This is a genomic window from Gordonia amarae NBRC 15530 (assembly GCF_000241345.1).
GTDB lineage: Bacteria > Actinomycetota > Actinomycetes > Mycobacteriales > Mycobacteriaceae > Gordonia > Gordonia amarae.
The window spans coordinates 1-41,852 of record NZ_BAED01000007.1 but is presented as its reverse complement, the minus strand read 5'-3'; the positions used below and the strand labels follow the sequence as shown (position 1 = coordinate 41,852).

Sequence of the window (41,852 nt, the reverse complement as noted above, 5' to 3'; positions counted from 1 at the left end):
GGCGCCAACGCGGCGTCCGGCGGCAACGGCGGCGGGCCGTCGTCCGGCGACAGCCCCTCGGACGGTTCCGGCCCGGCGACCGACAACACCGCGGCCCCGGCACCTGCGTCGGCGTCGGATTCGAGCTTGAAGAAGATCCTCATCGGTCTCGGCCCCGGCATGCTGCTGATGCTCGGTTCGGTGGCGCTGGCAGGCAGCGGCTCGTTCCTCAGCTCGCTACGAGCACTCGCCGGGGGCTGACAACCGCGATGATCTGAGGCCTCAGCCCCCCTCGGGCCTCAGATCATCGGCGTAGGGGATGCCGGCGACGGCCGGACCGGTCATCCATTCCCGCAGCACCTTGGTGGCGACGACGTCGTCCTCGTTGTATTCGAGCAGCCGGGTGCGCTGGTCCTGGTCGGGCGTGCGGCCGGTCAGGCCCACCGCCTCGGCGTACCAGTCCATCGACGCCTCGCCACCGGCCTCGGGGTCGCGCCAGCGGTGACCGGCGATCGGTGCGACCCGTTTGAGTCCCTTTCCGCCGGGGCTGATGAAGTTGTCCCCGACGGCCTCGAACACGTCGACCCACTCCTCGGAGGCGATGAACGCCTCGACCTCGGCGCGGGCGGGGATGCCGGGCATCCCGGCGAACCGGTCGGCCGAGCCGAGTAGCCAGCGGTTCTCGGCGTGCTGTGAGTAGCAGTAGGCGGCGAACGTCTTACCGTCGGCGGCCGCAGCCGCCCGCTGCTCGTTCAGCCATGTCCAGAATTCGGCGAACGACCGCGCCTCGTCGGTGGTCGGCAGCGGCGTCCACGTGACGAACGGCCGATACACCACGGGCACCCCGGGGTCGGCGGTGTCGGTGAGCAGGGTGCCCCACAGGTAGGCGCCGCTTTCGCCGAAGCTCTCCATATCGACGTCCACCTCGATGTCGGCGCGGTGGATCACGGGCGTGCGGACCCGTCTGATCAGCGGCACGTCAGCGAGCCAGGCGGCAGCGGTGATCACCGCGTCGTCGAAGCCGTCGCCGGGCCACGTCGCGGGCGCGTCACCGGTGTATCGGGCCAGCTCGTCGACGGTGGTGATGCCGGCGTCGATGAGGGCGTCGGCCTGCGCGCCCCGCACGACGAGGCTCACGTCGCGGCGGCGCAGCAGTTCGGCCTCGCAACGCGGCCACCAGATGCAGCCCTTGCATTCGCCGATGCGATGCGGCTCGGTACGCACCTGTCCGTCGGCGACGGCCTGCCTGCGGGCGAAGATCTCGGCGTAATCGGGCAGCAGCGGCGCCATGTCGAGGACGACGATGCAGTCCGCGTCGAGCCCGATGACGCCCGCGGGCAGCGACCCACCGGCCGGCAGGACGACCCCGGCGACCGGGTCTTCCCCCTCGACAGTCTCGGCTGGGAGCGGCTCGGCGGGAGCCGGTGCCAGTCCGAGGTCGATCAGCATCGCGGTGAGCTGCGCGAGACGCAGTTGGTCGCGGCGGTTGCCGCGCGCGGCGCGCGTCCGGTCGGGTGCGGGCCGCCAGCGTTCGAGAGGACTCGTGGTGAGCTTCGGCGCATCGTCGGCGGCGGTGTTGTCCGCCCCCGCGCGGTTGCCCGCCTGATTCCGCGCCGGGTAGGTGACGCGATGGTTGACGACGATGACCGGCACATAGCCCGCCCCGGCATCATCCCCGCCCGCTACAGATGCCCCGTCCTGCACCCACTCCCCGTCCTGCACCCACTCCCTGTCGACGAGGCGCATGCGGACGAGGAGTTCGCTGTCACCCCGGCGACCCCGCTCGCGGTCGGTGGGCAGCGTCGCGTTCCAGATCCACGGCACCCCGTCGGCGCAGGCCCGCCGGGTCGCGGCGAGGCGTTCGGCGCGGCTCGCCTCCGGGTCGATGATGCGGAACGTGTCCGGGGTGTCCGTGTCCAGGGTGTCGGGGTGCAGACCGGCCAGCAGGTCGCGGACGCGCAGCCGGTGCTCGGTCGCGGCGGCCTTGCGTCGGGCCACCGACGGTGTGTCGGCGACCGGTTCGACGTCGGGCCCCTGGCCGGCCGCGGCGAGGGCGGCCGACTCACGGTTCGCGGCGCTGTCGAGCGCCAGCCGATGCTCGCAGCCCGCGAGGTCCCTCGGATGCAGCACGGTGTGCATCGCACTCCACCTCTCGTTCCGGCGTGCCTTCGTTCACATCGACCCTATGTAATGCTTGTATCTAGTCGGGGCCGGGGCGTGTCACCCGGCCTCACGGTTCGCCCACCCGGGACGCCGGGACAACAACCAGCTGAAAGGCCCGTGATGGGATTGTTCTCGTCAGATGGAAAGACCCGTGCGCAGCGGCGGGCGGACGCCAAGGCCCTCAAACGCAAGGCCAAGCTTGAGGCGAAGGCACAGCATTCCGAGCACCGGAAGGCGCAGAAGAAGAGCCTCAAGGACGAGCACAAGTTCCACAAAAAGGGCCTGAAGGCCGAACGCAAGAACGTCAAGCACGCCACGAAGGCGCAGGCCAAGGCCGCCAACGCCGAGGCCAAGGCGATCGAGGCCAAGCAGAAGGCCGACGAGAAGGCACGCAAGGTCACCCCCGCCAACATCAAGCGCTACCTGACCGTGGCGCGGCTGGTGTCGCCCGTAGTCGCACCCCTGGCCTATCGCGGCGCGATCGCCGCCCGTGAGCAGCTCAATCAGTACAAGGCCACCCGCGCCGGGGTCGCACCCGAACTGCTCGCCCAGTACTCCGGGCACGGCGCTCCCCTGGCCGCTCGCATCGAGTCGGCACGCGCCGCTCTCAAGCAGGTTCCGGCCAAGGATCCGTCGGCCGACACCGGGGCGTTCGTCGAGGCCATCGGCACCCGCCTCGACAATCTGGCGGTCGCGGTCGACGCCGCCGAGACGATGCCGCCGGCGCAGCGCCGTTCCGCGCACGCCTCCATCGACGCCGAACTGGGCGCGATCGACGCCGACGTCCTCGCGCGACTGGGTGTCAAGGCATAACGGCCGCGGACTTTCGCCGACACTGATCGGCGGGGCGCCCGAGGCGGGTTTCGGCACTAGGATCGAGGTCATCGGCGGCCGCTGCTGTGCGCGCCGCCCACCCGGCCCGAGGAGCGTGCACCGATGACCGACCCCCACTCCGACACGGGAGATACCGCCTCCCGCACCCCGGACATCGACGTCCCGGACATCGCCCCGGCAGACACCCCAGAAGCAGTGACCCCAGAACCAGAGACGGCAGAACCCACAACCGGGACCACGGCGGTCGAGATCCCGGACGCCAAGATCCAGGACGCCAAGATCCAGGACGCCGAGATTCGGGAGCCCGAACCCGAGGCACCGGCCACCCCCGCACCCGCCGACGACGAGGTCGCCCACGACGACGCCCGGCAGGCCACGTTCGCCCGGCTCCTCCCGGGTGCGGGTGAGATCCCGGCCCCCAATCGCCTGACGCCGCTGGTCGCGGCCGCGGTCACGGCGCTCGCCTCGATCACCGTTGCGGTGATCCTGCGCTACCGCAGCAAAGCCCGCCGGCAGCAGGACTGACCAAAGCACCGCGGCCGGACCCGGGCGCGATGCCCGGATCCGGCCGCAGCCAGGAGGTTTCTACCGCCCGGGCAGGTACTTGAGCGCCCGCACGGCCGTGGGAGTGATAGCCCGGTACAGGCTCTGCGGCACGAACGGCGCCCGGTCGATACCCAGGAAGCGCTGCTCGGCGACGGTCTGCGACTCGCAGTACTTGAGCAGCCCCTCGGTGCCATGCCGACGGCCGACGCCCGAGATGCCCATGCCGCCCATCGGGGCCGCGGTCGACGCCCAGGCGGCGGCGTAGCCCTCGTTGATGTTGACGGTGCCGGCCCGCAGCTGGTCGGCGATGGCGTTGGCCTCGGAGCTGCTGCCCGCGAAGACGCTCGCGTTGAGGCCGTACTCGGTGTCGTTGGCCCGCTTGATCGCCTCGTCGGTGGAGTCGACGGGGTAGATCGACACGACCGGCCCGAAGGTCTCGGCCGCGTAGCAGGTGGCTTCCTCGGTGACGCCGGTCAGGACGGTCGGCTCGAAGAAGAACGGTCCGAGGTCGGCGCGCCGCTTGCCGCCGGCCACGATCGTCGCGCCCTTGGCGACGGCGTCCTGCACGTGCGCCTCGGCGGTCTCGACCTGCGCGGCCGAGGCGAGCGAGCCCATGTCGGCGTTGAAGTCGTAGGTGCCGGCGAGGGTCATGTTCTTGACGTACTCGGCGAAGCGAGTGGTGAACTCGTCGGCAATCTTCTTGTCGACGTAGATCCGCTCGATGGAGATGCACAGCTGCCCCGAGTTGGAGTAGCAGGCGCGGGCCACGCCGGGCACGGCCTCGTCGAGGTTGGCCGAGGCGGTCAGGATCAGCGGGTTCTTGCCGCCGAGTTCGGCGGAGAAGCTGATCAGGCGGCGGCCGGCCTGTTCGGCCAGCGAGGCGCCGGTCTCCGACGATCCGGTGAACATCACGTAGTCGGTGGTGGCCATGATGGCCTGGCCGACGACGCCGCCCGGTCCTGGCACCACCGCGTACAGTTCGCGCGGCAGCCCGGCCTGGTACAGCAGTTCGGCGAGCGCGAGTGCGCAGTAGGGGGTCTGGCTGTCGGGTTTGATCACCACGGCGTTGCCGGCCATGAGGGCGGCGACGGCGTCGGACACGGCGAGGGTGAGCGGGTAGTTCCACGGGCTGATGACGCCGACGACGCCCTTGGGCTGGTACCGCACGCGGACGCTGGTGGCGCCGGGCAGCATGCCCTTGACCTTGTGCTCGGCGAGCATCTTGGGGCCGTTGAGGGCGTAGAAGCGGGCGGTCAGCGCGACGTCGAGGACTTCTTCCTGCGCGTACGAGCGGGCCTTGCCGGTCTCGGCCTGGGCCATGTCCATCAGTTCACCGGCGTGCTTGTGCACGAGTTCGGCGAACGCGTCGAGCACCTTGGCGCGCTTGGCCGGGGAGAGCTGCGCCCAGCCCTCCTGGACGACGCGGGCGCGGTCGACGGCGGTCTGCAGGTCCTCGGCGGTGCCGACGGGGATGGTGGCCATCTCGGCGCCGCTGAACGCCTCCAGCACGGGCCGGGTGGCGCGGTCCTCGGGCTTGTCGATGGCGGCCAGCTCACGGAGCCGGTCGAAGGTTTCGGGGGTTGGCTTGGCCATGATGGTTGCCTCCTGTGGCAATTCACCCGCGACGTGACTGCGCGGGGCCTTCTGTGGACGGGTGTTATGCGCTTTCGGGGGTGACCACGACGATGCCGTCGTCGTCGGAGTAGGCGATGTCGCCGGGGTTGAAGGTGATGCCGCCGATGGTCAGCGGCACGTCGCGTTCGCCGGCGCCGGTCTTGGTGGACTTGCGCGGGTTGGTGCCGAGCGCCTTGACGCCGATCTCCATACCGCCGATGGTCTTGGCGTCGCGGATGGCGCCGTGCGCGATGATGCCGACCCAGCCGTTGGACCGGCCGAGTTCGGCGATGATGTCGCCGACGAGCGCGGTGTGCACCGACGCGTCGCCGTCGATGACGAGGACGCCGCCCGGGTTGGGTTCGCTGAGGACCGACTTGAGCAGCGCGTTGTCCTGGAAGCAGCGCACCGTGCTCACGCGCCCGACGAACTCGCGGACGCCCCCGTACTGCGTGAACTGGGTGTCGCAACTGCGCACGTCAGCGCCGATCTCGTCGACGAGGTCGGCCGTGGCGGTGAATGTGAGATCGCTCATGCCGAACAAGCATAGGCGCGGAGAACGGCTGTGCCTACCCGCGGGTAAGTTCTGGTGGCCGGACCTGTCGGCGATACTGGTCACCATGTTCGATGTGCCGATCTCCGACGATTCGATCCGGTTGGGGCAATTCCTCAAACTCGCCAATCTGGTCGAGTCCGGCGCCGACGCCAAGGGCGTACTCGCCGACGGACTGGTGAGTGTGAACGGTGAGCCGGAGGTCCGCCGCGGCCGGCAGCTCGCGGTCGGTGACGTCGTGGCGATCGACGGCGAGTCGGCCCGTGTCACCCGGGCCTGACACACGCACCCGCACTCCCGGAGATCCCGGACTCCCCCGATTCCGAAGCCGCTGCACTTCCCCAAACCTCAGCAGGGTCCGGCGGCACCTCACCGAAGCGGAGCTTTGTGAGAAGGCTCTCATCCCCAGCCCTATGACCTTGGCCACATCTGTGACAGGTGGGACCAATGTGACTGGAGAGGTGTTTTGCTGACCATTCGGTAACGTCTGCCGTGCAAAAATCGATTCACACTACGCGTGTCGGGGGACCGACCTGTCGAGTACAGAAAAGTCAAGATCCTGTCAGTAGTTCACGATAGTGAATTTGTTGGCTACAGTACTCAGCGTTGGCTTGTTGTCGGAGTAAATCGAGGATGTGACCGGTCATGAAGTTGACCTCCACGTTGCAAGGAACGTTCCCGCAGGGTCGTGGCACCGCACGGATCCGCCCGTTCGGGGTGAGCCGGCGATCCCGCACCGCGCGCATGTTCCCCGAGGAGGCCGAGCGCCTCGTCACCCAGGCCGAACTCCAGCGCCTGCTCAGCGCCTGAGTTCCCGACCGCCCGAGTTCCCAACCGCCCGGGTCCCCTCATCGGACAAGGCACCCGTCGTCCGAAAGGCCGACCACTCCCGGAACATCCCGTTTACCACCTAAGATTCACCCGGTGAGCAGGCTCAGCCCCGGCGACGTGTTCGCCGGCTACACCATCGAGCGGGAACTGGGCGCCGGTGGCATGGGCGAGGTGTACCTGGCCCGTCACCCGCGGCTGCCCCGCTACGACGCCCTCAAAGTCCTCGCCTCCCATCTGTCCGGGGATCCCAAGTACCGCGCCCGCTTCGAACGCGAGGCCGATGTCGTCGCCGGACTGCGGCACCCGTCCATCGTCAGCGTCCACGACCGCGGCGACAGCGACGGCCGCCTCTGGATCGCCCTGGAGTACGTCGAGGGCCACGACCTCACCCGGCACGTCGCCGCGGACACGACCCGGGGCGAGCCGCTGCCGCCCGCCGAGGTCGCCCGCATCATCACCCAGATCGCCGACGCCCTCGACGCCGCCGCCCGGCGCGGCCTCACCCACCGCGACGTCAAACCCGCCAACATCCTCCTCGAAGAGGACGGCCGCGCGCAGCTCACCGACTTCGGCATTGCCTACCCCGGCGACGGGGTCACCAAACTGACCGGCACCGGCATCGCCCTCGGCACCGTCGCCTTCGCCGCCCCCGAACAGCTCCAGGGCCACGCCGTCGACGCCCGCGCCGACCAGTACTCACTCGCGTGTACAGCGTTCGCCCTGCTCACCGGCACCAACCTGTACTCCGGTGCCAGCGTCGCCGCGATCGCCGTCTCCCACGTCCGCGATCCCATCCCGGTGGCCACCGAACGCGCGCCCGGACGGGTCCCCCCGCCGTCGACGCGGTGTTCAGCCGGGCGCTCGCCAAGAATCGCGACGACCGCTTTCCCGACAGCCGCAGCTTCGCGGCCGCCCTGACCGCCGCCCTGGACACCCGGGCGCCGGCTCCCGGTCGGGCGGGGGCGACGATCCTGCCGCCGGCGCCCGATTCCCCCGCCGCACCCGATTCCGCCGCCGCACCTGGTTCCGCCGCACCCGGTCCCGGCGCAGCGACACCCCCGGCCGGCGGAACCCCGCCGACCCGACCTCCCCTGGGGCAGACTCCCTTGGGCGGCACCGCCACCGTGCGCAAGCCCCCCGGTGCGACCACCCGTAAGGACCCGGGAGCCGTCCAGCGCCTCCCCAATCCCCCGGCAGACCCGACGACCGCCCGGTTCGACCGGACGGGACCCACCGATAATTCGGCCCCACCCACCACCCGGGATCCGGCCCCACCTACCACCCGATTCGCCTCGCCACAGCAGAGCCGGCGCCCAGATCCCCAGCGACCCGATCCCCGGTGGCAGGCCCACCAGGGTCCGACGCCGCCACCCTCGGGACCACAGGGTCCGGGGCATCGACCGCCTCCGCACCAGGCACACCAGGCACTACGGCCACCAGCCCAGCCCCCGGCCACCCCGCGCCCGGACCAGACGCCCGCTGCCACCACCCGTCCCACCACCCAGGACGGTTTCTCCGGCACTGACGGTTTCTCACTGTCCGGCGATCTCGCCACGCCGTGGTCCGGACCGGCCGCCACCCAACCTGCGACCGACGGTCGGCGCCGCAGCCGCAAGGGACTGCTGATCGGCGCCGTGGTGCTGGCGGTGGTCCTGGTGGCGGGCATCGTCACATGGGCGCTGTCATCCGGCGACGACTCGTCGGGAACCTCGGCTACACCCAACCTGAAATCTGCACGCAGCGAACCACTCTGGACCTGGAAGCCGAAGGTCCTCTCCGACAACTACCAGGAGGACATCGGGATCGTCGGCGGCACCAGCGAATACGCCATCGCGGCAAGCAAGATCGATTCCGGTGCAACGGTTCTCAGCGTCCTCAATGCCGCAGACGGCACCACCGAACGCACCGTGACCCTCAGCGACAAGAGCCTGACGATCACCGGCTGCCAACCGCTCGGCGACGATGATTCGGCAACCGTCGTCTGCTGGGCGTCGGAGTCGGGCGACCCGCAGCCCTATGTCGTCGACCTCGGACGGGGCACAGTGGCCAAGGCCGACGCCCAGGGTTCCGACTACGCGGTGACCGGCAACGACTACGTGCTCGTCGACTCCGACGCGGTGTACTCGGGTTCGGCCAAGGGCAAGAACTTCTCGCTCACCGGGGTCACGGTGCGCTCGTCGTACCCGCCGGTCAACGGGTCCCCCGTCATCAACCTCACGGAGGGAACCGCCACCACCCTGCGCGGGATCGCCACCGGCGAAACCATCGTCGGTTTCACCGAGAACTCCACCGACCAGACATGGCAGCCGTTCCGGAACGGTTTCGTGGTCCGCAAGCCCGCCGACAATTCGTCCGACCCGGCACAGTTCACCTTCTACGACAGCACCGGCAACATCACCGCCGACCTGTCGGGCGAGTGGACCCTGCCGACGATACCCACCGGCGGCGTGATCCCGCCGTCGGTCCCCGCGGTACCGATCCTGGTCAACGACGACGACCGACGCATCGCCGCTTTCGATCCTTCCTCGGGAAAGAAGCTGTGGGAGGAGAACTATCAGTCGGCGTCCGCCGATTCCGTTCAGGGCATCGGGGAGACGATCGTGCTCAGATCCTCGGCCAACGAGTTCGAGTGGTTCAACGTCTCCGACGGATCCGGCGGCCCGATCTACGTGCCCCCCAAGAGCGGTCAGGCCGGAGTACCTCTCGGCGGTGACGGCACCTCCTTCGCGATGCTGTCGGTGCCCGCCAACGGCGGCGCCGGTTCGCAGGAACTGCTGGTCTACGGGCAGGGCGGTTCGAGCCCGAAGTGGCAGCTGCGTGTCCCGTCGACGGACAAGACCCCCGGCGCCCCGGTCATCGCCGGCGGCAAGGTGTACGCGGGCGGCGCCCTGGATTTCGGCGACCGCCGCATCCTGTGATCCCGTAACCCATTGGGAGCCCGGCGTCACCTGACACAACCACCACCAAGGCCACCCCCCAAACGACAGTGCCCGCAACAACTCTCGTCGAGAGTTGTTGCGGGCACCGGCAATTCGGCTGGTGAGCAACCTCAGCGCTGGGCGACCTGCGTGGGGTAGATCGGCACCGGCAGCACCGTGTGGCCCTCGAGGAACTTGTCGACGCCGGCGGCCGCGGCGCGGCCCTCGGCGATGGCCCACACGATCAGCGACTGGCCGCGTCCGGCGTCACCGGCGACGAACACACCGGGAACGGTCGACGCGAAGTCGCCGTCACGGGCGATCACGCCGCGGTCGCCGTATCCGACACCGAGCTTGTCGAGCAGATCCTCACGCTCGGGACCGACGAAGCCCATCGCCAGCAGGACCAGATCGGCCTCGAGGGTGAAGTCGGAGCCTTCGACCTTCTCGAACCGGCCACCGACCATCGTCACCTCGTGCGCCTTGAGCGCGGTGACCTTGCCGTTCTCGCCCACGAATTCCTCGGTGTTCACCGAGAACACGCGGTCGCCGCCCTCCTCGTGCGCCGAGGACACCCGGTACATGAGCGGGTAGGTCGGCCACGGGGTGGACCCGGCACGCTCCATCGGCGGGCGCGGCATGATCTCGAACTGGTGCACGCTCTCGGCGCCCTGCCGCAGCGAGGTGCCGAGACAGTCGGCGCCGGTGTCACCGCCACCGATGATGATGACCTTCTTGCCGGTGGCGACGATCTGCCCGGGGACGGTGTCGCCGTGCTGCACGCGGTTGGCCTGCGGCAGGAACTCCATCGCCTGGTGGATGCCGTCGAGTTCGCGGCCCGGGATCGGCAGGTCGCGGCCGATGGTGGAGCCGACGGCCAGGACGACGGCGTCGAAGTCCTCACGCAGCTCGTCCACGGTCACGTCGACACCGACGTTGACGTTCGTCCGGAACTCGGTGCCCTCGATCCGCATCTGTTCCAGACGCCGGTCGATGAAGCGTTTCTCCATCTTGAACTCAGGGATGCCGTAGCGCAGCAGGCCGCCGATGCGGTCGGCCCGCTCGAACACGGTCACCCCGTGCCCGGCGCGGGTCAGCTGCTGGGCGGCGGCCAGACCGGCCGGCCCCGAGCCGATCACGGCGACGTTCTTGCCGGTTTTGACCGTCGGCATCACCGGCGCGACCCAGCCCTCGTCGAAGGCGTTCTCGATGAGTTCGACCTCGACCTGCTTGATGGTCACGGCGGGCTGGTTGATGCCGAGCACGCACGAGGCCTCGCACGGCGCCGGGCACAGCCGGCCGGTGAATTCGGGAAAGTTGTTGGTGGCGTGCAGGCGTTCGATGCCGTCGCGCCAACGATCCTTGTACACCAGGTCATTCCACTCGGGGATCAGGTTCCCCAGCGGGCAGCCGTTGTGGCAGAACGGGATACCGCAGTCCATGCAGCGGCTGGCCTGCGTCTTGAGGTGCCCCTTGTCGAACTCGGTGTACACCTCTTTCCAGTCCATCAGCCGCAGGTCGACCGGACGACGGTCCGGCAGTTCCCGCTCGGTGTGGTTGAGAAAACCTCTGGGATCAGCCACGAGCCGCCTCCATGATCGCTTCGTTCACGTCCCGGCCGCTCGTCTCGGCGGCCTCGATTGCCAGGAGCACCCGCTTGAAGTCGCGGGGCATCACCTTGACGAAGTCCTTCTGGGTGTTGTCCCAGTCATCCAGGATCGCCTTCGCGACAGGTGAATCGGTTTCCGCCAGGTGCTCACGCACGATGTCGGAGACGAACCGCACATCCTCCACGTCGAGCGCCTCGACGTCGACGAGCTCGGGGTTCAGGTTGCCGGGGCGACCTTCCGTGCCTTCGAGTTTGCGCTCGGGGTCGTACAGGTACGCGATGCCGCCGGACATACCGGCCGCGAAGTTGCGGCCCGTGTCGCCGAGCACGATCACCCGGCCACCGGTCATGTATTCACAGCCGTGGTCGCCGATGCCTTCGACGACGGTGGTCGCGCCGGAGTTGCGGACGCAGAAACGTTCGCCGACGACGCCGCGCAGGAAGATCTTGCCGCCGGTGGCGCCGAACCCGATCACGTTGCCGGCGATGATGTTCTGCTCGGCAACGAAGCCGTCGGGGGCGTTGTGGGCGGGGCGGACCACGATGTGTCCACCCGAGAGGCCCTTGCCGACGAAGTCGTTGGCGTCACCTTCGAGGCGCAGCGTCACACCCTTGGGCACGAACGCGCCGAAGCTGTTGCCGGCCGAACCGGTCAGCCCGATCTTGATGGTGTCGTCGGGAAGTCCGTGCGCCCCATACACCTTGGTGACCTCGTGGCCGAGCATGGTGCCGACGGTGCGGTTCACGTTGGTGATGGTGGTGGTGTACTCCACCGGCTTGCCCGAGTCGATGGCGTCGCGGCAGGCGGCGATCAGCTGCTGATCGAGCGCCTTCTCCAGGCCGTGGTCCTGCTTGCCGGAGCAGTAGAAGTCCTGGTTCATGAACGGCGACTCCGGCTGCGCCAGGATCGCCGACAGGTCCAGCTTGCCGGCCTTGGCCGAACTCCAGTGCGCCAGCGCCTTCCGGGTGTCGAGGGCCTCGGCGTGACCGACGGCCTCCTGCAGTGTCCGGAATCCGAGGCGGGCCAGCAGTTCGCGGACCTCCTCGGCGATGAACAGGAAGAAGTTCTCCACGAACTCGGGCTTGCCGGCGAAGCGCTCACGCAGCAGCGGGTTCTGGGTGGCCACACCGACGGGGCAGGTGTCGAGGTGGCACACCCGCATCATGATGCAGCCCGACACCACCAGCGGTGCGGTGGCGAAACCGAACTCCTCGCCGCCGAGCAGCGCGGCGATCACCACGTCGCGGCCGGTCTTGAGCTGACCGTCCACCTGCACGACGATGCGGTCACGAAGACCGTTGAGCAGCAACGTCTGCTGGGTTTCGGCCAGACCGATCTCCCACGGCGCACCCGCGTGCTTGAGCGAGGTGAGCGGGGAGGCACCGGTGCCGCCGTCGTGCCCGGAGATGAGCACCACGTCGGCGTGCGCCTTCGACACACCCGCGGCGACGGTGCCCACACCGAGCTCGGAGACGAGCTTGACGTGAACGCGCGCTTGGGGATTGGCGTTCTTCAGGTCGTGGATCAGCTGCGCCAGATCCTCGATCGAGTAGATGTCGTGGTGCGGCGGCGGCGAGATCAGGCCGACGCCCGGCGTCGAGCCACGCACCTCGGCCACCCACGGGTACACCTTGTGCGGCGGCAGCTGGCCGCCCTCACCGGGTTTCGCACCCTGGGCCATCTTGATCTGGATGTCGGTGCAGTTGGACAGGTAGTGCGCGGTGACACCGAACCGGCCCGACGCGACCTGCTTGATCGCCGACCGGCGCCAGTCGCCGTTCTCGTCGTGGTGGAAACGACGCGGATCCTCGCCGCCCTCACCGGAGTTCGACCGGCCGCCGAGACGGTTCATCGCGATCGCAAGGGTCTCATGGGCTTCGGCGGAGATGGAGCCGAAACTCATGGCGCCGGTGGAGAATCGCTTCACGATCTCCGACGCGGGCTCGACCTTGTCGATCGGGATCGGGTCGCGGTCACCGAAGTTGAAGTCGAACAGGCCGCGCAGGGTGCCCAGGCGCGCGGTCTGGTCGTCGACCATCTTGGTGTACTCCTTGAACACCGAGTACTGGCCGGTGCGGGTGGAGTGCTGCAGCTTGAACACCGTATCCGGGTTGAACAGGTGGTACTCGCCCTCGCGGCGCCATTGGTATTCGCCGCCGACGGGCAGTTCGCGGTGCGCGAGTTCGGTGGGACGGTCGGTGAACGCCAGTTCGTGCCGGGCGGCGACGTCGGCGGCGATGTCGTCGAGGCCGATGCCGTCGAGCTGGCTGTTGAGGCCGGTGAAGAACTCGTCGACGGTCTCCTGGCCGATGCCGATCACCTGGAACAGCTGGGCGCCGGTGTACGAGGCGAGGGTGGAGATACCCATCTTGCTCATCACCTTGAGCACGCCCTTGGACGCGGACTTGATGTAGTTGGCGCGCGCGGTGTCGAAGTCGATGCCGGTGATGGCGCCGCGTTCGATCATGTCCTCGATCGACTCGAAGGCCATGTACGGGTTGACCGCGGCTGCACCGAAACCGACGAGCGCGGCCACGTGGTGCACCTCGCGGCAATCGCCGGATTCGACGATCAGGCCGACGCGGCTGCGTTTGCGTTCGCGCACCAGGTGGTGGTGCACGGCGGCGGTCAGCAGCAGCGACGGGATCGGCGCGCGGGTCTCGTCGGACTCACGGTCGGACAGCACGATGATCGAGATGCCCTCGTCGATGGCGGCGCTGACCTTGGCGCGCACCTCGTCGAGCGCCTTACGCAGGCCCTCGCCGCCGTCGGCGACCGGGTACAGGCCGTGAATCTGCCGGCTCCGCAGATGCGGCAGATCGTTGTCCTCTTCGATCCGCACCAGCTTGGCGAGGGCGTCGTTGTCGAGGACCGGCATCGGCAGCACGATCCGGCGGCACGATCCGGCGTCCGGGCTGAGCAGGTCGGCCTCGGAACCGATGGTGGCGCCGACGCTGGTGACGATCTCCTCCCGGATCGCGTCCAGCGGCGGGTTGGTGACCTGCGCGAACAGCTGCTGGAAGTAGTCGAACAGCATCCGGGGCCGCGACGACAGCACCGCGATCGGGGTGTCGGTGCCCATCGAGCCGATGGCCTCGGCACCCGACTTGGCCATCGGCGCGACCAGCAGGTTCAGTTCTTCGTTGGTGTACCCGAACACGAGCTGGCGCAGGTTCACGCGGTGGTGCGGCATGTGCTCGTGCGGGCGGCTCTTGAGGTCGTCGAGCGTCAGCAGGCCCTCGTCGAGCCACTGCTGGTACGGGTGCTGGGCGGCCAGTTCGTCCTTGATCTCCTCGTCGTCGACGATGCGGCCGGCCTTGGTGTCCACCAGGAACATGCGGCCCGGCTGCAGTCGCAGCTTCTGCACCACGTCGGCGTGGTCGACGTCGAGCACGCCGACCTCGGAGGCCATCACGACGAGACCGTCCTTGGTCACCCAGATGCGGCTCGGGCGCAGACCGTTGCGGTCGAGGACGGCGCCGACGACGTTGCCGTCGGTGAAGCACACCGACGCCGGGCCGTCCCACGGCTCCATCAGTGAGGCGTGGTAGCGGTAGAACGCCTTGTGCTCGGGTTTCATGGTCTCGTGGCGTTCCCACGCCTCCGGGATCATCATCAGCACCGCGTGCGGCAGGCTGCGGCCACCGAGGTGCAGCAGTTCGAGCACCTCGTCGAAGCGGGCGGTGTCCGAGGCGCCGGGGGTGCAGGCCGGGAAGATCTTCTCGGCAGCATCCGGGCCGAACGCGCTGGTGTCGATGAGCGCCTCGCGGGCCCGCATCCAGTTCTCGTTGCCGGTCACGGTGTTGATCTCACCGTTGTGGGCGACGCGCCGGAACGGGTGCGCCAGCGGCCACGAAGGGAAGGTGTTGGTGGAGAACCGGGAGTGCACCAGGCCCAGCGCCGATTCGAGGCGGTCGTCCTGCAGGTCGAGGTAGAACTCGCGCAGCTGCGGGGTGGTCAGCATGCCTTTGTAGACGAAGGTCTTGCCCGACAGGCTCGGGAAGTACACGGTCTCGCGGCCGGGGCCGTCCTGGCCGGCGCCCTTCTCGCCGAGTTCGTACTGCACGCGCTTGCGCACGACGAACGCGCGGCGCTCGAGCTCCATGCCGTCCTCGTCGGCGGGAGCGCCGTCGCCCAGGGCGATGAACAGCTGCCGGAAGGTGGGCATGGCGTCGCGGGCGAGCGCACCGATCGACGAGTCGTCGACCGGCACCTCGCGCCAGCCGAGCAGCCGCAGCCCCTCGGATTCGACGATCTTCTCGACACCCTCGCAGGCCAGGCGGGCATCCTCGGAGCCCTGCGGCAGGAAGGCGATGCCGGTGGCGTAGGCGCCCTCGGCGGGCAGTTCGAAGCCGGCGGTCTCGCGCAGGAAGCGGTCCGGGACCTGGATCATGATGCCCGCGCCGTCGCCGGTGTTCGGTTCGGCTCCCGCCGCGCCGCGATGTTCGAGGTTGACCAGCGCCATGATCGCCTTGTCGACGATGTCGCGGCTGCGTCGCCCGTACATGTCGACGACGAACGCGACACCACAGGAGTCGTGCTCGTTGGCAGGGTCATACAGGCCCACGGGGCCCGGAGCGTGCTTCATATCGGCCTCACTTCGTGCGCGGCATCGCCGGCGCACCGAGTACACAGTGTCGACTGTGCTCACAGGACGGTCGACTGTGCTCACAGAACGATTGGGGACTCCGGAAACACTCCGCGTGCGGCCACCGATAGACCGTATGTGCGGTTGTGCCGCGAGGCATCGGTGGACCGTTCTCACCGACTCTGCGCCGCCTGGGGCTGCCAGGCTCTCCGACGCGCGGTTGGAGCAAGTATCCGGTTCGTCAGCGCCGTTGCTGACCCGGTCAGCGCCGTTGCTGACCCACATTCTTGCCCGCCGGCAGCCACCACAGGGCTGTGTGGATGCCGGGGCTCAAGAAGCATCGTCGGCTATTTTCTCATGCTGCGTACCCGGTTTGGAAATCCGGCTACCACAAACGGGTGATCGCTGGGAGGTTTGCCCAGTTAACGCCATGTCACAAGCAGTTCTCAGCAATGCTGCCGAATCGTGTCCGGGAACCGCTGTCGCCGGGCGCGCCGATCGCTTACCGTCGGCAATCGTGAGTTCAGCACCCGCGCCCCGCACGGCCGCCGACGCTCCCGCGTCCCCGGTCCTGCCCGGCACCGCCCGTTCCCCCCGGTCACGCTCCCGGCGTCATGTCGAACGGTTCGTGTCGACGACGTCGGCGCCGGTCATGAGGACCACCGCCCTGCTCCCGCCGCCCGTGGTGGCGACGATGGTCCAGGCGAGCCGCCCGGGCCTCAACCGCCTGCTCGCCTCGGCCAGCAAGGTGCCGGCGGGCACCCGCACCCGGCAGGTCCGGCAGACCATCCGCACCCTCGACTATCCATCGAGGTCAGAGCAGGTGCGGGGCGAATGGGTGATCGGCGGGCGGTCCGGTGTCGGGCACGTGCGTCCTGATCAGCCGATCATCTACTACCTGCACGGCAGCGGCTACGTCGTCTGCTCCACCCGCACTCACCGCGGCCTGACGGCGCGGCTGTCCAACCGCACCGGACGGGCGGTGTTCAGCCTCGACTACCGCCTCGCGCCCCGCCACCGCTGGCCCGCCGCCGGCGACGACACCATCCGTGGCTACCTGTGGCTGCTCGACCAGGGTTTCGCGCCGGAGCAGATCGTCGTCGCCGGCGACTCGGCGGGCGGACATCTGGCACTCGACCTGCTCGGCCACAACCAGCGCACCGGCACCCCACAGCCGGGCGGGGTGGCGCTGCTGTCGCCGCTGTACGACCCGACGTTCGCCCTCGCCCGCGCCCACCAGCGCACCGGTGACTCCCGCGATCCGTTCATCGAGGCCACCAGCGGCCGCAAGTTCCTGCGCCTGTACACCGGCAACGCCGCCGCCGACCATCCGCGCATGCGGGTGGTGCTCTCCCCCGGCGACGCGCTGCCGCCGACGCTCATCCAGCACGGCGGCATCGAGGTGATGACCGCCGACGCCCGCGCCGCCCACGACATGCTGGCCGCCGCCGGTGCCGACGTGACGCTGCAGAGCTGGCCCGGTCAGGGCCACGTCTTCCAGATGTTCGGCGGCAGCGCTTCCCGCGAGGCCCTCGACGAGCTGAGCGCCTTCATCGGCCCCCGCACCTGACAGCGATGTCGCGGGCGGCGAGGTCGCCGAAGACCAGCGCCGGACCGATGGTCGCGCCGGGACCGGCGTAGGTGTGGCCCATCACCGCCGACGACGCGTTGCCCGCCGCGTACAGCCCGTCGATGACCGACCCGTCGGCGCGCAACGCCCGCGCCCGTTCGTCGGTGACGATGCCACCCTTGGTTCCCAGGTCGGCGGGCACGATCGGCGCCGCGTAGAAGGGTGGTTTGCCGAGTTCACCGAGGCTCGGGTTCGGCTTGTTGGTGATGTCGCCGTAGTAGCGGTCGTACGCCGACTCGCGACGGCCGAACTCGCCGTCGACACCGCTGCGCGCGGCGTCGTTGAAGCGTTCGATCGTGCTCTCCAAGGCACCATCCGGCAGTGAAAGCCGTTGCGCCAATTGGGTGATCGACTCGGCACGGATCAGGTACCCGTCGTCGAACCAGCGCCGGGGCAGTGGTGATCGTGCGGTGCGTCCGGCGAACATGTAGCGGTCGCGGTACCCCTGGTCGAAGATCAGCCACGCCGGCAGATTCTCGGCGGGCCCGTCGCCGCTGCCGTACGGTCCGCCGAACATCGCGTGGGTGGCCTCCACGTAGGGCAGCGACTCGTTCATGAACCGCACTCCGCGATCGTTGACGACGATGCTGCGCGGCAGCGACCGTTCGGCGAGCGCGAACCACGGGCCGTTGGGCAGCGGGATCGACGGCGCCCACCAGGCGTCGTCCATGAGGTCGGTGGCGGCACCGATCGCGCCGGCGGCGACGATCGGCTCCCCGGTGTTCGACGCCGCGCCCAGCGACAGGTCCGGGCCCGCCGGTGCGCGATGAAACCGCTTGCGCAGCACATGATTATGGTCGAATCCCCCGCTGCAGACGACCACGCCGTGTGCGGCACGCACCGTCGACCCGTCATCGAGCAGGACCCCTGTAACCCGGTCGCGGCCACCGGCAGTCTCGACGACGAAATCGGCTACGCCGCAACCAAGCCGAACGTCGACTCCGGCCTCACGCACCCCCACCATGAGCGCACCCACCAGCGCACTGCCCATCCCGACGAGCCTGCGGCCCCGCGCCTTCGCGATCATGGTGCGCGCACCGACCTTCAGCATCCGCTGCGGCCCCCGCCAATGCCGCATCCCCGTGCTCAGCCACTTGTAATCCCCCTGGTGCACAATCACATTCAGCGGTGTCCTGGTGTAGAACGGCTCCATCGTGGCGTAGTCGTCGCCAAGGCGGCGCACGTCGAACGGCCGGGGCTCCACCGACCGTCCCGCAGCCCTGCCACCGGGCCGCTCCGGAAGGTAGTCGGAGTAGCCCTTCACCCACATCAGGTCGAGCGGCGCCCATCCGCACAGCGCCCGAAGTGCCTGTGCGCCATGGTCGATGTAGGCATCGATCCGCCCCGGGGCCACCACGTCGCCGGCGAGATCGTGCAGATACCGGCGGGCGTCGTCAAGGGAATCACAGCGCGAAGCGGTGCGCCATGCCATCGACACCGCGGCGCTGACCCTGTTCTCCGAGCGCGGATACGACGAGGTCACCACCGACGAGATCGCCGCGGCCGCGGGCGTCTCGGCCAGCATCTACTACCGGCACGTCCCCACCAAGGAAGACCTACTACTGCGGCCGGTCCGCGCCAGCAGCGCCGCGATCGTCGAGCGCTTCGCGGCGCACACCACGTCGACCCCCGAGCACGACCTGATCGAGGCGATCCGCGACCAGGCAGCCACCGGCGCCGACGGCCCGTCGCAGTGGCGGGAGGTGATCGCGGGCGTCCCGGGCATCCTCGACCGCATCACCCTCATCGCCGACGACGACCGCGGCCGGCTGATCGAGATCGCCGCGCACCGCCTCGGCGTCGACGCCGATGACGACCTGCGTCCCGGCGTGCTGGTGGTGACGGTGCTGGCCGTCGTCGAATACGCCTACCGCCGCTGGATGACCGCCACCGACAACCGCTCCCTGGCCGACTACATCGACGCGGCCCTCGCAGCGAGGTAGCAGGCACAACAATTCGGAGTCCTGGTGTCACGTGGTGGTGACACCAGAACTCCGAATTGATTGTGGGACAGGGCTACTGGCCGGGCATCTTGAAGAACGGGGTGACGTCGAGGGACTTGACCTCGCCGAGGGAGCCGTCGGATTTCAGTTCGGCGCTCAGCACGTCGGACGAGCACACGTTGGGCGTGATCGCGACGGGTTTGGTGCCGCACTGGAAGGTGCCGCCGTTCTGCATCGGCATCACCACCGGTTCGGGCATCTTGTTGAGCCGCTCGATGATCGTGGAGCGGGAGATATCGCCGGTCATGCCGTCGAGGGCGCGCTGCAGGCTGAGGATGGCCCAGTAGGCGGTGAAACCGTCCTCCTGATCGGCGCCGACACCGTACTTGTCCAGTACCGCCTTGAACAGCTTGTAGTCGTCGGAGTCGGCGCTCTTGTCGGCGGAGACCATGACGTCGGTGGCCGGGTAGCCGCCGGGGATCTGCTTGGCGGCGTCCTCGCTGACACAGTTCGACAGCGAGGTGATCGGCAGCTTCACGCCGAGTGATCCGATCGCCTTGAAGATCGGGGTGCAGAAGGGTTCGTCGCCGACCATGTGGATCTGGCCCGCACCGCTCTTGACGGCGGTCTGCACGAACGGCGTCATGTCGGCGGTACCCGGCGGCACTGCGATCACCTCGAGTTCGACACCGGCGTTGGCCTTGACCATGCCGCCGAGCGCCTTGAAGGGCATGGTGGCCAGCGGCGCGTCGATCACCAGGACGGCCACCTTCTTGATGCCCTTCTCCTTGGCGATGAACGCGGGCTGGCCGAGCAGCGCGCCGACGCTGTTGGAGAGCGCGTAGGTGTTGGGACTGGTGAGCGTCGACTGACCGCCGCCGACGACCACCAGGTACGGCATCTTCGCCGGTGAGGTGACCGCGGTGACCGAGTCCGGGTTGGACGGGCTGCCGCCGAGGACGGCCACGGCCTTCGAGCCGACGGCCTTGTTGGCGCATTCGCGGGCCTTGGCGGCCTGGATGTCGTCGTAGCAGAAGGTCAGCTTGATGGGCCGGCCGTTGATGCCGCCGAGGTACTCGTTGATGTACGACACCGTTGCATTGCCGACCTCGGTCTCGTGGGTGTACGCGGGCGCCTTGTCGCCGGTGGTGTTGAAGACGAACTCGATGGGATCACCAGAGGCGGCTTTGGGCTCGCCGAGGAGGGCGGAGTTGTCACCGCCGCCGCCGTCGGAGTCGTCATCACCGGAGCAGCCCGCCAGCACCAATGTTGTTGCCGCAGCTGTACATGCGAGCGCCATGGCCCGCCTGCGCCAGGTATTCTTCACGTCTTCTCCTGAGGTAATCGAGGCAGCATTCCACTGCGCTGAAGCAACTTTCGGCGCCAGAGGACCACCTGATGCCGTTCGAGAACCCAACCCCGCCGCGATGTGCGTGTGACGTGATTGTGCCCCACCGGGTGCCGGTTTCCGGCCGTTTTCACCAGTAAATCGAGCAGCACGCCGAACACGTGATAACAGAGCGGTTCCTCACGTAATGTAATTACTCCACCGGCCCGGCCGTGCGGAGCGATTCGGCGAAATCCGCCGCCCCGAATCGGTGAACGCACGCCAAGCCGGCCACCCGGGTGGGTGACCGGCTTGCGCCTGCGCGCGGGAGCCTACCGGCCCGGCATCGTGAACAGCGGGGCCACGTCGAGAGCGCTGATCTCGCCGACGGTGCCGTCGGACTTCAGCGCGGCGTTCAGGACGCTGCCCGAGCACACATTGGGCGTGATCGGCATCGGTGTGCTGCCGCACTGGAAGGTCTGCCCGTTCATCATCGGGATGGCGACCGGTGCGGACATCTTCCCCAGCCGGTCGATGATGGTCTTGCGGGAGATCTCGCCGGTCATCCCGTCGAGCGCGCGCTGCAGGCTCAGGAGCGACCAGTAAGCGGTGACGCCGTCCTCCTGCTCCGCGGAGATGCCGTACTTCTTGCCCACCGCCCGGAACACCTTCATGTCCTCGGATTCGGGGTCACTGCTGGCCGAGACCAGGACGTCGGTCTCGGGATAACCACCCGGGATCTGCTTGGCCGAGTCCTTGCTGACGCAGTTCGACAGCGACGTGATCGGCAGCTTCACGCCCAGCGATCCGATCGCCTTGAAGATCGGGGTGCAGAAGTTCTCTTCCCCGACCATGTGTATCTGCCCGGCACCGCTCTTGACGGCCGCCTGCACGAACGGAGTCATGTCGGCGGTGCCCGGCGGAATCGCGATCACCTCCAGGTCGACGCCCGTGTTGGCCTTGACCACGGCTCCGAGCGACTTGAACGGGGTGGTGGCCAGCGGCGCGTCGATCACCAGCACCGCCACCTTCTTGATGCCCTTCGCCTTGGCGAGGTAGGCCGGCTGACCGAGAAGGCCGCCGACGGCGTTGGACAGCGCGTAGGTGTTCGGCGAGCTCATGGTCGCCTGCCCGCCGCCGACCGCGACGAAGTACGGCATCGCCGCGGGCGAGGTCACCGCCGCGACCACGTCCGGATTGGACGGACTGCCGCCGACGACGGCGACGGCCTGCGAACCGACCGCCTTGTTGGCGCATTCGCGGGCCTTGGCGGCCTGGATCTCGTCCGCGCAGATCGTCAGCTTGACGGGCCTGCCGCCGATGCCGCCGAGGTACTCGTTGATGTACGAGACTGTCGCGTCGGCGACCTCGGTCTCGTGGGTGTACGAGGCACCCTTGTCGCCGGTGGTGTTGAACATCAGCTCGATCGGATCGCCCGCTGCCGCCTTGGCCTCGCCGAGCACCGAGAGGTCGACGCCGCTGTCGGAATCACTGTCGCTCGAGCAACCCGCCACCATCAGGGTCGCGGCCGCGGCCGTACATGCAAGCGCCGTCGTGCGCCTACGCCAGTTGTTCTTCACCATGATCTCCTGCTCGAACACGGTCGGCGGCGTGCCGACCGCCTTGACTGCCGGCACGCCGAATTGCGCACCAGCACTGATGCTTACAATCATTCCCCGGAGGTGAACCCCCACATAGCCGTGGTTCCCAATTCTGACACGATTGTGCCATTTAGCCGAACTGCGGCCGCCGCCGCCCGGGGCGGTGGGCGGCGATCACAATTACAGAGCAGTTCCTCACGTAATGCAACATGGCCGGTACCCTGCCCGCGGCGACAGGGAATGGCCTCACCGGCACCCGGAACGGGATAAAGTTCTCACAGTTCACCGAGACGGCCGGCGACGGCGCCCGCCGACGAAAGGTTCATCATGTCTGATCTCGACGACCTGCTCACCCGTATCCCCGTCAGCGACATCGCCAAACAGCTCGGCGTCGACGACGCGACCGCTCGGTCGGCCGTCGAGCAGGCTGTGCCCGCGCTGCTCACCGGCCTGCAGCAGCAGACGGGCGAGGAGCAGTCGGCGCAGGGTCTGGCCGCCGCCCTGGCGCAGCACCCCGCCGACCTCGCCGAGGGCGACATCAACCTCGCCGACGTCGACACCACCGACGGCGGCAAGATCGTCAACAAGATCTTCGGCTCGGAGACTGACAACGTGGCGCAGGCCCTCTCGGGTGCCAACGCCGCCGCCGGCGTCGACCAGGGCCTGGTGAAGAAGGTGCTGCCGATCCTCGCGCCGATCGTGCTCAGCTACCTGACCTCCAAGGTCCTCGGCGGCGGCAAGTCCGGCGGCGCCAAACCGTCGGGCGGCGACCTCGGCAGCATTCTCGGCTCGGTTCTCGGCGGCAACGCTGGCGGCGGACTCGGCAGCATTCTCGGCTCGGTCCTGGGCGGCGCGGCAGGTGGCGGCGGATCCAAGGGCGGCGGGGGCCTCGGCGACCTGCTCGGCGGAATCCTCGGCGGCCGCAAGTAGAGACAGCAACACTGCCGCCCCTCGCCGGTTGAGGTGCGACGAGCCGCTAGGCGAGGAGCCTCGAAACCCCTGCAAGACCACAATGTCCGCAACCACATCCAACGGGTGATGAGTTGCGGACATTGTCGTCTCACCGGGTTTCGAGGCTCGCATGCTTCGCACCTCAACCAACGGGATGGGGCCTCAGCCGCTGAAATCGGCCCCCACCCTGGGTGGTGATGCGGCGAGGGCTGTGTTCTCCTCCTCGCTGAAAGCCCGTGAGCGGGAAAGGAACCGCACGCCCTCCGGGGCCTCGAGGCTGAATCCGGCGCCACGGCCGGGGACCACGTCGAGGATCAGCTGGGTGTGCTTCCACAGTTCAAACTGGTCACCGTTGATCCAGACCCGCACTGCCGGAATGGGTTCGGGCAGTCCGATCTCACCGACCAGCACGTCGCGCTGGCCAACCCGGTATTCACCGACCGGGTAGCACATGGGGGCCGAGCCGTCGCAGCACCCGCCGGACTGGTGGATCATGAGGCCGCCGTGCAGCTCCGATAACTTGGTCAGGAGCTGCACGGCGGAGTCTGTGGCGGTGACGCGATCCGGAACGTCCTGTTCTGGCACATTCTGTTCTGGCACTGGCTGTCACCTTTCTATTGAATTTGCAGAGTGAGGCGAGTATGTAGGGCCGGGCCGGGATTGCGTTGTGGCGCAACCCCGGTCCGACCGATCCCTTCCCGGAAGAATCCCTTCCCGGAAATTCTTGGGATCAGAAGAAACCCCGATCCGGACGGAGCCTGAGGATCAGAAGAAACCCTTCGCGCTCTGAGCGTAACCGACCAGCAGGTTCTTCGTCTGCTGATAGTGCTCAAGCATCATCAGATGGTTCTCGCGGCCGATACCGGACTGCTTGTAGCCACCGAAGGCGGCGTGTGCCGGGTAGTCGTGGTAGGTGTTGGTCCACACGCGACCGGCCTGGATCTCGCGGCCCGCGCGGTAGGCGGTGGCACCGTCGCGGGTCCACACGCCGGCACCGAGTCCGTACAGGGTGTCGTTGGCGATGCCCATCGCGTCCTCGTAGGAGTCGAACTTGGTGACCGCCAGGACGGGACCGAAGATCTCCTCCTGGAAGATGCGCATCTTGTTGTCGCCGGCGAACACGGTCGGCTGGATGTAGTAGCCGCCAGACAGGTCGCCACCGAGGTCGGCCGCTTCACCACCGGTGAGGACCTTGGCACCCTCCTCCTTGCCGATGTTCAGGTACGAACTGATCTTCTCGAACTGGTCGTTGGAGGCCTGCGCACCCATCATGGTGTCGGTGTCGAGCGGGTTGCCCTGCTTGATCGCCTTGACGCGTTCGACGGCCTTGCCGATGAAGTCGTCGTAGATGTCGCTCTGGATGAGGGCGCGACTCGGGCAGGTGCAGACCTCGCCCTGGTTGAGCGCGAACATCGTGAAACCTTCGAGGGCGCGGTCGAGGAAGCCGTCGTCCTTGGCGGTGACATCGCTGAAGAAGATGTTGGGGCTCTTGCCGCCGAGTTCGAGGGTGACCGGGATCAGGTTCTCCGAGGCGTACTGCATGATGAGGCGGCCGGTGGTGGTCTCACCGGTGAACGCGATCTTGCGGATCCGGTTGCTGGAGGCCAGCGGCTTGCCCGCCTCGACGCCGAAGCCGTTGACGATGTTGACGACGCCGTCGGGCAGCAGGTCGCTGATGAGGCTCATCACGTACAGGATCGACGCGGGGGTCTGCTCGGCAGGTTTGAGCACCACGGCGTTGCCGGCGGCGAGTGCGGGGGCGAGCTTCCACACGGCCATGAGGATCGGGAAGTTCCACGGGATGATCTGCCCGACCACGCCGAGCGGCTCGTGGAAGTGGTAGGCCACGGTGTCCTCGTCGACCTCCGAGATCGAACCCTCTTGTGCGCGAAGGGCTCCCGCGAAGTAGCGGAAGTGGTCGACGGCCAGCGGGATGTCGGCGGCCAGCGTCTCACGGACGGCCTTGCCGTTGTCCCAGGTCTCGGCGACGGCGATCTTCTCGAGGTTCTCCTCGATGCGGTCGGCGATGCGAAGGAGAGCGAGTGAGCGTTCGGCGACGGAGGTCTTGCCCCAGGCGGGTGCGGCGGCGTGCGCGGCGTCGAGGGCGAGGTCGATGTCCTCGGCGGTCGAGCGGGCGACCTCGCAGAACACCTTGCCGTCGACGGGCGACGGGTTCTCGAAGTACTGGCCCTTGACCGGCGGCACCCACTTGCCGCCGATCCAGTTCTCGTAGCGGCTCTCGTAGCTCATCACCGAACCCTCGGTGCCCGGCTTGGCGTAAACAGTCATCGCTTCTCCTCAACAGTGTGGTGCGGACATGGATGTGATCTGTTGCACACGTTAGACCCCGGGTGGTTGCAGTCACCATGCACAAAAGTTGCCAACGTTGCAGCATCAGGAAAACTGCACGTAAACACTGTTTTTGCAGGTGTTCGGTCAGGAGCGCACGTCACCGGACCCTTCGAGACGCTCGGGACGCGTTGGGTCCGGCGAGACGAGTGCCTGACGCACGCACCCCGAAAGTCAGATACCGAACCGCTTGTCCAGCAACCGGATGCGGCCGGCGGCGATAGCCCGGTCGGGATGACCGGCGGGCAGGCGGTGTTCCAGCCGACGCCACGCGGCCAGGTCATCCCGGCCATGCACCGAGGTGGTCCATTTACGCAACGCGGCCACGTCACCGGAGTCGATGATCCGTGACCGCAGGTCCTCGCGCAGTTCTTCCAGGATGTCGACGATGCCGGGTGCCGACGACTCGGCCAGCAGCCCACCGCGACCCAGCTGCTCGATGGCCGGCACCAGGTCGTGGCCGGAGGCGATCATCCCGCGAATCTGCCCGAGGTCCGATTCGACGGTGATGGTGAGCCGGTACGGCCGGGACCCCACGACTGTGCTGCCGAGGTCTTTGCGGAGGCGGGAGATCTCGGCGCGGACGGTGACCGGGTCGAGCCCGTCCTCGGCGAGCATCAGCGCGAGCTGTTCGGTGCCGAGCCCGTCGGGGAAGGACTGCAGCAGCACCAGGATCTCGGCATGCCGTTTGGACAGGTTGCGAGCGCCCGCGGCGTCACCGGCGCGGTGCCAGCGGTAGCCGCAGTCGCCGAGCACCTCGAGCCGGGCCCGCCGCGGCATGGCCGCGGTGGTCGCCACGACGTGCGGGCCGGCCGGCACGGGACCGGTGACCCGGGCACCGTCGCGGATGGCGGCGAGGTCGATGGCCCGCGACTTGAGTTCCCGTTCGACGGCCGCGACGACCGAGCGCACGGCGGCGAGCGCGAACGGCGCCTCCACCTCACGCCCGCCGGTCACGTCGATGGCGCCGATGACGTGCCCGGTGATGGGGTCGTGCACGGGTGCCGCGGCACAGCTCCACTTCTGCACCGGCCCGGAGAAGTGTTCGGGCCCGATCACCCGCACCCCGCGGTCGACGGCCAGCGCCAGCCCGGGCGCGTTGGTGCCGACGACGTCCTCGCTCCACACCGAGCCCTCAACGAAGTTGATGCGGCCGGCCTTGTCGCGGGCCTCCGAGGAGCCCTCGACCCACAGCAGCCGGCCCACTTCATCGGTGAGGGCGACGAGCACGCCCGAGTCGGCGATGTCGTCGAGCATGAGCGACTGCACGAGGGGAAGAACGGCGGTGATGGGGTGCGCGGCGCGGTACTCGATGAACTCGGGGTGGCTCATGACGCGCGGGTCGTCGGGGCTGGCGATGCCCGGGTCGACGCCGTTGTGCATCGATCGGGCCCACGAGTCCCGGACCACGGTGCGGACAGCATCGGATGACGGCGTCACGCCGGACAGAAAATCCTCATACGCACGCCGGACGCGCGAGGACACCGCAGCGGGATCGCTCATCCATCCACCATCTTCACCATCACGTCCAATTGTGCCGTGACACTGTGATGCAGGCAACGGGAATCCGGGCGATATAGGGACTTTGTCCCGTAGCCCACACTCCCATTGCCATGATCACACCCGGCGCCGGATCGGCGCCGGGGGTCGCACATTGTCCCCTCAACGGTACCCGTCCCCACCGGCGACGATGCGCCTCATCGCCAATGTTTCATGTGAAACATCGCGCGATCGAGTGCCGGGACGAGGGTCGGCGGCCGGCCGATCCCGTTGCCACCCGCCGACGGCAGGCACAATGGAGGACGGCTGTCCGGGAGAGAGGCGCATCGATGAAGACCCTGCTGAACGTGATCTGGCTGCTGCTGGCCGGAGTCTGGATGGCCATCGGCTACGTCGTGGCCGGCATCCTCTGCTTCATCTTCATCATCACGATCCCGTTCGGCATCGCGAGTTTCCGCATGGCCAACTACGCGTTGTGGCCGTTCGGCCGGACCGTGGTGCGCGACCCGGGCGCGGGTGCGATGTCGCTGCTCGGCAACATCATCTGGCTGCTGATCGCCGGGATCTGGCTGGCGATCGGCCACATCGCCACCGGCATCGCGCTCTGCCTGACCGTCATCGGCATCCCGCTGGGCATTGCGTCGTTCAAGATGGTGCCGGTGTCGCTGCTCCCCCTCGGCGCCCAGATCGTGCCCAGCGACTCGCCCGCCGCCACCGGCATCTACCCCCAGCAGTACGGCAACCCCCAGCAGTTCCGCTAGCGCCCGCTCTGTCTCGCGGCCCGGCGGCGTTCCAGGCCGTCGATGATCAACTCAAGCCCCGGACCGAACTCGTCGCCGAAGGAGTAGCCGGCCACGCAGACGCGCTCCGTCGCGTATTCGCGCAGGTACGGCAGGTCCCCGGCGGGCATGGTCGAGATGATCTCCCCCGCGACGTCGGCGGGTCCCGCCTCGTCGCTGAACGGCAACGCGAGTTCCTGCACCAGGAATCCGTACAGGTAGGCGTCGAGGACGGCGAACGCCGCGCCGGCCCCTTCGAGGGTGAAACCGGCCTCGCGCAGACAGCCGAGCACGGCATCGTGATGCCGCAGCGTGTCCAGCCCGGCGCCCTTGCGCGAGTCCATCAGCCCGACGGCCCACGGGTGCCGCGTCAGTACCTCACGCCCGGACCGGCAGCGGGAGCGCAGTTCCTCGGCCCACGGCTTGCCGACGCGGGGGGTGTACATCTCGGCGAACACCGCGTCGACGAGGGCGTCGAGGATGGCGTCCTTGTTCGCGACGTGGTGATACAGGGACATGGCCTCGACGTCGAGGCCGCGGGCGATGGCACGCATGGTGACCGCAGCCAGCCCCTCGCTGTCGGCCAGTGCCATTGCCGTGCCGACGATGTCGGCGCGGGTCAGCGGTGTCGTGCGCGTCGTGCGGCGGGTTCCGGACATGGACCTACCTTCCCACGATCGCGCGTCGCCCCGATTGACGGCCTTACGCGGTAAGGGTAGTTTGACGCCAGGCCTTACAACGTAAGGGTGATTCGACGGATGAGGGCGATGATGACCACGACACCAGCCGACAGGGAAACCGCCGGCGAGAAGGACGCGACCGGCATCACGACGATGTCGGCGATCGTGCAGCACCGGTACGGCGGCAGCGAGACCTTCGAGGTAGCGCGACTGCCCCGGCCCGCGCCCGGTCCGGGCGAGGTCCTGGTCCGGGTGCGGGCGGCGGCCGTCGACCGCGGCACCTGGCATCTGATGACCGGGCTACCGCTCGTCGCCCGGCCGGCGATCGGGCTGCGCACACCCAGGACACCCATCCCCGGCCGTGATGTCGCCGGGACCGTCGTCTCGGTTGGCGCGGGTGTCACCGGGTTCGCGGCCGGCGACGAAGTGGTGGGCACGGCCGACGGTTCGCTGGCCGAGTTCGCCCCGGTCCCGGTCACCCGGCTCGCGCACGCGCCGGCGTCGGCAACTCCGGAACAGGCTGCAGCCGTGCCGATTTCGGGACTGACCGCGCTGCAGGCGGTACGCGCCGCACGGATCGCCGACGGTGATCGGGTGCTGATCACCGGTGCCTCCGGCGGTGTCGGCTCGTACGCGGTTCAGATCGCCACCGCGGCCGGTGCGCGGGTCACGGCGGTGGCCTCCGGCGCCAAGGAGGACTTCGTCCGCTCGCTCGGCGCCACCGAGTTCATCGACTACACCGCCGGACCCATCGACCGCTCGGGTACACGTTTCGACGCCATCATCGACATCGCCGGCAACCTACCGGTCCGGCGGCTACGCCGGATGCTCACCGCCCGCGGCACCCTCGTCGTGGTCGGCAGCGAAACAGGAGGCCGCTGGACCGCCGGCGTGCAGCGGCAGCTCTACGCAACCCTCGTGTCACCGTTTGTGCGGCAACGTCTCACGGGTCTGGTGAGCAAGGAGACCGGCCAGGACATGACCGAACTCGTCGCGATGGTCGACGACGCCCGCATCCGGCCCGCCGTCGACAAGGCGTTCTCCCTCGATGACGCCGCGTCGGCGATGGACTACCTGCTGTCCGGGCAGGTCCGCGGAAAAGTTGCCGTCTCCCTCGCCCCCTGAGCGGTGCGCAGTCCGTCAGCCGCGGAGCATGGCGCGCAGGGTATCGATGGTGTCGGCGTCGGCGGGTGTCTTGTCGGGCCGGTACCGGACGACGCGGGCGAACCGGAGCGCCACCCCGCCCGGGTACCGCGTGCTGCGTTGCACTCCGTCGAAGGCGATCTCGACCACCAGTTCCGGACGCAGGTACACGGTGTGCCGGTCGTGGTGGGTTTCGTGGCGCGGGAATTCCTCGGTCTGCCAGGCGAGCAGTTCGTCGGTGAGGCCTTTGAAGGTCTTGCCCACCATCACCGGCGCGGCCCCGTCCGGCGACGCCGCACCCAGATGCAGGTTGGACAGCTTGCCGGTGCGCCGCCCCGACCCCCATTCGGCGGCCAGCACGACGAGGTCGACGGTGTGCACGGGTTTGATCTTCTGCCAGGCCTTTCCGCGCCTGCCCGCCTCGTATGGGGCGTCGAGCGACTTGGCGACGACGCCCTCGTGACCGGCGGCGAGCGCGGCGTCGAGCTGCCCCTGCACGGCCGCGGCGTCGCAGGTATCGGCCGTCAGGGTGATCGACGGGATCGCCAGGTGCCCCGCGACGCCGCGCAGCGCGGCCAGCCGCTCACGCAGCGGCCGGTCGATGAGGTCGGTGCCGTCCAGGTGCAGGCAGTCGAACAGGAACGGTCGCAGGTCACCGCGGGCGTGTTCACTCATCGTGTCCTGAAACGGAAGCGGCCGGCCGCCGGTATCCAGTGCCAGCACCTCCCCGTCGAAGATGGCTGTACTGCAGTTCAGTTCGGCGATCACCCGGGCAACCTCCGGGAGCTGCGCGGTGACATCGCGCAGAGATCTGGTGAACAGCGTGACCCGGTCGTGGTCGCGGTGCGCCTGGATACGGGCGCCGTCGAGTTTGAGGTCGACCACCACGTCGGGGCCGAGTGTGTCCACGACCTGCTGCGGCGACGATCCGGGCCCGGCCAGCATCGGCGCGATCGCCCGCCCCACCTGTAAACCTGTCGCCCGCAACGCATCCGAACCGTCGAGCGCCAGTTGTGCCGTGCGGGGCAGTGATCCGGTGAGCATGTGGACCCGCCGCACCAGCTCGGCCGGCTGCCCGAATGCCACGGCGATGGCGTCGGCCATCACCCCGCCCAGCGCACCCTGCCGCAGCTCCCCGGTGAGCAGCGCCACCAGAAACCGCCATTCCGTTTCTGTTGCGCCACTGCGAAGTTCCCACAGAAGGGTGCGACGCGCCGATGCCGATCCAGGCCCGGTCGCCGCCGACAGGGCCGTGAACATGCTGTCGACGCCCGCCACGGTCAGGGGTTCGTCGTCGGACGCTGCTCCGGGCGCTTCGAGAGCCGCGAGCGATCGCCACCCCACACCGAGCCGTCCCTGCGGAATCTCGCCGGACAGCCACGCGACGACGACGGGAACGTCCGCCGGATCGGCGCTCTCGAGGAGCGTGGCCAGCAGCCGGGTCTTCGCGATGCGCGACCGGGTCGCGGCCAGTGCGGCCGAGGTGTCCACGACGAGAACGAGATTCATCTCCCGCTCACTCCACTGTCCCGTGCGGCGCACCGTCATCCGGTGAAGCGCTGTCCGCGTGCGGATATGCCGCCCGGTAGGCGCGTACCGCGCCGCCGACCGAGCCGAACACGTGGTCGGGGTCGAGTCCGGCCAGCACCCCCTCGGTGAGTAGCGCCGATTGCAGTTCCGGGTCGACGCCCGCGAGCACGAAATGCGCGCCGTGCGAATGCACGTAGTCGATGAGCGAGCCGAGCATCGTCGACGCCGAATAGTCGACGTCGCCGATCGCTGTGCAGTCCAGGACCAGCCAGCGCACCGGGGTGGGTGCCGACCTCAGCAGTCCCTGCACGTCCTCGGAGAAGCGGCTCGCGTTGGCGTAGAACAGGTCGGCGTCGTAGCGGAAGATAATCAGCCCGGACAACGACTGCAGGCCGGGCCGCGCGGGCAGGAAGCTGCGTGTGCCACGGTCGTTCACCCCGATCACAAACCGTTCGGGGTGATACTGCCTGCGGATCAGCGCCAGCAACGACACCGCCATCGCCGTGACGATGCCGGTCTGCACGCCGAAGACGATCACCACCACCGCCGCGAACACGGCGACCCCCAGCTCGGATTTGCGGACCCGGCCGATCCGCACGAATTCGCGGACGTCGATCAGCTTGGCGGCCACCACGAATACGATCGCGCCGAGCACCGCGTGCGGCAGCTGTCCGAGTGCGTCGCTGAGCAAGGTCACCACCAGCAGCGTCGCCACCGCCATCGTCAGATTGGCGACCTGGCTGCGGGCCTTCTGCTCATCGAGGACCTCCGTCTTGGTGGGGCTGCCGTTGACGACGAACGTGCCGCTCAGCCCGGCCGTCACGTTGGCCCCGGCCAGCCCCAGGATGTCGCGGTTGACGTCGGCCGATTCGCCTCTGCGCTGGGCGAATCCGCGTGCGGTCGCCGCGCTCTGCGCGAGAATCACGATGGTGCAACCGAACGCGACGGTCGCCGCGGTGGCGATGTCGGCGAATCCGAGCCCGGTCGGCAGTCCCAGCTCCGGCAGACCGGCCTTGACGTCGCCGACCACCTCCACGTCGTCACCCCAGCCGAAGATCCACACCGCCGCGATTGCCGCCACCACGAGGACGAACGGTATCGGCAGCCGGGGCGCGAACCGTTTTCCGACAACCAGGACGAGCAGCGCGATCGCCGCGAAAAGCGCATTCCACCAGTCGATGTCGTCGATCCCGCGGGCGATCTCCCACCACCGGTTCCAGATCTGATCGTCGCGGCCGTCGGAGATCCCGAGCATCGTCGGCAGCTGCCCGGTCATCACGGTGATCGCGGTTCCGGTGAGGAATCCGGTGAGCACCGCCGTCGACAGGAAGTCACCGAGAAAGCCGAGGCGAAGTATCCACGCCGCGAACAACATCGCCCCGGTCACCAAGGCGATGAGGCACGCCCATTGCAGCCACTCGTCCGAACCGGCGCGCAGCCCGGCCACGCCGAGCCCGGCGATACCCGACGACAGCAGCGCCGCGGTGGCCGAGTCGGCGCCCACCACCATCAACCGCGACGATCCGATGAGCGCGAACACGATGGTGGGCAAGATGATCGTGTACAGGCCCGCCACCACCGGCACCTGCGCGATGGCTCCGTAGCCGAGGCATTCGGGGATCGCGATGGCCGCGAGCGTGACGCCGGCGAGCACGTCCCGCCCGAGCCACCGCACCCGGTACCCGGCCAGCCACGGCGGCGCGGCGACCCCGAGCAGACCCCGGCCGGCCGAGCCGCGTCCCCACCGGCCCAGCTGGCCGAATACCGGGCGGGCCCCGTTACCGTCACTCACTCACGGGACGTTACGCCGCGCGCCCCGGCCACGCGCGGGTCTCAATACCCTGGCCCAGAGGTTGAGGTGCCCCCGCTGGTTGAGGTCCCCCGCTGGTTGAGGTGAGAGGAGCGCAAGCGACGAGCCTCGAAGCCCGGTGAGCCGACAATGTTCGCTTACCGGGTTTCGAGGCTCCTCGCCTGGCGGCTCGTCACGCCTCAACCAGCAGTGGGCAGGCGTGCGGTGGCTCAACCGACTTCCGCGGCCTCCTTGTCGGTGTTCTCCGCGGTTTCCGAGGCGCCCGCCCTGACCGACGGCGTGAACTGGGTAAGCAAAGAGTCGAGAGCCGGCTTGCCGGGACCGGTGAACACGAGGATGACCAGGGCCCAGCAGAACAGCGCGGCCGAGTCGCCGTCATTCTCGATCGGGAACAGCCCGTCGGGCTGGTGCTTCCAGAAGTAGGCGACGGCCATCGAGCCGGAGCCGATGAACGCCGCGGACCGGGTGCCCACACCCAGCATCACCAGGAGGCCCGCGACAAGCTGGATGAGCGCCGACCACCAGCCCGGCCAGGCGCCGAATTCGGGGTTGCCGCCGTAGGGTTCGCCCGGCCAGTTGAAGAAGCTCGTGGTGCCGTGCAGGAAGAACAGCAGGCCGACGACGATCCGGAAAATCCCGATCGCCCAGGGTGCCTTGTCGTCGAGAAATGAGGTAAGCATTGCCTTAGTAGAACACCGGCGAGGCCGGTTGTCTAGCCAAGCTAAATTGCACACGTGTGCATATACAGGACCCGCCGGGCGACAGTGCGCCGGACACTATTGGCGTGAAATGTGTTGCACACCACCACTATCGACGCAGTCCACACGAAAACGGCCGCCGGGCCGCCGGCACCCGATGGTGCACGAACAGGTCCGGCGGCCGCCACGTTCGCGGTCGCGCGCGGATCAGTGGCCGCGCTTGATCCACTCCTCCAGATGCGGCGCCTCGTCGGCGATGGACGTGCCGTCTCCGTGACCGGTGTAGATCTTGGTCTCCGGATCGAGGGTGAAGATCTTGTCGCGGATCGAGGAGATGATCGTCGGGAAGCTGGAGAACGACCGGCCGGTCGCCCCCGGTCCACCCTGGAAAAGCGTGTCGCCGCTGAACAATACGCCCGCCTCGGGCACGTACACGACGCACGATCCGGGCGAGTGCCCCGGCGTGTTGATCACGGTGAGATCGGTTCCGGCGACCGAAACCTTCTGTCCGTCTTCGAGATCGACGTGGGTGACGTCGGGATGAGTCTGATTCCACAGCATGTCGTCGCCGGGATGCAGCAGGATCGGCGCACCGGTGGCCTGCGACAGTTCCGGGGCGACGGTGACATGGTCGTTGTGCCCGTGCGTCAGCAGGATCGCCTTCACGGTGCGGTCGCCGACGGTCTCCAGGATCGGCGCGGCGTCGTGCGCTGCGTCGATGATGACGACCTCGTTCTCGTCGCCGATCACCCAGACGTTGTTGTCGACGTCCCAGGTGCCGCCGTCGAGCGAGAACGTGCCGGAGGTGACGACGTTCTGAATGCCGAACGTCATCAGATCTCCACCACCGAACGCAGCACCTTGCCGGCCTTCATGGCGTCGAACGCGGCCTCGATGTCGTTCAGGCCGATGCGTTCGGTGACGAACTTGTCCAGCGGCAGCCGGCCCTGCTCGTACAGGTCGATCAGCATCGGGAAGTCGCGTTCGGGCAGGCAGTCGCCGTACCACGACGACTTGAGCGCACCGCCGCGCGAGAAGAAGTCCACCAGCGGCAGTTCGAGCTTCATCTCCGGGGTCGGCACACCCACCAGCACGACGGTGCCGGCGAGGTCACGGGCGTAGAAGGCCTGCGCGTAGGTTTCGGGGCGGCCCACCGCGTCGACGACGACGTCGGCGCCGTTGCCGTCGGTCAACTCCTGCACGGCCTCGATCACGTCGTCGACCTCGGCACCGTTGATGGTGTGGGTGGCACCGAGCCCGACGGCCCATTCGAGCTTGGCCGGGTCGCGGTCGATGGCGATGATCTTGGTGGCGCCGGCCAGCTTGGCACCGGCGATCGCGGCATCGCCGACGCCGCCGCAGCCGATGACGGCCACCGAGTCGCCGCGGCCTACGTTGCCGGTGTTCATCGCGGCGCCGATGCCGGCCATCACGCCGCAGCCGAGCAGACCCGCGACGGCCGGGTCGGTCTCCGGGTTGACCTTGGTGCACTGGCCCTCGTGGATGAGGGTCTTCTCGATGAACGCGCCGATGCCCAGGGCCGGGCTGAGCTCGGTACCGTCGGTGAGGGTCATCTTCTTGCTGGCATTGAAGGTGTCGAAGCAGTACCAGGGACGGCCGCGCTTGCAGGCGCGGCACTGGCCGCACACCGCACGCCAGTTGAGGATGACGAAGTCGCCGACCTCGACGTGGGTGACGGCATCGCCGACGGTCTCAACGATGCCGGCGGCCTCATGGCCGAGCAGGAACGGGTACTCGTCGTTGATGCCGCCCTCGCGATAGGCCAGGTCGGTGTGGCACACGCCGCAGGCCGCGATCTTGACGATCACGTCGTTGGATCCCGGGTCGGGAACCACGACGTCGACGACCTCGGTCGCCGCTCCCTTGGCTCGTGAGATAACACCCTTGACGGTCTGTGACATGCGAGGTTCCTTCCGCGACGCAAAGCTGTGGTGACTGGACGAGGTTTGGCCGTCAGCCTATCGACGCACGCACCGAACGTCCACTCGTAGTAAATCGTGTCCACCGACAGTGGTCCGCTTCACGACGAGCCGCGTTCGGCACCAAGCGTCTTACTTCAGACTAGACATGTGTCCAGTTGTCGGTGATCACCACCTCCGACCAATATCTCAGGATCGGCATCGCGGAAGCACCGTTTCGGCGGTGCTGGTACCGCCGGAGCGGGTCACGGCACCGGCCGACTCAAAAGTCCGTCAGCTCAGAGCCTCGATCAGTTGTGCCTTCGTCATCGACGAGTAGCCGGTGATGCCCTTCGCCTTGGCCTGGGCGCGCAGCTCCGCCACGGTCGGCCCACCGCGAGCGGCAGCAGTCTTCGGAGTGGAGGCACCGCCCGCGGCACTCGACGAGTTCCGGCTCGAAGTGCTCTTGGCCGGAGCCGTGCTCGCGGTCGACTTGGCCGGCGCGGCCTTACTCGCGGTCGACTTCGCCGGCGCAGCCTTGCTCACAGTCGACTTTGCCGGCGCAGCCTTACTCGGCGCAGCCTTACTCGGCGCGGCCTTCGCGGTCGACTTGGCCGGCGCAGCCTTTGCTGGGCCGGCCTTGGCCGGGGCAGGCTTAGCCGGCGCAGCCTTACTCGCGGCCGTGTTGGCCGGCGCAGCCTTGGCTGGGGCGGTTCTGGCTGGGATCGGCTTGGCGGGGGTCGTCTTGCTCGCAGTCGACTTCGTCGGCGCGGCCGTGCCCGGAACAGCCTTGGTTGGCGCGGCGTTGGCCTCGGTCGTCTTGGCCGGAGCCTTACTCGCAGGCGCCTTGCGTGTGGTGGTCTTGTCTGGGGTGTTCGTCGTGGCCGAAGCCTCTGCCACAGCCGAGCTTCGTGCTGCCCTCTTCGCCGGAACCTCCTTCGCGGCGGGTTCTGCTGCAGCCGGCTCCGCGGCAGCCGGTGCGGCATTGCCGGAGAGCGCCGGTTCGCCGGCGGCTGCCTCTTCCACAACAGGCGCGGCGGCGGCAGCGCCATCGGAGGCGGCCATTTCAGAGGCCGCGACCTCAGACGCAGAGGGCTTCTCGACCGCGACGGCTTCGGGCGCGCTGTCGGCAGCCACCGGTGCGGTCACCAGCTTCGTGACGGATGCGACGGGCCCGTCGTCACCCTTACGGAAATTGAGGGTTGCCAGCACGTCGTCACGCAGCGCGGTGATATCACGCTCGGCTTTACGGAATCGCTTGCGCGCCAACTTATCCGCTTGCTTGGCCTGTTTGGTGACCTTGTTGAGTTCGCCGCGCAGCCGGTTGACCTCAGCTTCCAGCCGCCCGACGATCTTGTTCTTCTTCGCCATCTAAGATCCTCATCATCACTGGGGACGACACATCGTGCGTCGCTACGCTCGCCCCACACCCCGGCGGTGTTGCCGACGTTGCGTGCAGCCTAGTCACCTACCACGCCCTTGTGTGGCAGTACATGCCCACACCGCCCAGGGTTGGTTGCCCAGGTCACAGAACCACCGCCGGACCTGGGTCGGGAGCCTCGTCTCACCTGACCCTTCGAGACGAGTCGGCTCGCAAGCTCGCGCGACCCTCCTCAGGGATCAAGATGTCACTCGCGCCACGCGCTCTCGGACGCCATCAAGCCGAGGGGTCGACGTCGATCGCCGTCTGCCTGTTGCCAGTCAACCCATGACGGCACGCGACCCACCACCCTGAACCCCACGACCGAAGCACCAAGAAACAACCACACCTCCTGAACCCCAAGCCCGAAGCAACCAAGAAACAACCACACATCTTGAACCCCACGACCGAACCAACCAAGAAACAACCACACATCTTGATCCCTGAGGCCGAAGCGACGAAGGAGCGAGGGACGCGTTGGGTCCGGTGACCTTTCGACACCTGACGCACCCACGCCAAACCAACTGCCGCGCACCAATGATCAACACCGCGAGGGACGACCCTCAGACAGGACTCACATCGCGCAAGAGATCATCAAGCAACTCGGCGAGCACACGTTCAATCTCCGAATCGCCAGGTATCCGGTCTGGTTCGGGTGGCGGCCGGTGAATATGGCGACGCGTCTGTTCCAGGTTCTCCACGAACTTCTCCCCGATGTCCGGAAACCTATTGACCAGCTTGGGATTTTCGGGAACTCCGGGTGAACTGTTGCGCCGCCACCAGGATCTGCCGTCGAATGCCTTACCGGTGGTGTACTGCCCGGCACCCTTCCCGACGATCCGGTTGTGCCGCGGGCAGGCCGGGGCCAGCTGGTCGATGTCGGTGCGCCCACCGTCGGCCCAATCCCGCACGGCGTGATGCATTTCCACCCGTGCGGCGGGCTGCCCACACCCGGGGAACGAGCAGGTGTGCCCACCAGGCGAGGCGAACGACGCCAAGCGCTGCCCACGGGAGGCCAACCGCTTGGCCCGCCCCAGGTACAGGGGAACGGCGTGGTGCCCTTCGAACACGGCCAGATACTTGTCGCACCGTTCGCGAGCGAGCGCGTCGATCACCTCACCGATCGGCAGCACCGTCCCGGTGGCGGTGGTCCCGCTTCCGGTCCGGTTCCGCAGATCGTTCAGGTCGGCGGTGATGACCACGGTCGCCGGCAACCCGCGATGGCCGGAACCGAGGATGTTCGCATCCAGCCCCGCCCGCAGAAACGCCGCCAGCGCATCGTGGTGACGCTGGGCACCACTGCGATCGTCACGGGCAGCGGCGTCGGCAAGTTGTTGGGCATCGGCGGTATCCGGATGTCCGTCCGGAGACTGCGGGTCGGCGGGGTTGTTCATCCCCGGCGCACCCCACGCATTGAGCACCACCTCGAGCATCGCCCGGGTCGACGGATCCAGATGCCCGCACAGCTTCGACATCTTCTGCGCGTCCTGCCGGTTCAGCCACAGGTTCCGCCGACGCTTCCGGTCACGGTCGTCGGTGAGCTCCCCGTCGGGATCCAGGTGCGCCAGCAGCCGCCCACCGGCGGTGACGATCTCCGCCGGGGTCAACTCGACCGAGATCTCGGCCATCGTCTGCTCGGCCGCCACCTTGGTGTCGTGCGGCAATCCCTGTGGCAGTTTGGTGAGCACCTCGATCACCGCATTCACATGTCCCGCACCGAGTTCCCCTCGACGAGCTGCGTCGGCGATGTTCGGATACTCCGGTTCCCTGCGCTCCCCGGTCATCGCGGTGAACCGGGCCAGCTTCTCCATCCGCCGCAACCGCAACACCGGGTCGGTGACCCGTAGCTCGTGCGTCACGAACATCTGATGGGTGGTGCACCCGGTCAGCCGGTATGCGCCCCGATCAAACACCTCGACCAGCACATCGTCGCCGAGCACACCCATCCGCCGCACGCACCGTTCATGCGCCTTGGCCACGGCCACCAGTTGCTCGTCCGAACACAACGACGCCTCCGCCGCCGAGATCGCCCCCAGTAGATCATCCAGCCGCTGATACAGGGACGGTAACGACTCTCCCACAACATCATTGACGTCACTCCCAGCCATCGCCACCACCCCCCTTCCGCAGATCGCCCACCCATTCGGATCGCTTATATGTTCGATCATAACCGCAGAGCGACACCTACGCAAGATCATCTGATCTCACCGACAGGCCTGCCACCCAAGCACGAGAACACCGTCCTCTCAGCAACTTTCAGTGTTCTCCACCGAGACATTGGACCACCCCGAGTTTGACGCCATTCCTTCTGAGTCAGGAAGGATGGCACTGTCTTTCCCCATCGGACTCAAGGACCGTCCGCTACAGCAGTGGCAGGGTGCGCTGGTCGTGGACCTCGCCGGAGCCGGCGGGCACGTGGTGCTCCTGGGCTCACCGCAGTCGGGCAAGACCACTGCGCTCAAGTCGCTCATGGTCGGCGCCGCGCTCACCCACACTCCCGCCGAAGTGGGCTTCTACGCGGTCGACATGGCCGGGAGCAGTCTGCGCCCACTCGCCGGACTGCCGCATGTCGGTGACGTCGCAACCCGATTCGATGTCGACAAGATTCGCCGGACCATCGCCGAGGTCGCCCACCAGCTGGCCACCCGCGAACACGTCTTCTCCGACCATCGGATCGAGACGGCCGAACAGATGCGTGCACTGCACCGGTCCGGTTCGCTACCCGAACTGGCCTGCGCCGACGTTTTTCTGGTGATCGACGGCTGGTGGACATTCCGGGAGGAGTTCGACGACCTCGCCGCAACCGTCCAGGATCTCGTGGCACGCGGACTCGGCTACGGCATTCACGTCGTTCTCACCACATCGCGCTGGGCTGATTTCCGGCTGCAGATGCAGAGCATGCTGGGCACGAGAATAGAACTGCGCCTCAATGATCCGCTCGACTCGACGATCGACCGCAAGCTCATCGCCGCCATCAGGCCCGGCGACCAGGGGCGCTGCGTCACCCAGGACAGACTCGCCGGGCAGATCGCACTACCCGAGTTCGGCGGCGACAACGGTGGCCCCGACGCGACGATCACCGCGATCAACGACGCCTGGCACGGCCCGGGTGTTCCGCGGGTGCGCATGCTGCCCGAGATGATCGCGTTGACGCAGATCCGCCATGAACACCCGGCGGCCCGCAAGATCGTGATCGGGATCGGCGAAACCGACCTGATGCCGGTGTCGCTGGACCTGTTCGGTTCCGATCCGCATCTGCTGGTCTTCGGCGACACCGGGTCCGGGAAGACCGCGCTCGTCCGCACGATCGTCGACGACCTGTGTCCCGGATACCGCGAGGGTCAGGTCGTGTTCGCGATCATCGACCCCAAACGGCAACTGCTCGACGCCGGCCCGTCCAAGTATCTCGGCGGATACGCCGGAACTGCCTCCGCCGCACAAAGTCTGATGGAATCGATCGCCCAGGAACTTCGGCGCCGCACCCCACCCGACGACGTCACCCCCCAACAGTTGCGTGACCGTTCCTGGTGGAAGGGCCCCGAGGTGGTGGTCGTCGCCGACGACTACGATCTCGTCGAAGGCAGCGGCAGCCCACTCCGGTCACTCGTCCCGTACCTGTCCCAGGCCCGTGACCTGGGCATACATCTGGTCGTCCTGCGACGCAGCGGCGGTGCGTCACGAGCCTCGTACGAGCCTGTGATGCAGGCGGTCAAGGAGGCCGGCGGTGCCGGGCTGCTCCTGTCCGGGGACCGGCAGGAGGGTCAGATCTGGCCCAAGGTGTGGATGGATCATCGGCCGCCCGGACGCGGCGACCTGTTGCGATCAGGCTCCCCGGCAGAACGCATCCAGGTGGCCTACACACCACACCCCGGCATCGACGACGGCGCGAAGGCACAAGAGGACATCCCCGTGTCTGCCGCACACACCAACCACTGACACGAAGGAGCACAGGTGAGCGTGCACGAACTCCCCACGGAGACAATCACAGATGAGGACGTCGAGACCGGCGACGCTCAGGAGGCGCGACCTCTCGGCATCCAATGGCATCCCGATGCGTTACGTCCGGCATTCGACTGGATCATCAAGCTGCCGCCCGACTGGCTCGTGATCGAAACCCACCCGGCGCGGTGGAAGATCCAGAACGAACGGATCGTCGATGACTTCTTCACCGGCCAACGCGTACCCAGCAAGGTCCGTCGTGCACTCCTACGCTCACTGGAAGAAGTTGTCTCCCAGGCACAACGCAACAAGGTACTGCTCACCCTGCTCAAGCCCGGCATCAACGAGGACGGCTCGGTGGCCAATACCGCATTGAGTCTGACCTTCTCGTCGACCACGCCGCGACTCTCGTCGATGGCGCCGATCCAGCGTGCCTTCGCGCCGGGAGTCCTACACCGAACGCACCACACCGACCGGTCATGCGTTCGCCACATTCACCGTCCGGCGAACCCAGTCCGGCGGCAGTAAGCAGCGTAACGTGCTCGCCGTACAGGGCTTCTATCCGTTCCCCGCCACCACGTGGACGCTGTCTCTCGGTATCACGTCGCCGCACCCCGAGCACCAGGAGCAACTGCTCGACATGGTCATCCGGTGTATGGGAAGTATCCGCATCGATGCCCCCGGCTCCTCTGGTGTCAACACCCCAACACTGGATTCCGCAGTAGCCGATACGCCTGTACCCGACAGTGACGACGATGAGTCAGAGCCGTTCAGCGAAGCGATCAAGCTGATCTCCTTCGCAGTACGCAATGAATAGTTGCGCGCAATGAGATGGCAACCGGACCACGAACCCCGCAGCCATCCCGACCATCGGGACCTCGATGCCACACGTTGTTCACGTTCCAGGCCACCGTTGGCGGCGAACGCCAACACACCGGCAGGGGTGTACCCGCAGGATAACCACCTGGATTGTCAAGCACCGCCGTTGCGTCCGCGA

General features: G+C 67.9%; 33 protein-coding genes and 1 pseudogene. 15 read left to right on the top strand and 19 right to left on the bottom strand.

What is annotated here, in order from left to right; translation table 11 throughout:
• Positions 1-240: pseudogene (locus tag GOAMR_RS02525) on the top strand (hypothetical protein); the annotation flags it as partial.
• A 21-nt stretch (positions 241-261) separates the two neighbouring features.
• On the opposite strand, the gene GOAMR_RS02520 reads toward GOAMR_RS02525, so the two are convergent.
• A complete protein-coding gene (locus tag GOAMR_RS02520) occupies positions 262-2,118 on the bottom strand; it encodes a TM0106 family RecB-like putative nuclease (protein WP_005182362.1) in 1,857 nt (618 codons plus the stop codon).
• Between the two features lie 144 nt (positions 2,119-2,262).
• On the opposite strand from GOAMR_RS02520, the gene GOAMR_RS02515 reads away from it, so the two are divergent.
• Positions 2,263-2,955: a DUF6474 family protein gene (locus GOAMR_RS02515; protein WP_005182361.1), complete on the top strand. Its 693-nt coding sequence runs from the start codon at positions 2,263-2,265 to the stop codon at positions 2,953-2,955.
• A gap of 123 nt (positions 2,956-3,078) precedes the next feature.
• Entirely contained in the window at positions 3,079-3,501 is a 423-nt protein-coding gene (locus tag GOAMR_RS02510; protein WP_005182360.1) for a hypothetical protein, read from the top strand.
• A 60-nt stretch (positions 3,502-3,561) separates the two neighbouring features.
• Here GOAMR_RS02510 and GOAMR_RS02505 read toward each other — a convergent pair whose 3' ends face one another.
• Both GOAMR_RS02505 and rraA read right to left on the bottom strand, forming a co-directional pair.
• Positions 3,562-5,115: a succinic semialdehyde dehydrogenase gene (locus GOAMR_RS02505; RefSeq protein WP_005182359.1), complete on the bottom strand. Its 1,554-nt coding sequence runs from the start codon at positions 5,113-5,115 to the stop codon at positions 3,562-3,564.
• A gap of 64 nt (positions 5,116-5,179) precedes the next feature.
• Positions 5,180-5,671: a ribonuclease E activity regulator RraA gene (rraA, locus tag GOAMR_RS02500; RefSeq protein WP_005182358.1), complete on the bottom strand. Its 492-nt coding sequence runs from the start codon at positions 5,669-5,671 to the stop codon at positions 5,180-5,182.
• Between the two features lie 85 nt (positions 5,672-5,756).
• Here rraA and GOAMR_RS02495 point away from each other — a divergent pair, with 85 nt between their 5' ends.
• The 4 genes from GOAMR_RS02495 to GOAMR_RS23440 all read left to right on the top strand — a co-directional run bounded on the left by GOAMR_RS02495 (position 5,757) and on the right by GOAMR_RS23440 (position 9,438).
• Complete coding sequence (locus tag GOAMR_RS02495; protein ID WP_040514145.1) at positions 5,757-5,969, top strand: RNA-binding S4 domain-containing protein; 213 nt, start codon at positions 5,757-5,759, stop codon at positions 5,967-5,969.
• 365 nt (positions 5,970-6,334) lie between these two features.
• On the top strand, positions 6,335-6,499 hold the full coding sequence (locus tag GOAMR_RS25020) for a hypothetical protein (RefSeq protein WP_005182356.1): 165 nt from the start codon (positions 6,335-6,337) through the stop codon (positions 6,497-6,499).
• Positions 6,500-6,613: 114 nt separating this feature from the next.
• Positions 6,614-7,438, top strand: a complete 825-nt coding sequence (locus GOAMR_RS02490; protein ID WP_005182352.1) for a serine/threonine-protein kinase — start codon at positions 6,614-6,616, stop codon at positions 7,436-7,438.
• The gene (locus GOAMR_RS23440; protein WP_005182350.1) at positions 7,366-9,438 is read left to right on the top strand and encodes a hypothetical protein; all 2,073 of its coding nucleotides are present in this window, start codon (positions 7,366-7,368) and stop codon (positions 9,436-9,438) included. Before GOAMR_RS02490 ends, GOAMR_RS23440 begins: the two co-directional genes overlap by 73 nt.
• Positions 9,439-9,569: 131 nt before the next feature.
• Here GOAMR_RS23440 and GOAMR_RS02485 read toward each other — a convergent pair whose 3' ends face one another.
• Both GOAMR_RS02485 and gltB read right to left on the bottom strand, forming a co-directional pair.
• Positions 9,570-11,021, bottom strand: coding sequence for a glutamate synthase subunit beta (locus GOAMR_RS02485; RefSeq protein WP_005182347.1), 1,452 nt, complete (start codon positions 11,019-11,021; stop codon positions 9,570-9,572).
• Complete coding sequence (gene gltB, locus GOAMR_RS02480) at positions 11,014-15,636, bottom strand: glutamate synthase large subunit (RefSeq protein ID WP_005182345.1); 4,623 nt, start codon at positions 15,634-15,636, stop codon at positions 11,014-11,016. Before gltB ends, GOAMR_RS02485 begins: the two co-directional genes overlap by 8 nt.
• Before the next feature lie 517 nt (positions 15,637-16,153).
• Between gltB and GOAMR_RS02475 the strand changes: the two genes are divergently transcribed.
• A complete protein-coding gene (locus GOAMR_RS02475; RefSeq protein ID WP_050942558.1) occupies positions 16,154-17,206 on the top strand; it encodes an alpha/beta hydrolase in 1,053 nt (350 codons plus the stop codon).
• Here the strand turns inward: GOAMR_RS02475 and GOAMR_RS02470 are convergent.
• Positions 17,187-18,698, bottom strand: a complete 1,512-nt coding sequence (locus GOAMR_RS02470) for an FAD-binding protein (RefSeq protein ID WP_005182340.1) — start codon at positions 18,696-18,698, stop codon at positions 17,187-17,189. The genes GOAMR_RS02475 and GOAMR_RS02470 overlap by 20 nt on opposite strands.
• On the opposite strand from GOAMR_RS02470, the gene GOAMR_RS02465 reads away from it, so the two are divergent.
• Positions 18,685-19,209 carry a TetR/AcrR family transcriptional regulator gene (locus GOAMR_RS02465; protein WP_005182331.1) on the top strand — a complete coding sequence of 175 codons (525 nt, stop codon included), beginning with the start codon at positions 18,685-18,687 and terminating at the stop codon, positions 19,207-19,209. The genes GOAMR_RS02470 and GOAMR_RS02465 overlap by 14 nt on opposite strands.
• Before the next feature lie 73 nt (positions 19,210-19,282).
• Here GOAMR_RS02465 and GOAMR_RS02460 read toward each other — a convergent pair whose 3' ends face one another.
• A complete protein-coding gene (locus tag GOAMR_RS02460; protein WP_005182328.1) occupies positions 19,283-20,536 on the bottom strand; it encodes an ABC transporter substrate-binding protein in 1,254 nt (417 codons plus the stop codon).
• 332 nt (positions 20,537-20,868) lie between these two features.
• Positions 20,869-22,209, bottom strand: a complete 1,341-nt coding sequence (locus GOAMR_RS02455; protein WP_244427230.1) for an ABC transporter substrate-binding protein — start codon at positions 22,207-22,209, stop codon at positions 20,869-20,871.
• Positions 22,210-22,464: 255 nt separating this feature from the next.
• On the opposite strand from GOAMR_RS02455, the gene GOAMR_RS02450 reads away from it, so the two are divergent.
• A complete protein-coding gene (locus GOAMR_RS02450) occupies positions 22,465-23,067 on the top strand; it encodes a DUF937 domain-containing protein (protein WP_005182326.1) in 603 nt (200 codons plus the stop codon).
• A gap of 183 nt (positions 23,068-23,250) precedes the next feature.
• Here GOAMR_RS02450 and GOAMR_RS02445 read toward each other — a convergent pair whose 3' ends face one another.
• From GOAMR_RS02445 to GOAMR_RS02435, 3 genes are all read right to left on the bottom strand, one after another.
• Entirely contained in the window at positions 23,251-23,688 is a 438-nt protein-coding gene (locus tag GOAMR_RS02445) for a DUF779 domain-containing protein (protein ID WP_005182325.1), read from the bottom strand.
• Between the two features lie 165 nt (positions 23,689-23,853).
• On the bottom strand, positions 23,854-25,377 hold the full coding sequence (exaC, locus tag GOAMR_RS02440) for an acetaldehyde dehydrogenase ExaC (RefSeq protein WP_005182324.1): 1,524 nt from the start codon (positions 25,375-25,377) through the stop codon (positions 23,854-23,856).
• A 234-nt stretch (positions 25,378-25,611) separates the two neighbouring features.
• The gene (locus GOAMR_RS02435; protein ID WP_040514126.1) at positions 25,612-26,940 is read right to left on the bottom strand and encodes a sigma-54-dependent transcriptional regulator family protein; all 1,329 of its coding nucleotides are present in this window, start codon (positions 26,938-26,940) and stop codon (positions 25,612-25,614) included.
• A gap of 326 nt (positions 26,941-27,266) precedes the next feature.
• Here GOAMR_RS02435 and GOAMR_RS02430 point away from each other — a divergent pair, with 326 nt between their 5' ends.
• On the top strand, positions 27,267-27,698 hold the full coding sequence (locus GOAMR_RS02430) for a YccF domain-containing protein (RefSeq protein ID WP_005182322.1): 432 nt from the start codon (positions 27,267-27,269) through the stop codon (positions 27,696-27,698).
• Here the strand turns inward: GOAMR_RS02430 and GOAMR_RS02425 are convergent.
• Positions 27,695-28,375 carry a TetR/AcrR family transcriptional regulator gene (locus tag GOAMR_RS02425; protein WP_005182316.1) on the bottom strand — a complete coding sequence of 227 codons (681 nt, stop codon included), beginning with the start codon at positions 28,373-28,375 and terminating at the stop codon, positions 27,695-27,697. The two genes, GOAMR_RS02430 and GOAMR_RS02425, sit on opposite strands and share 4 nt — an antisense overlap.
• A gap of 111 nt (positions 28,376-28,486) precedes the next feature.
• Here GOAMR_RS02425 and GOAMR_RS02420 point away from each other — a divergent pair, with 111 nt between their 5' ends.
• Positions 28,487-29,521 (top strand): NAD(P)-dependent alcohol dehydrogenase, encoded by a 1,035-nt coding sequence (locus GOAMR_RS02420; protein WP_005182313.1) that lies wholly within the window; start codon positions 28,487-28,489, stop codon positions 29,519-29,521.
• A 15-nt stretch (positions 29,522-29,536) separates the two neighbouring features.
• On the opposite strand, the gene GOAMR_RS02415 is transcribed toward GOAMR_RS02420, so the two are convergent.
• From GOAMR_RS02415 to GOAMR_RS02380, 7 genes are all read right to left on the bottom strand, one after another.
• A complete protein-coding gene (locus GOAMR_RS02415; protein WP_040514139.1) occupies positions 29,537-31,048 on the bottom strand; it encodes an ATP-dependent DNA ligase in 1,512 nt (503 codons plus the stop codon).
• 7 nt (positions 31,049-31,055) lie between these two features.
• Positions 31,056-32,822, bottom strand: coding sequence for a SulP family inorganic anion transporter (locus tag GOAMR_RS02410; RefSeq protein WP_373278755.1), 1,767 nt, complete (start codon positions 32,820-32,822; stop codon positions 31,056-31,058).
• Positions 32,823-33,088: 266 nt separating this feature from the next.
• Complete coding sequence (locus GOAMR_RS02405) at positions 33,089-33,559, bottom strand: DoxX family protein (RefSeq protein ID WP_005182306.1); 471 nt, start codon at positions 33,557-33,559, stop codon at positions 33,089-33,091.
• 225 nt (positions 33,560-33,784) lie between these two features.
• Positions 33,785-34,411, bottom strand: coding sequence for an MBL fold metallo-hydrolase (locus GOAMR_RS02400; protein WP_005182304.1), 627 nt, complete (start codon positions 34,409-34,411; stop codon positions 33,785-33,787).
• Positions 34,411-35,499, bottom strand: coding sequence for an S-(hydroxymethyl)mycothiol dehydrogenase (locus GOAMR_RS02395; RefSeq protein ID WP_005182302.1), 1,089 nt, complete (start codon positions 35,497-35,499; stop codon positions 34,411-34,413). The genes GOAMR_RS02400 and GOAMR_RS02395 overlap by 1 nt, the downstream gene beginning before the upstream one ends.
• A 291-nt stretch (positions 35,500-35,790) precedes the next feature.
• The gene (locus GOAMR_RS25430) at positions 35,791-36,867 is read right to left on the bottom strand and encodes a Rho termination factor N-terminal domain-containing protein (RefSeq protein ID WP_005182301.1); all 1,077 of its coding nucleotides are present in this window, start codon (positions 36,865-36,867) and stop codon (positions 35,791-35,793) included.
• A 612-nt stretch (positions 36,868-37,479) separates the two neighbouring features.
• On the bottom strand, positions 37,480-39,024 hold the full coding sequence (locus GOAMR_RS02380) for an HNH endonuclease signature motif containing protein (protein ID WP_005182298.1): 1,545 nt from the start codon (positions 39,022-39,024) through the stop codon (positions 37,480-37,482).
• A 151-nt stretch (positions 39,025-39,175) separates the two neighbouring features.
• Here GOAMR_RS02380 and eccCb point away from each other — a divergent pair, with 151 nt between their 5' ends.
• The 3 genes from eccCb to GOAMR_RS02365 are packed head-to-tail and all read left to right on the top strand — an operon-like array spanning position 39,176 to position 41,672.
• Entirely contained in the window at positions 39,176-40,852 is a 1,677-nt protein-coding gene (gene eccCb / locus GOAMR_RS02375; protein ID WP_259061813.1) for a type VII secretion protein EccCb, read from the top strand.
• Positions 40,853-40,867: 15 nt separating this feature from the next.
• On the top strand, positions 40,868-41,383 hold the full coding sequence (locus GOAMR_RS02370) for a hypothetical protein (RefSeq protein WP_005182292.1): 516 nt from the start codon (positions 40,868-40,870) through the stop codon (positions 41,381-41,383).
• A 10-nt stretch (positions 41,384-41,393) separates the two neighbouring features.
• Positions 41,394-41,672 carry a hypothetical protein gene (locus tag GOAMR_RS02365; protein ID WP_040514124.1) on the top strand — a complete coding sequence of 93 codons (279 nt, stop codon included), beginning with the start codon at positions 41,394-41,396 and terminating at the stop codon, positions 41,670-41,672.
• The last annotated feature ends 180 nt before the right edge of the window (positions 41,673-41,852 follow it).

Excerpts from the sequence above, each read along its gene's own strand:
- GOAMR_RS02520 (WP_005182362.1), bottom strand. The coding sequence starts at position 2,118 with ATGCACACCGTGCTGCATCCGAGGGACCTCGCGGGCTGCGAGCATCGG.
- GOAMR_RS02515 (WP_005182361.1), top strand. The coding sequence starts at position 2,263 with ATGGGATTGTTCTCGTCAGATGGAAAGACCCGTGCGCAGCGGCGGGCG.
- GOAMR_RS02510 (WP_005182360.1), top strand. The coding sequence starts at position 3,079 with ATGACCGACCCCCACTCCGACACGGGAGATACCGCCTCCCGCACCCCG.
- GOAMR_RS02505 (WP_005182359.1), bottom strand. The coding sequence starts at position 5,115 with ATGGCCAAGCCAACCCCCGAAACCTTCGACCGGCTCCGTGAGCTGGCC.
- rraA (WP_005182358.1), bottom strand. The coding sequence starts at position 5,671 with ATGAGCGATCTCACATTCACCGCCACGGCCGACCTCGTCGACGAGATC.
- GOAMR_RS02495 (WP_040514145.1), top strand. The coding sequence starts at position 5,757 with ATGTTCGATGTGCCGATCTCCGACGATTCGATCCGGTTGGGGCAATTC.
- GOAMR_RS25020 (WP_005182356.1), top strand. The coding sequence starts at position 6,335 with ATGAAGTTGACCTCCACGTTGCAAGGAACGTTCCCGCAGGGTCGTGGC.
- gltB (WP_005182345.1), bottom strand. The coding sequence starts at position 15,636 with ATGAAGCACGCTCCGGGCCCCGTGGGCCTGTATGACCCTGCCAACGAG.
- GOAMR_RS02470 (WP_005182340.1), bottom strand. The coding sequence starts at position 18,698 with ATGGCATGGCGCACCGCTTCGCGCTGTGATTCCCTTGACGACGCCCGC.
- GOAMR_RS02455 (WP_244427230.1), bottom strand. The coding sequence starts at position 22,209 with ATGATTGTAAGCATCAGTGCTGGTGCGCAATTCGGCGTGCCGGCAGTC.
- GOAMR_RS02450 (WP_005182326.1), top strand. The coding sequence starts at position 22,465 with ATGTCTGATCTCGACGACCTGCTCACCCGTATCCCCGTCAGCGACATC.
- exaC (WP_005182324.1), bottom strand. The coding sequence starts at position 25,377 with ATGACTGTTTACGCCAAGCCGGGCACCGAGGGTTCGGTGATGAGCTAC.
- GOAMR_RS02435 (WP_040514126.1), bottom strand. The coding sequence starts at position 26,940 with ATGAGCGATCCCGCTGCGGTGTCCTCGCGCGTCCGGCGTGCGTATGAG.
- GOAMR_RS02430 (WP_005182322.1), top strand. The coding sequence starts at position 27,267 with ATGAAGACCCTGCTGAACGTGATCTGGCTGCTGCTGGCCGGAGTCTGG.
- GOAMR_RS02425 (WP_005182316.1), bottom strand. The coding sequence starts at position 28,375 with ATGTCCGGAACCCGCCGCACGACGCGCACGACACCGCTGACCCGCGCC.
- GOAMR_RS02420 (WP_005182313.1), top strand. The coding sequence starts at position 28,487 with ATGACCACGACACCAGCCGACAGGGAAACCGCCGGCGAGAAGGACGCG.
- GOAMR_RS02415 (WP_040514139.1), bottom strand. The coding sequence starts at position 31,048 with ATGAATCTCGTTCTCGTCGTGGACACCTCGGCCGCACTGGCCGCGACC.
- GOAMR_RS02405 (WP_005182306.1), bottom strand. The coding sequence starts at position 33,559 with ATGCTTACCTCATTTCTCGACGACAAGGCACCCTGGGCGATCGGGATT.
- GOAMR_RS02400 (WP_005182304.1), bottom strand. The coding sequence starts at position 34,411 with ATGACGTTCGGCATTCAGAACGTCGTCACCTCCGGCACGTTCTCGCTC.
- GOAMR_RS02395 (WP_005182302.1), bottom strand. The coding sequence starts at position 35,499 with ATGTCACAGACCGTCAAGGGTGTTATCTCACGAGCCAAGGGAGCGGCG.
- GOAMR_RS25430 (WP_005182301.1), bottom strand. The coding sequence starts at position 36,867 with ATGGCGAAGAAGAACAAGATCGTCGGGCGGCTGGAAGCTGAGGTCAAC.
- GOAMR_RS02380 (WP_005182298.1), bottom strand. The coding sequence starts at position 39,024 with ATGGCTGGGAGTGACGTCAATGATGTTGTGGGAGAGTCGTTACCGTCC.